We start from the raw sequence: 56557 nt of genomic DNA, 5'->3' as shown, positions 1-56557 counted from the left end.
GCCGGTAATGCCCAGCCACGCCCGCCAGCACGCGCCCAGACTTGTAGTGCCGAGCCACGCTCGGCAGCACAGCCCGCAGACCGGTAATGCCAAGCCACGCCCGGCAGCACAGCCCGCAGACCGGTAGTGCCGAGCCATGCTCGGCAGCACAGCCCCCACACCCGTAGTGCCGAGCCATGCTCGGCAGCACGTCCCCACACCCGTAGTGCCGAGCCATGCTCGGCAGCAGTCCCCGCACCCGTAGTGCCCAGCCACGCTCGCCAGCACGCCCATCAAGACGGCACGCCTTGCCACGCCGTTCAGCCGTCCGCTGGCAGCCTCGCTCCATCCCCAGCTCCCGGAGAAACCTGCCATGTCCACCCGTCACCTGCTCTGGCTGGCGCTGCTGCCCGCCGTCGCGGCCAGCGCCGCCGAAACCCCCGAGCTGCAACGCGCGGCCGGCGCGCCACAGGCGGTGGGGGCGGCGCACACGCTGCGCCAGATCCCCGAAGCCTGCGCACGCCTGGAAGGCATGTTCACCACCAACGCCGCCCAGCCGTACACGTTCGCGGTGGTGCGTACCAGCGAGCAATGCCAGCCGCGCGCGCGCTTCGTCGATTTCGCCAAGGCGCAGCCGAGCGAAGCCAAGGGCTGGAAGCTCAATGACGTGATCCGCGTGCCCAATGCCAGCTGCCCGGCGCAGCAGGCGGTGGTGCGCGTGTGGCGCCTGCCGGTGGCCCAGAAGGCCGAGCTGGACGGGCAGGGCCAGTCGCGCATCTACCTCGAAGAAGCCAAGCAGCAGGCCGCCGCCGGCAAGATCGCGCAGATCCCGATGTTTGCCGCGCAGATGGCGGTGGAAGGCAAGGCCTGCCGATAATCCGTTCCGCCCAGGGCGATTACCGGCACAAGCACGAAAAAGCCCGGATGGCAGTGCCGATCCGGGCTTGGGTGTCATCCGCGACGAGCTAGACTCAGTTGCCCTTGCAGTCCTTTAGCCACAGCACCCGTCCGATCTGGTCGTAATGGTCCACCACGCCGACCAGGGTGACCTTCTCCTTCGGGCGCAGCGCCAGCGCGAAGGCGGCCTGGCTCGGGGCGAAGGCGCAGGTGATGGCCACGCTCTCGAAATCGATGCCGCTCGAACCGCTCGGCAGCTCGAAGCCGGTGTTGTAGGTGCCACCGCTCTTCAGCACGCCGTTGACCCGCCCGGTGATCGAGTACACCTTGCCCTTGTAGCGCGGCTCGATCGCGGCCGGGTTGTCCTTGTTCTGCGTACGCAGCTGGAAGCCGAAATCGCTGGCCGAAATGTTCACCGTCGAGGCCTTCGGCGCGGATGCCGCCAGCTGGTCGCCGGCCTTGCCCGGCTTGACCTGGGTCAGCATCTTGCACATCTCGGCGCGGACCGCGTCGGCCTTGGCGAAGGCGCCCGGATTGAGCTTGACCGTCATCGCCACGGTGCCGGTGCGGCCTTCGCTGGTGGCGCTGATGATGATCGGAATGGTCTTGTGCATCGCCGTCTGCGGATCTTCGATCAGCATCGCGCCGTTCTCGGCATCCAGGCTCAACACGTCCATGTTGTTGCCCTTGGCGATCACGTTCATCTGCCCGATCGCGCTCTTCACGGTCAGGTCGGGCACGGTCACCGAGGCGGTGTAGGTGGTGCCCGAAAGGGGATTGCCCTTCTTCTGGAAGCTGCTTTCGCACGTATCGGCGAAGGCGGGAGCCGCGGCGGCGAGCAGCAGCACGGAAAACAGGGTTTGGCGCTTCATCGGTACAGTCCTTGTCATCGCACGCAAGTGCGGAGGTGGGTCGCGGGTGCGAAGGCCGGCATGTCCTGCCGGCTGGGCGCGATTGTATGAGGCGTCCGGGTGCGCCGCAATTGCCGATCGGCGCGGTTCGGCGATGGCATGCCCGCGGGCGTGCCACCGTCAGGCGCGGCTCAGCCGTCCTGCCAGGCCGGCAGTTTCTTCTTCACGCCCACGTTCTTGAGCGTGACGTACTTCGGCAAGCCGTCGGCACCATAGGGCAGCGGTGCCTCGCCCTTGATCAGCGGCGACAGGTAGGCGCGGGCCTTGGCGGTGATGCCGAAGCCATCCTTGCGGATGAAACCGGCCGGCATCTTCTTCTCGTGGTTGGCCACCTTGTGCAGCGGCGCCGCCTCGATCTTCCAGCGGTACGGCGCGTCGCTGCCGCGCACGATCACCGGCATCACCGCGTTCTGGCCCTTCAGCGCGAACTGCACCGCGGCCTTGCCTACCGCCTGCGCCTGTTCCCAGTCGGTCCTGGAGGCGATGTGCCGCGCCGAGCGCTGCAGGTAGTCGGGCAGGGTCCAATGCACTTTGTAGCCGAGCGCGTCCTTGACCCGGGCCGCCAACTGCGAGGCCACCCCGCCCAGCTGGGTATGCCCGAACGAATCCTTGCCGCCGCCGGCATCGGCGACGAAGCGGCCATCGGCGGTCTGGATGCCCTCCGAGGCCACTACCACGCAGTGGCCAACGCGCTCGACCACCTGCTTGACCTTGGCCAGGAAGGCGGCCTCGTCATAGGCCCGCTCGGGCAGCAGGATGATGTGCGGTGCATCGTCGGGGCCTTCCCCGGCCAGCCCGGCGGCCGCGGCCAGCCAGCCGGCGTGGCGGCCCATCGCCTCGTAGACGAACACCTTGGTGGAGGTCTCGGCCATCGCGGCCACGTCCAGCGCCGCCTCGCGCACCGACACCGCGGTGTACTTGGCTGCCGAGCCGAAGCCGGGGCAGGTATCGGTGACCGCCAGGTCGTTGTCGATGGTCTTGGGTACGCCGATGCAGGTCAGGTCGTAGTCGAAGGCCTTGGCCAACTGGGAGACCTTCCATGCGGTGTCGGCCGAATCGTTGCCACCGTTGTAGAGGAACCAGCGCACGTCGTGGGCGCGCAGCACCTCCAGCAGGCGCTCGTAGCGGGCCCGGTCGGCCTCCAGCGACTTGAGCTTGTAGCGGCACGAGCCGAAGGCCCCGCCCGGGGTATGGGCCAGCGCGGCGATGGCGGCCGCCGTCTCCCGGCTGGTGTCGATCAGGTCTTCACGGAGCGCGCCCAGGATGCCGTTGCGCGCGGCCAAGACCTTGATTCCCTTGGCCCGGGCGGTGCTGATGACCGCCGAGGCGGTGGCGTTGATGACGGCGGTGACGCCGCCTGACTGGGCGTAGAGCAGGGTACCTTTGGACATGGGTCGACCTTGGTCTGGGGGAAGGACATTGCAGAGACATTACCGGTATGGGGTAAAGTGCGCGTATTGCGGTGCAGCGTGATTGTGGACAATCCCGGGGCGCGCGCCCTTCCATTTTTTTACCAAGTTGGAGTCAGGTTGATGCGATTGGTTCTGTTGGGACCGCCCGGTTCGGGCAAGGGGACACAGGCGACGCGCCTGAAGGAACACCTGTCGATTGCGCATATTTCCACCGGCGACCTGCTGCGTGCCGAAGTGGCCGCAGGCACCGAGCTGGGCACGCAGGCCAAGGCGGTGATGGATGCCGGCAACCTGGTGTCCGATGACATCCTGCTGGGCATGCTGGAATCGCGCCTGGGCCAGGCCGACGTGGCCAACGGCTTCATCCTCGACGGTTACCCGCGCAACGTGGCCCAGGCCAATGCGCTGGACACCCTGCTGGCGAAGATCGGCCAGCCGCTGGATGCCGTCGTGCAGCTGGACGTGCCGACCGAACTGCTGGTCGAGCGCATCGCCGGCCGTGCCGCCGAACAGGGCCGCGCCGATGACAACCCCGAGTCGGTGCGTCAGCGCCTGCAGGTCTACAACGATCAGACTGCCCCGGTGGTGGATTTCTACGCCGGTCGCGGCACGCTGGCACGCGTGGATGGCGTGGGCGAGCTGGACGACGTGGAAGCGCGCATCCGCGCCGCGATCCACGGCTGAGCCCGCGGCGGCGCTGCCTCGGCAGCGCTGCTGTTCGGCCAGGCCGCATAAACACACACGCCCGGCCCCCGAAAGGGCCAGGCGTGCGGTTTAGGTGCCAGCGAACGGGCTTGCTCAGAGCCCCGCAGCATGAGCTCCCCTGGGGATGGCCTCTTGGGGAGTAGGACCAATGGGGTACCACGGCTGGCCAGCGCAATTGTGTCCGTATTCACACTAGCTCGCTATCGGGGATTCCCCGACACCCCGCGAAATTCTTCCTATGATCGATTGAGGAATTGTCTGACGACAATGGCCGACGACGCAGGGGATCGGCGACAATCCGACGCATGAGCACGATTCACATCCTTGGTATTGCCGGCACCTTCATGGGCGGCGTGGCCGCGTTGGCGCGGGAACTGGGCCAGACGGTCCGTGGCAGCGATCAGGCGATCTATCCGCCGATGTCCACCCAGCTGGAACAGCTGGGGATCGCGTTGGATCCCGGCTACCGGGCCGACAGCGTCGCCGCCGACTGCGACGCGGTGATCGTCGGCAATGCGTTGTCGCGCGGCAACCCGGCGGTGGAAGCGGTACTCGATGCCGGCCAGCGCTATATTTCCGGCGCGCAATGGTTGTCCGAACAGGTGCTGCCCGGCCGCGACACGCTCGCGGTGGCCGGCACCCACGGCAAGACCACCACCACCACCATCCTGACCTGGCTGCTGCAGGCCGCCGGCCGTGAGCCGGGCTTCCTGATCGGTGGCGTCGCCGAAGACTTCGGCGTGTCCGCGCGCCTGGGCCAGGGGCGTGAGTTCGTGGTCGAGGCGGACGAGTACGACACCGCCTTCTTCGACAAGCGCAGCAAGTTCGTGCACTACCGCCCGCTGGTGGCGATCCTCAACAACCTCGAATACGACCACGCCGACATCTTCCCGGACGTGGCGGCGATCCAGCGCCAGTTCCATCATCTGATCCGCACCGTGCCGGCGCGCGGGCGGTTGATCGTCAACGGCGAGGATGCCTACCTGGCCGAGGTGCTGGCGATGGGCTGCTGGACGCCGGTGGAACGGTTCGGCTTCGATCCGGGTCTGGAATGGCATGCCGAACTGGTCAGCGCCGACGGCAGTGCCTTCGTGGTGCATCATCGCGGCGCGCGCGTGGATGAAGTGCGCTGGTCGCTGCTGGGCCGCCACAACGTGCTCAACGGCCTGGCCGCGCTGGCCGCCGCACATGCGGTGGGCGTGGACCTGGCGACAGTGATCCCGGCGCTGGCCGGCTTCCGCAGCGTCAAGCGCCGCATGGAAGTGATCGGCCAGGCGCACGACATCACCATCTACGACGATTTCGCCCACCACCCCACCGCCATCCACACCACCTTGCAAGGCCTGCGCGCCAAGGTCGGCGATGCGCGGATCGTGGTGGCCATGGAGCCGCGCAGCAACTCGATGCGGCTTGGCGCGCATGCGCAGGCGCTGGCGCCGTCGCTGGCGCTCGCCGATGCGGTGGTGTTCCTGCACCGGCCGGAGCTGGCCTGGGACGCGGCCGGGGTGATCGCCGCCGTGCGCGGAGACGCCCACGCGGTGCCCGACACCGACGCACTGCTCGCCCGCCTCGGCGGGATCGCGCAGCCGGGCGACCACGTGGTGTTCATGTCCAACGGCGGCTTCGACGGCGCGCCGCGCCGTTTCCTGGCGCAGTTGCAGGCGTCCTGAGCCGGCGCATGGCATGACCGAGACCGTCTCCCTGCCGTTGTTCCCGCTGCATGCGGTGCTGCTGCCCGGCGCTGCGTTGGGCCTGCGCGTGTTCGAGCGTCGTTACCTGGACATGCTGCGCGAGTGCAGCCGCCAGGAAAGCAACTTCGGCATCTGCCTGATCCTGGAGGGCGAGGAAGTGGGGGCACCGGCATCGCCGGCCGCCTACGGGGTGGAGGCGCGGATCGAGGATTTCGACGTCGGCGCCGACGGCGTGCTGATGCTGCGCCTGCGCGGCCAGCGCCGCTTCCACGTCCTGCGCACGCGGGTGCGCGACAACGGGCTGATCCTGGCCGACGTGCAGTGGAGCACGCCCGACCACGACGACGAACTGCGGCCCGAGCATGCGCTGCTGGCGACCGTGCTCGAGCACATCATCGAGCAGGCCGGCAGCGCGTTCGCACCCAGCCACCCGGCCCAGCTTGAACAGGCGGCCTGGGTCGGCTGGCGGCTGGCCGAGCTGCTGCCGCTGGACGAGCCACAGCGCCTGCAACTGCTGCAGCACGACGACCCGCACCAGCGCCTGGAAGACCTGCTGGGCTGGATGCCGTAAGGCCCGACCGGCGCACACCGGGCGATCCCGCCGGTACGGGCGCGCCCCTATCACCCGCTGTTTACCTGCGCGCCGTCCATGCATGGCATGAACGGCGCGAGGATCACTCCGCTGCCGGCGTCCGAACCCGCAGCACCGGCATCTGCGTGTCCGGATGCGTATCGACCTGCTGCGGCAGGCCATCCAGTGCCTCGCGCACCGCCGACAGCGACGGGTCGATGCCGCGCATCGGCCGCCACATCCCGATCAGGTGGACATGCTGCTGGTAGTGCAGCGTCTGCGCGCTGCCCAGCCACAGCGGCTGGTTGCCCGGTTGCAGGCGCGTCGGCGCCGGCCACAGGCGCAGGGCGAAGATCTCGTTGGGCGCATTGCCCGGGCGCAGCATCAGCAGCGATTCCACCTGGGTATCCAGCGTGGCCGGCAGCACCGGCACGTCCTCCGGCGTGGCCGACTTGTCCAGCATCAGCAGCGCCTGCTCCCAGCCGGCCTGCGGCTGCACGCGCCAGCCCTGGCTCTCCAGGCGGCGCTGCAGCGGCGCCAGCGGCCCGGCCACCTGCACGTCCAGCGGCCAGCGCTGGTCGTCATCGAACTCATTGCGGCGCGAGGGAAGCTGTTTCCATTCCGCCTGCCACCAGGCAGCGGCGGCCACGTCCACCGGTGCCGGCTGGGCCGGTTCGAAGCGGGCGAGCTTGAGCGGGATGTTGCGCGGCGCGTACCACAGCGCGGCCACCGCGAAGGTGCCGTAGAACAACCACGCCACCGGCTTGACCCAGAACGAGCGGTTGAAGCGGCGGCGGTAGGCGATGCCCAGCACCAGCAGCCAGAAGATGCCGAACAGCATCCCGCCGATCACATCGCTCAGCCAGTGAGCGCCCAGGTACAGGCGCGCGAAGCCGATCAGGCTGACCACGATGCCCGACAGCAGGTACGGCCATACGCGGGTGCGGCCGGGCAGCTCGCGTGCGATCAGCACGGCGAAGAAGCCGAAGATGATGGTGGCCATGGTCACCGACACCGACGGGAAGCCGAAGCCGCTGCTGGCATCCGGTGGGCGCACCACGTGGACGGTGGCACCCAGCAGCTTGCACAGGGCCAGGCCGAAGGCCAGCGCCGCCAGCCAATGCGCCGCCGCCATCCAGCGCCGGCGCCAGACCAGGTAGCCCATGCCCACCGCGGTTGCCGGCAGCAGTACCTGCCAGGCACCCAGCGAGGCCAGGGCGGCCATCGGGTAGTCGGCCAGCGGGTTGCGCAGCGCCAGCATCGCGTCGTGCACGGCCAGGTCCAGGCGCAACGGCTCGCCGTGTGCGACCACGGCCATGAGCAGTGCGAACCAGCACCAGCCCAGCAACAACAGCATCAAGGCCAGCATCGCCAGTGGCACCGACTCGCGCCGCTGCGGATCGAACACCGAGACCGAATAACGGCCCAGCGTGGGGTGGCGCTGCGACCAGCGCAGCAGCGCGGCCAGCCAGCTGTCCATGCGCGAGGCCGACCAGCGGTAGCTGTACAGCACGATCGCCCAGACCGCGCCCATCACCACCGCGACCAGGCCCAGCACCATCACCAGCCGCCCGGCCACCGCCGCGACGGCGTCGTAGGCCTCGCCCAGCACCCAGCCCGGGGCAAGGAACAACACCGCCCAGGACAGGGCGGCAACGCCACTGGCCTGCACATAGCGCGACAGCGGCATCTTCATCATGCCGGCGATGGCCGGCACGAACGGCCGGATCGCGCCGACGTAGCGCGCCACCAGGATGCTCTTGAAGGCATTGCGGCGGAACATCGTCTCGCCGCGGTCGAGCAGTTGCGGGTACTTGCTGAAGGGCCAGAAGCCGCGCAGCCGATCACCCCAGCGCCGGCCGATCCAATAGCTGATGCCGTCGCCGGCAAACGCGCCCAGCGCCGCACAGGCCACCGCATAGGGGCCGGAAATCTGGCCCAGGCCGATGAACACGCCGACCGCGAACAACAGCGGCAACGCCGGCACGATCGCGCCCAGCACGATGACCGCATCGCAGAAGGCAATGAGGAAAATGACCGCGCCGGCAAGCACGGGGTGAGCTGAGATCCACGCAAGCGTGGCATCGATCCATGACGAGTCCATCACGCGATTATAGGGGGCGGAAGGTGACTGACTGCCGGCCAGCAGGGGCCAACGCGCGACATCTACAGTGAATGAACGCGATCGCCCGCCTAGAATGAGCCGATGAAGCCCGCCCCCGATCCCGCTCCCCATGCCCTGAAGGCCGACAGCTTCGGCCGCATCCTGCTGGTCGAGCAGGACGGCCAGCGCTTCGTGCGCCGCGACCTGGAGGCGACCCCGTGGTGGCTGCGACTGCCGGCCTGGTGGCTGGCCCGGCGCGAGGCGCACGCGCTGGCGCACCTGGACGGCATGGCCGACACCCCGGCATTGCTGGCCTGGAACGGGCGCTGGCTGGACCGCAGCTTCATGCCCGGCGATGCGATGTACCAGCGCCCGCCGCGTGGCGACCTGGCCTACTTCCGCGCCGCGCGCCGGCTGCTGCAGCGCGTGCACCGGCACGGCATCGCGCACAACGACCTGGCCAAGGAAGCCAACTGGCTGGTGCGCGAGGACGGCTCGCCGGCGCTGATCGATTTCCAGCTGGCGGTGATCGGCAACCCGCGGTCGCGCTGGATGCGCCTGCTGGCGCGCGAAGACCTGCGCCACCTGCTCAAGCACAAGCGCATGTATTGCCGCGAGTCGCTCACCCCGGTGGAGAAGCGCCTGCTCAAGCGCACCTCGTGGGTGCGTGATCTGTGGTTCCGCACCGGCAAGCCGGTGTACCGGTTCGTTACCCGGAAAATCCTGCACTGGGAAGACAACGAAGGGCAGGGACCGAAGCCGTGAGCGCGCCGCGCGTTGCGGTGGTGCCGCTTGGCGCCGGCAGCGTATTGCATGCGCAGTTGCCCGGCGCCGACTTCGCGCACGCCTGCCAGGCGGCCGTGGCGCGCGAGGGGCGCTCGGCGTTGCAGGCCTACACGGACATGGCGGCCACGGTGCCGGGCTGGTTCGATGGCTTGATGGCGCTGCGCAATCGGGGCATGGGCCTGCTCGGCATGAAGGACCTGGGCTCGCTGCGCGCGGTGCAGGAGAGCGTCGATCCACGGCCGGGCGACCGGCTCGGCATCTTCACCCTGCAGCAGTGCACGTCCGATGCGATCGTGCTGGAAGATGACGACCGCCACCTGCGCGTGCAGCTGGCGCTGCAATGGCGCGGCGATCTGCTGGAGATCGCCACGGTGGTCCACACCCATAACGCGTTTGGGCGGCTGTACATGCTGCCGGTGGCGCCGGTGCATCGCTGGATCGTGCCGCGTCTGTTGCGGCGGCAGGTGCTGCGATACGCGTCAAGCGCGCCATGATGGACGGCTGCGGGTGGCCGGCCCGGCCGGATCACGGTGCGGGTGTCGGCACCACATGCTGCCCGACGAAGTGCCGCGTGGCGTCGAAGTCGTAACCGATCTGTAGTTGGCCCACGTCCGCGCACGCGTGGCACTCGCGCAGCGGGGTGCGGTACACCAGACGCACTCCGCCGCCTTCCAGCGGCGTGCCGCCCGCCGCCTGTGCCGGCGCAAACGGCGTTGCCTGGGGATGGGCGTTGAGCAGCGCCTGCACGCCGGGATCGGCGCGCAGCGTGTCGTCCAGCTGTACGGTGTCCACGTCGATGCGCTTGCCGCCGGCGTCGATCAGCCGCGTGCCTTCGTTGGTATTGGCGCGGAACGGGTAGGCCACCGTGGCCACGCCGATGCCGTCCTGTTCATGCCACGCGGTCACATACGCCAGTTCGCCGGCGCTGGACAACTGCCCGGCGGCGGTAACCGCATCGGCGCTGGCGCCGCCGGCCTGCATTGCCTTGGTCAGGCAATCGCGGGTGGCCGCAGCCTCGCCCTGGCGACAACTGTTCAGGTCGCCGCTCCACACGACTGCGGGACTCCAGCGCAGCGCACTGTCGGCGGCCATGCGCGCCGTGCCGGTGGCTGGCCCGGGCGTCGTGGCGCGGGGCGGCTCGGACGACCCGCCCTGGCAGGCGGTGGTGATCAACAGCAGGCCAACGGCGGGCAGCAGGCAACGGGAACGGCGCATGGCAGGAACCTCGCAGCGGTAACCGGAGCGTCACTATCGTCAAGGGGCGGTTAATTGCGCGTGGTCGCGGCATACTGGGCCGATCACCGATTTCGCCGGAGCACGCGACATGGCCAGTCTGCAAGGCAAGACCCTCTTCATCACCGGCGCCTCGCGCGGCATCGGCCTGGCCATCGCCCTGCGCGCGGCGCAGGATGGCGCGAACGTTGCCATCGCGGCCAAGTCGGCGGTGCCCAACCCGAAGCTGCCCGGGACCATCCACAGTGCCGTCGAGGCGGTCACCGCCGCCGGTGGTCAGGGCCTGGCGCTCAAGTGCGACATCCGCGAGGAAGACCAGGTACGCGCGGCGGTGGCCGCGACCGTGGACACCTTCGGCGGCATCGACATCCTGGTCAACAACGCCAGCGCGATCTGGCTGCGTGGCACGCTGGACACCCCGATGAAGCGCTTCGACCTGATGCAGCAGGTCAATTCGCGCGGCAGTTTCCTGTGCGCGCAGGCCTGCCTGCCCTACCTGCTGCAGGCGCCCAACCCGCATATCCTCACCCTGGCGCCGCCGCCAAGCCTGGACCCCAAATGGTGGGGGCCGCATACCGGCTACACGCTGGCCAAGATGGGCATGAGCTTTGTCACCCTGGGCCTGGCCGCCGAGTTCGGGCCGCAGGGCGTGGCGGTCAACGCCTTGTGGCCGCGCACGATCATCGCCACCGACGCGGTCAACATGATTCCCGGCGTGGACATCAACGGCTGCCGCACGCCGCAGATCCTGGCCGATGCCGCGCATGCGGTGTTGACCCGCGATGCGGCCGGTTTCAGCGGGCAGTTCCTGCTTGACGACGAGGTGCTGGCGCAGGCCGGCATCACCGACCTGAGCGGCTATGCGGTGGATCCGTCGCAGCCGTTGCTGCCGGATCTGTTCCTGGAGTGATCGGACAATAGCGTCAGCACCCGCCGGGATCGGCAGCCATCGCACGCACAGTTGCTACCGTGCACGCCCCCTCCCGTGTGTGCCGCCGTATGTCCCGCCGAAATCATCACCTGTCCCTGGCTGCCGTCGTTGCCCTCGTCAGCCTGCTCGGCGCCTGCAGCAAGGGGGCTCCCGCTATGCCCAGCGCCCAGAGCATCGAGAAAACCAACGCCTACATCGCGTGTTTCAACGCGGTGGAGGGTCCTGTCCGCGAAGGCTATCTCCGTTACATCAGCTGGATGAAAGATCCGGAGGCCGGTCCTGCAGGAACCGAGAAGGGGATGCGCGGCCCTGGCGTGCCCCTGTCACACAACGTGGACCGATGCGAGGATCCGATTGTCGCCGCCCTGGCCATGGTGCCTGCGGATGCCGCGCTGGATCCCGTCGCCCGGGCGTACCAGCAGCGCTTCCTTGAACTACACGCGTTGATCGAGCAGGTAGACCGCTACTACACGCGCGAAGACTATCTGCGGGATGATCGCGCCGGCGTACGCAACCAGCATGGCCCTGTGATGCAGGCGTACGCGGCGTTCTTTCAGGCCAGCACCGTCCTGAACGCGGCGTTGGATGCGCGGGAAGATGAGCGCCGTCAGGCGCAACTGGACGACATCGAAGCGGACCAAGGGCGCTCTGCCGCCTACTACCAGCTGAAAATCCTCGGCGATGGCAAGCAGCTGGTGACCCAGTTGGGCGGCCAGTCCCCGGATTTGGCGCTCGCGCGTGCCCGTCTGGCCGACTTCCAGGCGCTGCTGAAGCAGGCCCAAGCGGACAGGGTGGGTCAGGGGGATGCCATGTGGGGACACCTTGAGCGCGCCGCCGATGTGCTCGCCCGTGACGCCGGCCGTCGCGTCGAACGCCTGCAGGCCAACAAGCCCCTCACCCAAAGCGAGCAGATGTTGATGCAGCGCGGTGGCCGGATCGGCAATCCGCAGGGGTCGGCCGAGGAACTCAACGCCAGCTACAACGACCTGGTCGCCGCCAGCAATCGACTGAGCCGGATCCGGGGTTCGCGCTGAACCTGTCGCGCTGCGGCGGGGCACGGATCCACGACCGCGGCTCGTCCCATCGGCACGGCCCCGCATCACCGAGCTGGAGCGTCTACGCGGTGGATCCATCACGCGCGCTGCTGCCGGATCAGTTCCTGGCGTGAGCCTGCGGCAGCGTTGCAGGGCGAGAGCGTCGACAAAAGCTCCACGCCCGGCTGCTACTGTGCGTGCCCCCTTTTGTCTGGTCTGTTGAATGTCCCATCGCAAACGAAGTGCATCGCTCGCCGCAGCCATCGCCGTCATCGGCCTGCTCGGTGCCTGCAGCAAAGGCCCCTCGCATGCCGTCGATACGGAAGGCGTTGAGAAGGTGAATGCCTACATCGCGTGTTTCAACGCGGTGGAGCAGCCCATCCATGAAGGCTTCCAGCAGTACACCGGCTGGATGCAGGATCCGAAGGCAGGCCCGACCGGCAAGGAGGCGCACGTGCGCGGACCGGGCATGGTGCTGTCGCACCGCGTCGCGCTGTGCAATGAACCGATGGTGGCGGCATTGGCGATGACCCCGGCCGATGCGGCGCTGGATCCGCCTGCGCGCACCTACCAGCAACGCTTCGTTGACCTGTACGCGCTGATCGAACAGACCGACCGCTACTACACCCGCGAGGACTACCTGCGCGACGACCACGCGGGCATGCGCACCCAGCACGGCCCGCTGATGCAGGCCTACACGGCGTTCTTCGAGGCCAGCGATGCGCTGGATGCGGCGCTGGAGACGCGCGAGGATGAGCGTCGTCGCGCCCAGTTGAAGGAGATCGAAGCGGCCGAAGGGCGCTCTGCGTCCTACTACCAGCTCCGGATCGTGGGCGACGCCAAGCAGCTGGTGGCGCTGTTGACGGCCGAGACGCCGGACCTGGCCGTGGCCCGCACCCAGCTGGCCGCCTTCCAGGCCCTGCTGAAGCAGGCCCAGGACGACAAGATCGGCAAGGGTGATGCCATGTGGGGCCACCTCGAGCGCGCTGCCGACGGGCTGGCCCGGGACGCGGGTCGTCGCGTGGACCGCCTGCAGGAAAACAAGCCGCTGACCCGCAGCGAGCAGATCCTGATGCAGGGCGGCGGCCGCATCGGCAACCCGCAGGGCTCGGCCGAAGCGGTGACCGACAGCTACAACGATCTGGTCGACGCCAGCAACCAGCTGTCGCGCTGAGGCGCAGCGCCACGTCGCTGTCGGCGACGACAGCGTCAACGCAGCGGGGCGGCGCACGCCCTGCCGCGTGCACGCCTTCAGGGCTCCGGCGTTGGACACCGGCGGCCGTTTCTCGCCGCAGTGGCGGCAACGCAGCGCATCGGGCGCGCGTCCATCCAGCCCACCGTGCGGACAGCCGCGGGCATCGCGCGTGCTCGGCGTCGCGCACGGTGATGGCCAACTACAACGACCTGGTGGAGATGCGCAACCGCATGGCGCGGTTGAGTGGCGCGCGCTGCGGTCGGCAGCGCCGGTGGGCTTGGGTACAATGCGCGGCTGAAATCGTTTCCAACAAGGATGTCACGCATGATCCGTACGCTTCCCGTCGCCCCGCTGGCTGTAGCGCTGTCGCTGCTGCTCACCGCCTGTGGCGGCAAGAGCCCGGGCGCCGCCCCCGATGCGGTGACCCAGGCCGGCAAGGCGGCCGATACCGCTGCGCAGGATGCCGAGCAGGCACTGACCGCCAAGCTCAACAGCTACATCGACTGCTACAACGATGTCGATTCCGGCATCCATCGCGGCATCGGCTATTACACGGGCTGGATGAAGGATCCCAAGGTCGGTCCGAGCGGTCGCGAAGAACGTCCGATCGGACCGCCGGACCTGGACGCCGACGACCTCAAGACCTGCGATGCCGCCATTCCCACCGCGATCGCTGCCGCGCCGGCGCTGCCGGAGCTGGACAAGGCGGCCAAGGTTTACCTGGACAGCCTGCACGCCCTGCAGCCGCTCACCCACGCGGCCTACGACTACTACAAGCGCGAAGACTTCGAAGACGACGGCTACGCGCGCGGCAAGGCGATGCATGCCCCGCTGATGGACGCGCTGGCCGCCTTCGTGCAGGCCAGCGAAGTGTTCAGCACCGCGCTGGAGGCCGAGAACGACCGCGCCCAGCAGGCCCAGCTGCAGGCGTTGGAAAAGCAGGAAGGCCGCACCCGCACGTACTACCGCCTGGCCATCATGCTGGAGGCCAAGTCGCTGATGGACCTGATGGCCGAAGATGACTTCGACGTGGTGCAGGGGCGCGCCCGACTGGACGCGTTCAACACCATCGCCGACGAAGCGCACGCCAAGGTGGCCGACCAGGAACCGGGCAAGATGGACTGGAACAGCTTCGAGACCGCCGCGGAGAATTTCCGTCGCGAGGGCAAGGAGCGGATCAAGCGCGTGGCCGACAAGACCCCGTACAGCGACTTCGAACAGCGCATGCTGGATTCGCCGTCGCATGCGCCGCAAGGCTCGGCCGGGCGCCTGTTGAACGAATACAACAGCCTGGTGTTCCAGAGCAACCGCCAGTAAGCGGCAGTGCGATCCCCCCCGGTGCGTGCAGCGCGCCGGGGTGGATCGAAGTTATGTATTGAAGGTATCGGGCAATGCGTCGCCGCACCGGCGGCAATGCCGGGCATCCGGTTCGTGGCCTTCCAGCCCGCAGTGCGCGCAGCCACGGGCATCGCGGCGCGCGGCGAGGTCGGCGTCGCGCATGGTGCTGGCCAGCTCGGCGGTGTAGATGCCGGTGGGCACGGCGATGATGCTGTAGCCGATCAGGATCAGCACCGAGGTGACGAAGCGGCCGAGCACGGTCTGCGGCACGATGTCGCCGAAGCCGACCGTGGCCATGGTCACCACCGCCCAGTACATGCTGCTGGGGATGCTGGTGAAGCCGTGGTTGGGGCCTTCGATCACGTACATGAGGGTGCCGGCGATGATCGTGATGGTCACCACCGTGAACAGGAACAGCAGGATCTTGCGCCGGCTGCGCCACAGCGATTCCATCAGCACACCGCTTTCTTCGATGTAGCGGGTCAGCTTGAGGATGCGGAACACGCGCAGGATGCGCAGCGCGCGGACCACCAGCAGGCTCTGTGCGCCGGGAATGAACAGCGACAGGTAGGTCGGCAGGATCGAGGCCAGGTCGATGATGCCCCAGATGCTGAATGCGTACCGCAGCGGGCGCCGGACCACCACCAGCCGCAGCAGGTACTCGGCGGTGAACAGCACCGTGAAGCCCCATTCCAGCACGTACAGCCAGCTGGCGTGGGCGATGTGGAAGCGCTGCACGCTGTCGAACATGACCACCAGCACGCTGGCGATGATGGCGTAGACCAGCAGCAGGTCGAAATTGCGCGATGGCCGGGTGTCGTGCCGGTAGATGATGTCGAACCAGGTCCGGCGCCAGCCGGTCTCGGTGGCGGGGTTGAGCTGGGGGGCGGTGAACGGTCGCATGGGCTGCATTGTGCCCCACCGGCCCAAAGCGCGAGAATGGGACTTTCCCGCACCCCCTGACCGCCATGACCGCCGCTGCCACCGATCCGCTGTTGTCCCTGTCGCATTACTACCTGCCGGTCTATAAACCGCGCCAGGTGGTGCTCGAACGCGGCCAGGGCGCGCGCGTCTGGGACACCCGGGGCCGCGAGTTCATCGACCTGGCCGCCGGCATCGCCGTGTGCGGGCTGGGCCATAACGACCCGGACCTGACCGCCGCGCTGGTCGAGCAGGCCGGCAAGCTCTGGCACACCAGCAACGTGTTCTACAGCGAGCCGCCGCTGCGCCTGGCCGAAGAACTGGTCACCTCCTCGCGTTTCGCCGAGCGGGTGTTCCTGTGCAACTCCGGCGCCGAAGCCAATGAAGTGGCGATCAAGCTGGTGCGCAAGTGGGCCTCCTCGCTGGGCCGCCCCGCCCATCAGCGGGTGATCGTGACCTTCCGTGGCAGCTTCCATGGCCGCACCCTGGCCGCGGTGACCGCCACCGCCCAGCCGAAGTACCAGGAAGGCTACGAGCCGTTGCCCGGTGGCTTCCGCTACGTCGATTTCAACGATGAGACGCAGCTGGAAACCGCGATGGCGGCCGGCGACGTGGCCGCGGTGATGCTGGAGCCGATCCAGGGCGAGGGCGGGGTGATGCCGGCCAAGCCGGGCTTCATGCAGCGCATCCGCGAACTGTGCGACCAGCACAACGCGCTGATGGTGCTCGATGAGATCCAGGCTGGCATGGGCCGCACCGGCACGCTGTTCGCGCACTGGCAGGACGGCATCAAGCCGGACATCGTCACCCTGGCCAAGGCCCTGGGCGGCGGTTTCCCGATCGGCGCGATGCTGGCCGGCCCGAAGGTGGCCGAGGTGATGCAGTTCGGTGCGCACGGCACCACCTTCGGCGGCAACCCCCTCGCGGCGGCCGTGGCGCGCGTGGCGCTGCGCAAGCTGTCTTCGCCGGAGATCGCGCACAACGTAAGCCGCCAGTCGCAGGCGCTGCGCGATGGCCTGGGCAGGATCAACGACGAGTTCAAGGTGTTCAGCCAGGTGCGCGGCCGCGGCCTGATGCTGGGTGCGGTGCTGGACAGGGATTTCGCCGGCCAGGCCGGTGCCATCCTCGACCATGCCGCCGAGCACGGTCTGTTGACCTTGCAGGCGGGTCCGGACGTGTTGCGCTTCGTGCCCTCGTTGAACATCACCGATGAAGAAATCGCCGAAGGCCTGAAGCGGCTGCACGCCGCGATTGCCGGGTTCATCGCGTCGCGGTAGCGCCGACCGAGGGTCGGCCGCTGTTGTCTTGGGGCGAACAGAGCCGACCCACGGTCGGCTCTACGCCAGGCCGTAGCGCTTGAACACCTTGCCGATACCGCGGCTGTCGCTCGCCGTCTCCGCCTGCAATCCCGCCTGCCGCGCGCCGCGCACGTTGACGAACAGGTCATCGATGAACAGCGTGCGCTCGGCGCGCGTGCCAAGCAGCGTCACGGCCTGCACGAACACGGCCGGGTCCGGTTTGCGTCCACCGAGTGCACCGCTGCACAGGATGCGCCCGCTCAGGGCCTCGGCCAGGGTAGGGAGGATGCGCGGGATGGTCTGGGCCATGAGCGCGCCGTTGTTGGTCAGGATGGCGATCGGCAGATCACGCGCGATGCGTTCGACGCGTTCGATCACCCCGTCCTGCGGCGATGACGCGGCAATGCGCGCGTCCTGCCATTGCGCGATGCTCACCGGGGTGCCCAATGCAGTGCCCAACTGCTGCAGGTACAGCGCGCTGTCCAGCCCGGCGTCATGCCGTTGCTCCAGGCCGCTGTCGAACAGCGCGGCCTGCACCTGTGCGGCGCTGCGGCGGGTGCTGGCGGCGAGGTGACGCACGCGCACGTGGCGCGCATGGCGCACCAGCACGCCATCGAAATCCAGCAGCAGGCAGTCCACGGCAACCGGCATCGGCAACGTTCGTCCAGGTCCAGTGCCGACCGTACCTTACTCCGGGTGCGCGCTGCGACATCGCGTCGCAGGTGGGCGGGCAAGCGGCTGTCTAGAATCTCCGGACTGAGTGTTGGAGATCGCCGTGAACCTGCTTGCCCCCGTACTGCTCGCCGGCCTGATGCTGGCCCCGGCTGCCCACGCCCGCGTGTGCGCGGTCACCATCGACAGCACCGACCAGATGAGCTTCAGCCAGAAGGAGATCAAGGTCGGCGCGGACTGCACGCAGGTGAAGCTGACCCTGCGCCACACCGGCAAACTGGCCGCCACCGCGATGGGCCACAACTGGGTGCTCACCCGCAGCGCCGATTACCAGCCGGTGGCGATGGCGGGCATGCGCATGACCCTGGCCGACAGCTACCTGCCCAAGGCCGATGCACGGGTGCTGGCACATACGGCGGTGATCGGCGGCGGCCAGAGCACCAGCGTCACCTTCGCCACGGCCAAGCTGGCCAAGGGCGGCGACTACACGTTCTTCTGCTCGTTCCCGGGCCACTTCGCGATGATGAAGGGCCGATTCGTTTTCGGCTGACGCGTAGCTGCCGTCCTGTGAGTGCACGCAATGCCTGATCGAACAGCAGCCACGCATGGCGTGGCTCTACGATGGTCGGATTGCACGTGTAGAGCCACCCCATGGGTGGCTGCACGCAATGCCTGATCGAACGGCAGCCACGCATGGCGTGGCTCTACGATGGTCGGATTGCACGCGTAGAGCCACCCCATGGGTGGCTGCACGCAATGCCTGATCGAACGGCAGCCACGCATGGCGTGGCTCTACGATGGTCGGATTGCACGCGTAGAGCCACCCCATGGGTGGCTGCACGCAATGCCTGATCGAACAGCAGCCACGCATGGCGTGGCTCTACGGTGGTTGGATTGCACAGGTAGAGCCACCCCATGGGTGGCTGCACGCAATGCCTGATCGAACAGCAGCCACGCATGGCGTGGCTCTACGATGGTCGGATTGCACGCGTAGAGCCACCCCATGGGTGGCTGCACGCAATGCCTGATCGAACAGCAGCCACGCATGGCGTGGCTCTACGATGGTCGGATTGCACGCGTAGAGCCACCCCATGGGTGGCTGCGGCGAGCCATCCGCGTAGAGCCACCCCATGGGTGGCTGCACGTAATGCCTGATCGAACGGCAGCCACGCAGGGCGTGGCGCCATGCGCCCGCTCAGCCCTTGACGACCTTGAACGCCTCGCGCGCCGCAGCGATCGTCGCATCGATCACGCCGTCATCGTGCGCGCTGGACATGAAGCCGGCTTCGTACGCCGACGGTGCCAAGAATACGCCGCGCTCGAGCATCGCGTGGAAGAAGGTGTTGAATGCGCTGATGTCGCAGGAGGTGGCCTGGGCGTAGGTCTCCACCTTCTGGTCGGTGAAGAACAGGCCGAACATCGCGCCCACCTGGTTGGTGGTCACGGCCACGCCCGCCTCGGCGGCGGCTGCCTCCAGCCCCGCGCACAGGCGCGCGCTGGCCGCGCCCAAGCGGTCGTGGAAACCCGGTGCCTGCACCAGGTCCAGCATCGCCAGGCCGGCGGCCATCGCCACCGGATTGCCGCTGAGCGTGCCGGCCTGGTAGATCGGGCCGGCCGGGGCGATCTGCTCCATCAGGTCCGCACGGCCACCGTAGGCGCCCACCGGCATGCCGCCGCCGATGATCTTGCCGAAGGTGGTCAGGTCCGGGGTAATGCCGTAGTGCGCCTGCGCACCGCCGAGGGCGACGCGGAACCCGGTCATCACCTCGTCGAAGATCAGCAGCGCACCGTACTGGGTGCAGAGTGCGCGCAGGTGCTGCAGGTAACCCTCGCGCGGCGGGATGCAGTTGGCGTTGCCGACCACCGGTTCGATGATCAGCCCGGCGATGTGCTCGCCCTGCTCGGCAAACAGCGCGGTGGCCGCGTCGACATCGTTGTAGGGCAGGGTGAGGGTGAGTTCGCTCAGGCCGGCCGGCACGCCCGGCGAGGTCGGCACGCCCAGGGTCAGCATGCCGCTGCCGGCCTTGACCAGGAATGAGTCGCCGTGGCCGTGATAGCAGCCTTCGAACTTCACGATGCGGCTGCGCCCGGTGGCCCCGCGCGCCAGACGGATTGCCGACAGCGTGGCCTCGGTACCTGAGTTGACCATGCGCACCATCTCGCACGACGGCACCAGGCGGGTGAGCGTTTCGGCCATGGTCACTTCGGCTTCGCAGGGCGCGCCGAAGGACAGGCCGTTGTTGATCGCGTGCTTCACCGCCTGGCGTACGGCGGGGTGGTTGTGGCCGACGATCATCGGGCCCCACGAACCGACATAGTCGATGTAGCGGTTGCCATCGACGTCGTACAGGTACGCGCCGTCGGCACGCTCGACGAAGAACGGCTCACCGCCCACCGACTTGAACGCGCGCACCGGCGAATTGACGCCGCCCGGCAGCAGCGTCCGGGCGCGGGTGAACAGGGCGTGGGACTGGTCGTGGTTCATGGGGTGTCCTGGGTATTACGGGAACTGGGCGAGGAAGGCGCGCTGGGTGGCGACCGGATCGGCGGCGGCGAACACGCTGCTGACCACGGCCACCAGATCGGCGCCGGCATCGAGGATGGGACCGACATTGTCCGGGCTCAGCCCGCCGATCGCCACCCGCGGTACGCCGAGCGCGGCGCTTTGCCGCAGCAGGTCCGGCGTGGCGCGGCTGGTGGTGACCTTGGTGGTGGTGGGAAAGAACGCGCCGAAGGCCACGTAGCTGGCACCGGCGGCGACGGCACGCTCGGCGTTGGCCAGCTGGTCGTAGCAGGACGCGCCGATGATGGCATCCGGCCCGAGCAGCGCCCGTGCGGCGCCGATGTCGCCATCGGTGCCGCCCAGGTGCACGCCGGCAGCGCCCACGGCCTGGGCGAGCAGTGGATCGTCGTTGATGATCAGCGGCACGCCGTGTTCGGCGCACAGCGCCTGCAGGGCGGTGGCCTGCGCCCGTTTCAGTGCGGCGTCGGCGCCCTTGTTGCGGTACTGCAGCCAGGTGGCGCCAGCGGCCAGCAGCGGCGCGGTGCGCGCCAGCAGGCGCGCGGTGTCGGCATCGTCCGGGGTGATCAGGTAAACGCCGCGCGCGCGGGGCGTGGAGGCTGAAGCTGGAGTCATCGGTGGCTACCGGTAGTACGACGGGAGTGGGACAATGGCCTTCGCCAGTTCTTGCCCAGCCGTGATTATCCAATGACCGATGCCACCGCCACCACCTTCCGCACCTGGATGTGCGTTGTCTGCGGGTTCCTGTACAGGGAAGAGGACGGCCTGCCCGAAGAAGGCATCGCGCCGGGCACGCGCTGGGAAGACATTCCCGAGACCTGGACCTGCCCGGACTGCGGCGTGACCAAGGACGATTTCGAGATGGTCGAGGTCGATTGAGGGCAGCGGCCTGGTTCCTTGGCCTGCGGGGGAAAGCAGCCGAGCATGGCTCGGCTCTACCAGATCGCAGCCAATTTTCCGTTCTACCGGTAATGCCGAGCATGGCTCGGCTCTACCCGGTCGCAGCCAACGTTCCGTTCCGCCGGTAATGCCGAGCATGGCTCGGCTCTACCCGGTCGCAGCCAATGTTGCCTTCCCCAGGTAGTGCCGAGCCATGCTCGGCAACCCGGCAACCCGGCAACCCGGCAACCGACTTCCCCTCAATGCAGCCGCGGTGCCCGCCCGCCGATCTCCACCAGCTTCTCGCGCACCCACTGGGCATCGCTGGCCTGGCCGTTGCGCTGCAGGTACAGGCCCAGATCGCGGTGGGCGCCGGCCTGGTAGTCCAGGTGCAGGTAGGCCAGGCCACGATCGCGCAGGGCGTCGTCCTGTTCCGGGGCCAGCTTGAGCAGGCGGTCGGCGCTGCGCGCGGCACGGTCCCATTCACCGCGTTCGACGTAGACGCCATGCAGGTTGCGCAGCATCCGCATCAGGATCGCGCGCGCGGGCGCGGCGTCCAGGATCTGGGCCAGCACGTGGTCGTCCGGGGTTTCCCCGCCGAGATGCGAGCGGGCGCGTTCGCGCAGTTCCTCCACGTCCAGCGGGCGCCCGCCATTGAAGGGATCCATCACCAGCATGCCGTCATCCACCGGCAGCCGCACCAGGAAATGCCCGGGGAAGGACACCCCGTCCAGCGGGATGCCCAGTCGGCGCGCGACTTCCATCTGCACCAGCGCCAGTGAGATCGGGTTGCCGAGGCGGCGCTCGAACACCTGGTTGAGGTAGCTGTTGCGCGGGTCGTAGTACTCGCCGTGGTCGCCGCCGTAGCCCAGTTCGTCGAACAGGTGGCGGTTGACCGCGGCGATCTTCAGCGGCCAGTGCTCGATGGTGTCCACTTCGGTGCGCAGGTGGTCGGCATGGCTCTGCAGCACCGCGTCGTAGACCTTCGGGTCCAGGTCCGGGTACTCGTCACGCGCGATCAGCAGCGCGGTGGGCAACAGCGGCAGCGCCTCGTCGTCCAGCTCGGCCAGCGAATCCCACGTCGGCAATGTGATCTGCCCCTGCATGGCGACAGACTGGCGTCAAACGCGGCCGGATTCAAGCGTCCCGGCGTGAAAGCGCCGGGCGTGCCTGTCTTCCACGCAGCGCGTGGATCTAGCGGTCGGAGATGCCCGGGCCGAAGGTGATCTGGGTCCCATCCTGCAGTCCCAGCTTTTCCGCCTGGCCGGCGTTGAGCTCGAGCACGTAACGCGCCGGGCCGCTGCTCGGGTAGGGCGGGCAACGATCGCCCGCCGAGCACGGCGGCACGTCGCGCTGCTGGCTGACCAGGCGGCGCTGGTCGTCGAAGTACAGGATGTCCAGCGCGATCTTGGTGTTCTTCATCCAGTACGCCTGCAGCTCTTCGCGCTCGTGCAGGAACAGCATGCCGTGGTCGGCCGGCATCTGGTCGCGGAACATCAGCCCGCGTGCGCGGCTGGCGTCATCCACGGCCAGCTCCACCTGGTAGCGGGCACCGCCCAGTTCCACCCAGTGGCGGGCGCCGCTGCTGGCGCAGCCGGTCAAGGTCATCAGGAGCAGCAGCGACAGCAGGCGGGTCAGCGACATCGGGTCTACCTCGAAGTTGGGGAAGCCGGCCATCGCGGGCCGGCCGCCGGATCAGAACACCTTGGGCGGCTGCCCACCGACGATCACCACGTCGGCCGGGCGCCGCGCGAACAGCCCCACGCAGACCACGCCGGGCAGCTGGTTGAGCTCGCGCTCGAGTTTGACCGGGTCGGTGATCTGCAAGTGGTGGATGTCCAGGATCGCGTTGCCGTTGTCGGTAACCACGCCTTCGCGCCAGGCCGGCTGGCCGCCGGTCATGTCCATGATGCGGCGGGCGACCAGGCTGCGGGCCATCGGGATCACTTCCACCGGCAGCGGGAAACGCCCCAGCACCGGCACCTGCTTGCTCGGGTCGACGATGCAGACGAAGCGCTCGCTGGCTTCGGCGATGATCTTCTCGCGGGTCAGCGCGGCGCCACCGCCCTTGATCAGGCACTTGTTGCCGTCGCATTCGTCGGCCCCGTCCACGTACAGCGACAGGTTGCCGGTGTGGTTGAGCTCCATCACCTCGATGCCGTGCTCGCGCAGGCGCGCGGTGCTCTGCTCCGAGCTGGACACGGTGCCCTTGATACGGTGCTGGATGCGGGCCAGGCCATCGATGAAATAGGCAACGGTGGAGCCGGTGCCGACCCCGACGATCATGCCGTCTTCGACGTATTCCAGGGCTTTTTCGGCAGCCAGGCGCTTGGCTTCGGACATGGCGGGCAACTCTTGAGGGAAAGGGGGATCAGTGCTTTTCCAGCGACAGCAGCAGCTTCCACTGCGCTGCGGTCACCGGCAGGATCGAGAGGCGGTTGCCGCGCGCGGTCAGCGGGAAACCGTCGCCCAGCGCATCGGCATGCAGCTTGATCTCGTCCAGCGAAATGGTGTCGCGCAGTTTGCGCTCGAAGGCCACGTCCACCAGCATCCAGCGCGGTTCTTCGCGGGTGGCCTTGGGGTCGTAGTAATCGGATTTCGGGTTGAACTGGGTGTCGTCCGGGTAGGCTTCGCTGGCAACCGTGGCCAGGCCCACGATGCCCGGCACCTTGGTGTTGGAGTGGTAGAACAGGACCCCATCGCCGACCTTCATGCCATCGCGCATGAAATTGCGCGCCTGGTAGTTGCGCACGCCGTTCCAGGGCTCGCGGCCCACGCGTTGCAGATCATCGATGGAAAAGGCGTCCGGTTCGGACTTCATCAGCCAGTAGCGCTTGCGTGCGGTCATCCGTCTTTCTATCGCGAGGGGTAGCGGCCAGCGGCCGATACGGGAACAAGGGTGGACGCGTCGGTGCAGATCGCATCCACCGCGACATCCCAGGGCTGTACCGGCAGGTCATCGACCTGCTGCACCGAGAAGCCGACCCCGACCAGCCACGGCGGGGCCGGGCGCTGGTGACGGAATGCGAAGCTGCGATCATACCAGCCGCCCCCCATGCCCAGGCGTCGGCCCAGCGCATCGAACCCCACCAGCGGTGCGACCACCAACGCCATCTGTTCCGGGGCGAGGGTGGCCTCGGCGGCGACGTCGGGCTCGGGAATGCCATAGCGGTTGGCGCCCAGCGGCTGGCCAGGGCGCCACGGTGCAAAGCGCAGGGTGTCGCCGGCGAGGATCGGCAGGCAGTAGGTCAGCGATGGCGGCAGTTGCATCTGCCAGCGGTGCAGGGCGATCTCGCCATCCATCGCCCAGTAGCCCGCAACGAAGCCTTCGGCCGGAGCGAACGGTAGCTGCAACAGGGCATCGGCCAGGTGCTCGGCCGCGGCCAGGCGCTGGGCGGCGGGGATGTCGCGGCGGCGTTGACGCAGCTGCTGGCGCAGTGCGGAGCGCGGGTCGGTCATGCCTGGGTCCGGGGCGTGGTGCGGGCGCGGATAAAACAAGAGCGACGCCCCGGTGGGACGTCGCTCTTGCAGGAATACTGCATTCTCCGCGGTGACGATGCGTGCGAAACGACCTTGAACCCGGGGTTCAAGTGGGTACGCTGGGACTCCTTCGGGCTTCCCGCTACAAGGCGGACTTGCACTCCCGGCGCCGTCGCGCACCCGTGGTCGTAATTAAGGGACAAGGCGAATGTTTGCACACGCCGTCGTTCACAGCAGAGAACGCGTCGCCATTATAGCCAAGCACGCGCCGAGGGGGAGGCCGTTCGTCGGTCGAATTACACCTGAATTCAGATCGATGATGGCCATGCGATGGTCTTGTGCAATGGAACATCGCGTGGAACACCGCAGCGCCGCCGGTGGGTCGGCTTGCCCATGCCAATGATCCCGGTAGAGCCGACCGTCGGGCGGCTGCTTACGCCCCGTCGATCGCCCGATCCAGCCGCCGGTTCAGATCGGCCAGGGTCTGCTGCAGGGCCACGGCCTGGCGGGCGTGTTCATCGCGCAGCTGCTGCAGTTCATGCGCCAGGTTGAGCGCGGCCAGCACGGCGACGCGGTCCACGGCGGCCATGCGGTTGCTGCCGCGGATCTCGCGCATCTTGGCGTCCAGCAGGCGCGCGGCAGCCGTGAGGATCTCGCGCTCTTCGGCGCCCACGCCCACGGTGTACTCGCGGTCGAGGATGCGGACACTGACCGGCTCGGTCTGGCTCATGTGTGCTGCTCCAGGGACTTGAGGCGGGTGATCATCGCTTCGACCCGGGAGCGGGCCTGCTCGTTCTTGGCCAACAGCTGCGAGCGCTCGGCCACCAGCTGTTCCTGCTGGTGGCGCAGGCTGCGGTTCTCCTCGGCCAGGCGCTGGTTGCGCTCCAGCAACGCCTCCACCCGGGCGGCGAAGGCCTGCAATTGGGTGATGGCGTCGGAAGGTTCCATGTTCGGCACGATAGGCAAGGGCGGTGGAGCCGGTCAAGCGAATAATGACGGGGCAGGCGGGCACCGCCGCCCGGGCGCCCGGCAGCGGCGATCACGCCCCGGGGCGTACGGTCGGATTGCTACACTGTGAAGCTGCCAGAGCCCCGCCCGCGGTGGCCTTGGCGCCTTTTTCCGATCGAGCCCCAAGATGACCGAACTACCGAGTGTCAATGACGTGAACCTGGCCAGCCAGGCATTGGGCCTGGGCGCCAATGCCGCTGAACTGCACGGCGGCCTGTGCGGCTGGCTGTCCGCCGGCGGCGCGCCGGTGCGCGAATGGCCGGCCCGGGTGCTGGCCGATGACAACCTGCCGCTGCCGGCCGAGGGCGATGCGCTCTCGCAGCTGCTGCAGGCCAGCGTGGCCCAGCTGGAAGACCGCGATTTCGCCTTCGAACTGCTGCTGAGCGATGCCAATGACACCGCCGCGCAGGCCGATGCCCTGTTCACCTGGGCGCGTGCCTTCCTGGGCGGCTTCGGGCTGGGCTCGGGCGGGCGCCGACCGGCGCTGTCGGAGGAGGGCGAGGAAGCCCTGAACGACCTGGCCAAGCTGGCCCAGGCCTCCAGCGAGGATTTCGAGAGCGGCAACGACGATGATGAAGACGCGTTGGCCGAGATCGAGGAGTTCATCCGCGTGGCGGTGCTGTTGCTGCACGGCGACTGCGTGATGGCGGCGCGCCATCGGCAGCGCCTGAACTGAGATGGATATCCGGCAGCTGACCGGCATCTCCGCCGCCGAATACCGTCGTCGTCGCCAGCAGTTGATGGAGATGGCCGGCGACGATGCCATCCTGGTCCTGCCCGCCGCGTCCGAGCGGGTGCGCAGCCTGGATACGCATTACCCGTTCCGCCAGGATTCGGACTTCTGGTACCTGAGCGGCTTCCCGGAACCGGAGGCCGTGCTGGTGCTGATTCCGGGCCGACGCCACGGTGAGGTGATCCTGTTCTGCCGCGAGCGCGACCCCGACCGCGAAGCCTGGGATGGCGCGCGCGCCGGCCAGGAAGGGGCGGTGTCGCAGTACGGGATGGACGATGCGTATCCGATCGACGACCTGGACGACATCCTGCCCGGCCTGCTGGAAGGGCGCTCGCGGGTGTACTACCACTTCGGTCGCGATGCCGAGTTCGATCTCAAGCTGATCGGCTGGGTCAACCGGGTGCGCTCTCAGGTGCGCCACGGTGCGCAGCCACCGCACGAATTCCTCGAGCTGGGCCACCTGCTGCATGAGCAGCGGCTGTTCAAGTCCAGTGCGGAGATCGCGCTGATGCAGCGCGCCGCCGACATCAGCGTACAGGCGCATCGGGTGGCGATGCGGGTGGCCCGGCCCGGCATCCACGAGTACGAACTGCAGGCCGACCTGGAGCGCGAGTTCCGCGCCCACGATGCGTGCGCGGCCTATTCGAGCATCGTCGGTGCCGGTGCCAACGGTTGCATCCTGCACTACCGCGACAACGCGGCGCGCTCACGCGATGGCGACCTGGTGCTGATCGATGCCGGTGCCGAGTATCGCGGCTACGCCAGCGACATCACCCGGACCTTCCCGGTCAACGGCCGCTTCAGTGCCGAGCAGCGCGCGCTGCACGATCTGGTCGGCGCGGCGCAGGCGGCCGCGCTGGCCGAAGCCAGGCCGGGCAATGCTTATGAGGCGGGGCATCTGGCCGCCGTGCAGACCCTGACCGAGGGCCTGCTGCGGTTGGGGCTGCTCAAGGGAACCCTGGAAGAGAACATTGCCGAGGGCCATTACCAGCGTTTCTACCGGCACAAGACCGGGCATTGGCTGGGCCTGGACGTGCATGACGTGGGCGATTACCGCCTGGCCGGCGACTCGCGCATGCTCGAGCCGGGCATGGTGTTCACCATCGAACCGGGCCTGTACGTTTCTGCGGACGATCGCAGCGTTGAGGCGCGCTGGCGCGGCATCGGCATCCGTACCGAAGACGACGTGCTGATCACCGACGACGGCCACCAGGTGCTGACCGCGGCATTGGCGCGCAGCGCCGATGAGATCGAAGCGGTGATGGCGGATCGCTGACGAGGGGAGCGGGTGTTGCGTGCAGCCACCCATAGGGTGGCTCTGCGGTGGGTGTGCGTGCAGCCACCCATGGGGTGGCTCTACGGGTTGGGTGTGCGTGTAGCCACCCATGGGGTGGCTCTACGGGTTGGGTGTGCGTGTAGCCACCCATGGGGTGGCTCTACGGGTTGGGTGTTGCGTGTAGCCACCCATGGGGTGGCTCTACGGGTTGGGTGTGCGTGCAGCCACCCATGGGGTGGCTCTACGGGTTGGGTGTGCGTGTAGCCACCCATGGGGTGGCTCTACGGGTTGGGTGTTGCGTGCAGCCACCCATGGGGTGGCTCTACGCGCCGGCCCGCTTCAATCGGCGGCTGCGAAAGCCGGGCGGGTCAGGTTGTCCGCGTCGGCCTCGGTGCACAGCACTTCGTCCTCGATGCGGATACCACCATACGGGCGGAAGAAATCGACCCGTGCCCAGTCGATGCTGTCGCCATGGCCGGCCTGCTTCACTTCGTCCAGCAGCATGTCGATGAAGTACACGCCCGGCTCGATGGTGACCACCATGCCCGGCTCCAGCACGCGGGTCAGGCGCAGGTAGGGGTGGCCCTGCGGGCGCTCGATGCGACCGCCGCGGTCGCTGGCGGCGAAGCCGGCCACGTCGTGTACCTGCAGGCCGATCAGGTGGCCCAGGCCATGCGGGAAGAAGGCCGCGCTGACGCCGGTGGCCAGGGCCGCTTCCGGCGACACCTTGAGCACGCCGAAGTCCTTCAGGATGCCCATCAGCGACAGATGCGCGTCCACGTGCAGCTGCTTGTAATCGACGCCGGCGCGCACACCGGCGGCCATCTGCTGCTGGGCCGCGTCGACCGCGTCGATCATCGCCTGGAATTCGTCGTGGCCACTGGCCGCGTAGGTGCGGGTGATGTCGCTGGCGTAGCCGTGCACGCTGGCGCCGGCATCGATCAGGAAGCTGCGCAGCGGGGACGGCGCGCTGCGGCCCAGGTCGGTGTAATGCAGGACCGCGGCATGTTCATTGAGGCCGATGATGTTGCCGTACGGCAGTTCATTGGCGTCCTGGCCGACGGCACTGCAGTAGGCCATGTGGATGTCGAACTCGCTGGCGCCGGCGCGGAAGGCGGTCTCGGCGGCACGGTGGCCACGCACGCCCAGGCGCTGGGCCTGGCGCATCAGCGCGATCTCGTAAGGCGTCTTGTAGCCGCGCTGCCAGTCCAGGTAGTGCAGCACCGGCTCGGGATTGTTCGGCGCGAAAGCGCCCAGCGTGCTCTGCGGTTCGCCCAGGATCGCGCAGCGCGCCGGGTCCTTGGGCAGCAGTGCCAGCGCCTGCTCGGCGCTGCGGATGATGTGGATGTCGACGTGCTCCACCCACCAGCCGTTGGGCGCATCCGGCACCACGTGCCAGTAGTCGAACGGTTGGAAGAAGATCAGCGCCGGGCGCTGGCCGGGGGTGTAGACCAGCCAGCTGTTGGGCAGCTTGGTCAGCGGCAGCCAGGCCTTGAAGTTCGGGTTGACCGCATACGGGTAATCGCGGTCATCGAACACCTGGTAATGCTGGGTGCCGCTGGGAATCACCAGATGGTCGAAACCGCCGCGCGCCAGCGCTTCGTCGGCGCGCTGGCGAAGCACGCTGACGTGATGGGAATACAGGGCGCCGAGGTCTGGCTGGTTCATCGCGGGGGCTCGTTCGACAGTGCGGAGTGCAGCCCCTGATTCTGCCGCAATCGCGGGCATCGCGCTGTGCCGGAACCGGCACTCAGACCGCCGAAGTTTCCTGTGCGATCCAGTCCCGCAGGCGTTCGCGATGGTCGCGGCTGAGGGTCAGGAAACGGAAGCCCACCCAGGCCTGGCCGGGGGCGTGGGTCTGTTCGCTCCACAGCAGGTGCGCGCCCACGTCCAGCGCCAGCGGTTGTCCCTGCGGACCGGGGATGGCGAACTGCAACTGGTACAGCGCGTCCTCGTGCATCGGGACCGAGGCCAGCATCAGCATGCCGGTCTCGGACACATTGCCCAGGCGCCCGATCACGGCCTCGGCCAGCATGTCGGTGACGGGGACCAGTTCGGCGACCTGGCGGCGCGGCGCCCGGCGGGTATCGGTATCGGTGCTCACTGCGCGCTCTCCACGGTGGGGGCGTTGCCGGCCAGCGAACGCAGCGTGCGCAGCGTGGCCTGCCAGGCCCGGTCGATCAGGCGGCTCTTGTCTTCGCTGACGAGCCGGACCTGGCCATGCGCCATCAGCCTGGCCAGCGCGTCCAGCGAATGTTCGCCGACCTTCTGCCCGCGCGGATTGACGAACAACGCGTTGTCGGTGACCAGGCTGTACCAGGACAGGCGCTGACGGCGCAGGTCGCCCTGCTGGTTGGTGGTGAACTCGAACCAGGTACCGAACGGCAGCGTACGCAGCTGCCGGTAGCAGTCTTCTTCGGCCATGTTGCGCGCCAGCGGCGCGACCTTGCGCGCTTCGTTGCCTTCGGCCTGCTCACCCAGCCGGGTGCGCGCGCGGATCCGTGCCGTCAATTCGGTGCGCGAACTGCTGTCGTCCTCGCCGCCGGGGGTGGACAGCCGGCGAGCGATCGCCGCCGCCTCGTCCTGGTGGTAGCCGACCTGGGTCAGCGCGGTTTCCACCTGGCTGCCCAGTTCGGCGTCGCTGGGCGCGCTGCCCGGCGCCTGGCAGGTGACGTCGGCGATGCGTGCGGTTTCCTGCTCGCGCTGCTGCCATTGCTCGGAATCGTCGCCGTGGCGCAGCAGGGTCAGGGTCAACACGTCCGACCAGGCCTGCTTGAGCAGCGACTGCACGAAGCGCGGCGGCTCGGCGCGGGCGCACAGGTGCTCGATGCTGGCCCCGGCCTGTTGCTTGGCGGCCTCCAGGCGTTCCTTGCCGCGCGCGGCCTCCACGTGGCGCCGCTCGGCCAGTTCGGCCTTGTGCGCCAAGGCGCGGAAATGCTGCTGGACATCCTCGTTGGCGGTCTCAAACACCGCTGCGTCGCCCTGGTAGTCGCTGACCACCTGGTCGACCGCGCGGCCCAGCTTCTGCACCAGTTGCGGGTCGACGTCTTCCTCGCCCAGCCAGTTGGCGCCCGCCTCGGCCACGGCATTGAGCAGCTCGCGTGCCGGGTGCTGGTCGCGCACGAAGAACGCCGGGTCGGACAGGGCTGCGCGGGCCACCGGCACCTGCAGCCGCGCCAGCAGGTCGGCGGCCACCGCGTCCGGGCGGACCTCGCGCTGGATCTGCCCGTACAGCATGTCCAGCAGGTCGAAGGTGTCGTTGTCCTTGACCGTCAGCGCGGCCTGCGGGCCATGGTCGGCGCGCATCTGGGCCAGCAGCGCGTTGTGCAGGTCGGCCATGCTGCGCCGCGCGCCGCCGCTGCCCACGCTCTGCGCCTGCAGCTTGGCCAGGGTGGCGTGCACGGCCTCGCTGGCCACGGCGACCGGCGGCGGGCCCGGGGCGGGCGGGGGGGCGCTGGACGGGCCGGGGGCAGGCGCGGTCGCGCCGATCTCGGCCGGACCGCCGGGCGCGCCGGCACCGGTCTGGCCAGCGACGCCGGGCGTGCCGCCGGCACTGGCGTGACGGGCGGCATCCAGCAACTGGTGGAGTGCGGACATGGCCGGCGCGGACAGGTCCTGTGCAGCGGCGCCCACGGCGTCCGCGCCGGACGAAGGGGATGCGGTCGCCACTGCGGCCACCGGCTCGGCGGCGGCCGGCCGCAGTGACGCAGGCAGGTCGCCCATCGCTTCGCTGGTCATGGCTGCCCAACTGCCGCTTTGGGCCGAGCCGCTCCAGCCGGTCAGCGGGCGGGTCACCTTGCCGCCTTCACGCGGGGTGGCCGTGCGCTCGGGGCCGGTGACGATCCGGCGGGTGGTGGCCGAGCGCGCCAGGTACGGGGTGTAGACCAGCCCGGGCAGGATGCCTTCGTGGCCGAGCAGGATGTTGGCGCGCTCCAGCAGCTCGCCCAGGCGCTCGATCAACTGGCGGTCGAACACGCGGTAAAGCGCCAGTTGGGTTTCCAGCCCAAGCTCGAACTGCTCGCCGAGGCCGCGCACGATCCGGCACAGCACCTGCGGACCGAACGGCATGTCCTCGACGTCGAATTCGGGCCCGGCGGCGAGCACGCCGAAGCGCTGCCCCAGCAGCTGCAGCGCGCTGGCAGAGCGCTGCGATTCGCGGCGGATGATGTCCACCAGCACGATGTCGCGATCGATGTCGGTGTCTGCCACCAGGGTGAGCGTGGTCGCCGACATCGCGGCAGGGGAGACGGCCGGCACGTGGCGCACGCGTGGCTGGCGCAGGTTGGCCAGGGTCTCGGCAAGTTCCTCCAGGAAGCGCGGCGCGAACTGGGCGTTGATCTCGTGCAGGCGCCGGGTCTGGGCGTAGATGTCGGCCTGGATCTGGCTGTTGCGCGCCCGTTCGGCGTCGCGGAACAGCTCGCGTTCCAGTTCCACGATGGTCAGCTTGAGCGGGTTGGCCAGGGTCTGCGCCGCCAGCGCATGCAGGGCTGCCAGCAGCCGGCGCACGCGCGGCGGCGCGGCCACGTGGGCGAAACGGGCCGGATCGGCGTGGGACGATGAAGGTGCGGACGCAGACATCCGTTGTAGTTCCAGCTCCCCTGAGAGCACAGAATCTAACGTTTTCGCCCGGTCACCGCCAGAAGGGATACCCCGACCGTAGCGCCGACCGTTGGTCGGCTGCGTTGCGTGGTCTTGCCGGGCCGGATCACGTCGGCGGATCCGGGGCCGCCGACGGGAGTCGAGGGGCGGAGACGATCAACTCAGGGGATCGGGCGCAGGGATCGGGAGCAGGGGATCGGGCGCAGGGGATCTGGAGCAGGGGATCTGGAGCAGGGGATCAGGAGCAGACGATCAAGAGCAGCCGACCAACGGTCGGCTCTACGGGAGGAAGAGTTCGACGACGTCGTTGGTGAAGCGTCGGCCGAGCTCGGTGGGCCGGGCGTGGTCGCCGTCCAGGGTCATCCAGCCGCGCGCGATGGCCGCCTGCAGCGGTGTGGCGATGGCCGCCCGTTGCAGGCCGGTGCGCGATTCGAAATCCTTCAGGGTGAAGCCTTCATGCAGCCGCAGCAGGTTGAGCATGTACTCGAACGGAAGGCGCGGCGCATCGATCACGTCGTCGCCGCCGATCGAGGCTGCGCTGCCGGCAGTGTCCATGAAGGTCTGGGGATGCTTGTGCTTCCAGCGGCGCAGCACGTGTTCTTCGGCACCGCTGCTGATCTTGCCGTGAGCGCCGGCGCCGATCCCCAGGTAATCGCCGAAGCGCCAGTAATTGAGGTTGTGCTGGCTCTGCCGGCCGGGTTTTGCGTACGCGCTGACCTCGTACTGCGCATAGCCGGCCTCGGCCAGCATCCGCTGGCAGTGTTCCTGGATGTCCCACGCCGAATCCTCGTCGGGGATGCCCTGCGGCGGCTTTGCGAAGAACACCGTGTTCGGCTCCAGGGTGAGCTGGTAGTGCGACAGGTGCGTGGGCTGCAGCGCGAAGGCGCGCTCCAGGTCATGCTCGGCCTGCGCAAGCGTCTGCTGCGGCAGCGCGTACATCAGGTCGATGTTGAAGTTGTCGTAGCCGGCGTCCTGCGCCAGCTTCACCGCGCGCTCGGCCTCGCCACTGTCGTGGATGCGGCCCAGGCGCTTGAGCGCTTCGTCGTTGAAGGTCTGGATGCCGAAGCTGATCCGGTTCACGCCGGCGGCGCGGTAGCGGTCGAAGCGGCCGTGCTCGGCGGTGCCCGGGTTGGTCTCCAGGGTCACCTCCAGGTTGGGCGCGAAACGCAGCCGGGCCGAGGCGGCCTGCAGGAAGCGGTCGATCGCCTCGGGCGGGAACAGGCTGGGGGTGCCGCCACCGAAGAACACGCTGCTGACCACCCGGCCCCAGACCAGCGGCAGGTCCTGGTCCAGGTCGCGGATCAGCGCGTCGATGTACGCCTCGAACGGCAGCTCGCCCTTGGCCGCGTGCGAGTTGAAGTCGCAGTACGGGCACTTGCGCACGCACCACGGCAGGTGCACGTACAGCGACAGCGGCGGCGGGACCAGCCGCGGCGCGTGATCGTGGTCGCCCGGGCAGTGTTCGCCGGGCAGGTGGTCGCAGTGGTGGTGTGGCTGTGGCATGGAATTCAACGGTCGTGCCGGCCGCGGGCCGGCTCTCCAGGCATCATCAGGGAGGGCATTACAGCAAGGCGGGCAATGCCTGCTTGAGCAGCTGCAGGGCGATGGCGCGGTGGCTGATGGCGTTCTTCTGCGCCGGCTCCATCTCCGCCGCGGTCAGGCCATGCGCCGGGTCCAGGAACACCGGGTTGTAGCCGAAGCCGTGGCTGCCGCGCAGCTCGTCCAGGATCACCCCTTCCCAGCTGCCTTCGCAGATCAGCGGCTGCGGGTCGTCGGCGTGGCGCAGCAGCACGATCACCGCGTAGAAGCGCGCGGTGCGGCGTTCGGCCGGGACCCCGCGCAGCGCCTCCAGCAGCTTGGCGTTGTTGGCGGCATCGTTGGTGGGGCTACCGGCATAGCGCGCGCTGTACAGGCCGGGCGCGCCATCGAGCGCATCCACGATCAGGCCCGAGTCGTCGGCCAGCGCCGGCAGCCCGGTGCTCTGGCAGGCATGGCGCGCCTTGATCAGCGCATTCTCGACGAAGGTCAGGCCGGTTTCGGGCACGTCGCTGACGCCCAGCTCGCCCTGCGCGACGATCTGCAGTGGCAGGTCGCCGAGCATGGCCTGCAGTTCCTTCAGCTTGCCGGCGTTGCCGCTGGCCAATACCAGTTTCATCATTTCGGCTCCAGCAGATCCCAGGTGTTGCCGTAGAGGTCGCGGAACACCGCCACGGTGGCGTACACCTCTTCGCGCGGGGTTTCCAGGAATTCCACGCCCTGGGCGGTCATGGCCGCATGGTCGCGCCGGAAATCATCGGTGTTCAGGAAGAAGCCGACCCGGCCGCCGGTCTGGTTGCCGATCCGCGCACGCTGCTCGTCGGTGCTGGCGCGCGCCAGCAGCAGTGCCGCGGCGCTGCCGTCGGTCGGTCCGACCACCACCCAGCGCTTGTCGCCCTGGTCGATGTCCTCGATCAGGGCGAAACCGAGCTTGCCGGTGTACCAGGCGATTGCCTCGTCATAGTCGGCCACCACCAGGGTGGTCAGGGCGATGCGACGGTTCATGCAGACGCCAGGGCGGCCTGCTGCGCCGCGAACAGATCCTTGATGCCCTTCTCGGCCAGCAGCAGCAGCGCGTCCAGTTCATCGCGACGGAAGGCATGGCCTTCGGCGGTGCCCTGCAGTTCGATGAAGCCGCCGCCATCGTTCATGACCACGTTCATGTCGGTATCGCAGTCGCTGTCCTCGGCGTAGTCCAGGTCCAGCACCGGGGTGCCGCGGTACACGCCCACCGACACGGCCGCGACCGCGCCGAAGATCGGGTTGCGCTTGATGTCGCCGCGCTTGAGCAGGAAGTTGACCGCATCGACCAGGGCCACGTAGGCGCCGGTGATGGCGGCGGTGCGGGTGCCGCCGTCGGCCTGCAGCACGTCGCAGTCCAGGGTGATGGTGCGCTCGCCGAGCGCGCCGCGGTCGATGCAGGCGCGCAGCGTGCGGCCGATCAGGCGCTGGATCTCCAGGGTGCGGCCGCCCTGCTTGCCACGGGCCGCCTCGCGGTCGTTGCGGGTGTGGGTGGAGCGCGGCAGCATGCCGTACTCGGCGGTGACCCAGCCTTCGCCCTTGCCGCGCAGGAAGCCCGGCACGCGGTTTTCCACGCTGGCGGTGCACAGCACGCGGGTTTCACCGAAGCTGACCAGCACCGAGCCCTCGGCGTGACGGGTGAAGGCGCGCTCGATGCGCACTTCGCGCAGCTGGTCGGCCTGGCGGCCGCTGGGACGGGGATCGGACATGCTTGGCTTCCGTAAGTCAGGGGATGCAGGGCCGCGCCCGGACCGGGGACCGGCAGGCGAGGAGGCTCTGAGAAGACCGCTAGGGTACCATTTGCACTTTGAGAGCACCGGAAACCCGCATGATTCGAAGCATGACCGCCTATGCCGGCGGCGAGCGCGCCACGCGCTGGGGCACGCTGGCCTGTGAGCTGCGCTCGGTCAACCACCGGTTCCTGGAGGTGGGCGTGCGCCTGCCCGAGGAACTGCGTGCGCTGGAGCCGCAACTGCGCGAGCGGGTCGCCGCGCGCTGCAGCCGCGGCAAGATCGACCTGGTCATGCGCCTGCGCGCGCCGGAGGTCACCGGCGCGCTGGTGGTCAACGATGCGCTGCTGGGCCAGCTCGGGGAGCTGGCCACGCGGCTGGCGGCCGGGTTCCCCAGCCTGCAGGTGAGCTTCACCGAACTGCTGCAGGTGCCGGGCGTGATGCAGGGCGAGGCGGTGGACGCCGCCGCACTGCAGGCCGAGGCACTGGCCCTGCTCGAGAGCACCCTGGATGGCTTCGTGGCCGCGCGCGAGCGTGAAGGCGACAAGCTGGCCGCGGCCATCCAGGAGCGCGTGGACGGGGTGGAGCGCATCGCTGCCGAGGTCACCACGCTGATTCCGCTGATCCGCGAAGGCCAGCGCACCAAGCTGGCCGCGCGCCTGGCCGACCTGCCGCACCCGGTCGACCCCGGCCGCGCCGAGCAGGAACTGGTGATGTGGCTGCAGAAGCTGGACGTGGATGAGGAGCTGGACCGGCTCGGCAGCCATATCGTCGAAATCCGCCGGGTGTTCACCCAGCGCGAGCCGGTCGGGCGCCGCCTGGACTTCCTGCTCCAGGAATTCAACCGCGAGGCCAACACGCTCGGGTCCAAGTCGGTGGACAGCCGCACGTCCAACGCCGCGGTCGAACTGAAGGTGCTGATCGACCAGATCCGCGAACAGGTGCAGAACATCGAATGAGCAGCCAGCCCACGCCCGTCGGTGCGCCCGCGCGCGGCACCCTGTACATCGTGGCCGCGCCCTCCGGGGCCGGCAAGAGCAGCATCGTCAATGCCACCCTGGCGCGCGATCCGCAGATCGCGCTGTCGATCTCGTTCACCTCGCGCGCCACGCGCCCGGGTGAGGTCAACGGCGAGCATTACCACTTCGTCAGCGCCGAGGAGTTCGAGCAGATGATCGCCGCCGGCGACTTCTTCGAGCATGCCTGGGTGCACGGCGACTGGAAGGGCACCGCGCGGCAGTCGGTCGAGCCGCAGCTGGCCGCCGGCCAGGACGTCCTGCTGGAGATCGACTGGCAGGGCGCCCAGCAGGTCCGTCAGCTGGTGCCGGGCACGGTCACCGTGTTCATCCTGCCACCGTCGAAGCAGGCGCTGCAGGACCGCATGCGCAAGCGCGGGCAGGACAGCGAGACAGTGATCGCCCAGCGCCTGGCCGCCGCGCGTGAAGAGATGCTGCACTTCAACGACTTCGACTACGTGATCGTCAACGAGGTCTTCGAGACGGCGGTGGACGAACTCTGCGCCATCTTCACCGCCAGCCGCCTGCGCCGGGAGGCCCAGAAGGTCCGCCACGCGGGCCTGATCCAGGCCCTGTTGACCCAGGATCAGCCCTAACTGACTGATTCCCAAGAGGGTGCTAGCGGGTTGGCTTGATTTTGTCCAGCCCCCGCGAGTACAATCCGTCCCCTTTCCCTCATTCGATTGAGCAACCGTCACTGGTTGCCGGGAGCCCGCATGGCCCGCATCACCGTAGAAGATTGTCTGGAAGTCGTGAACAACCGTTTCGAACTGGTCATGATGGCGTCCAAGCGCGCCCGTCAGCTGGCCAATGGCGTCCAGGCCACCCTGGACAACAGCGAAACCGAAGACAAGCCGACCGTGCTGGCGCTGCGCGAAATTGCCGCCCGCAAGATCGACAACGCCCTGATCGACGAAGTCGAGAAGGCCGAGCGCGAGCGTGCCGAGCGTGAAGCACTGGAATGGGCCGCTGCCGAAGTCGTCGCCGACGAAGACATGTCCAAGAACGACGACTGATCGCCCTGGTCGTGCGTTGTTGCCAGAACAGCCCGCCTTGGCGGGCTGTTCTGCGTTTGGGCGCGGCACATCAGGGTGACGCCGCGTCGCGATCACGGTCGCTCGCCGCAGCGCGCCGCGCGATCACCGGCGGGCGATGACCATGGGGCGACGCATCGGGGGCGATTCCCCTGTTCAGATGTTTGCCGTTATCCCGCCGCTGGCATAGTCTTCCAGCCATGAACCCAGGCCCCACTGCCAAGGTCGCCACGCCCCCCGGCGCGGCCGTACCCGACTATGTCCTCCAGCTCGAACGCGCAGCGCATTACCTGCCGCCCGAGCAGCTGCCGTTGCTGCGCCGTGCCTGGGAAGTGGGTGCCTCCGCGCATGCCGGGCAGACCCGCAAGTCCGGCGAGCCCTACATCACCCATCCGGTCGCCGTGGCGCAGGTGCTGGCCGAGCTCGGCCTGGACGTGGAGGCGCTGATCGCCGCGATCCTGCACGACACCATCGAAGACACGCCGCTGACCCGCGAAGAACTGGCCGCCGAGTTCGGCGAAGCCGTGGCCGAGCTGGTCGACGGGGTCACCAAGCTGGACAAGCTGAAGTTCCGCGACCGCCAGGAAGCGGCCGCCGAGAGCTTCCGCAAGATGCTGCTGGCGATGTCGCGCGACCTGCGCGTGATCATGATCAAGCTGGCCGACCGCCTGCACAACATGCGCACCCTCGGCGCGCAGAGCCGCGAAGCGCGCGGCCGCATCGCCCGCGAAACCCTGGAAATCTACGCCCCGATCGCGCAGCGGCTGGGCATGAGCCTGGTCAAGAGCGAACTGCAGAACCTGGGCTTCAAGGCGCTGTACCCCTGGCGCCACGCGATCCTGGAAAAACACATCCGCAGCCAGCCGGTGGTCCGCCGCGAGGCGATGGCGCAGGTGGAAGTGCAGCTGAGCCAGCGCCTGGCCAAGGAAGGGCTGGAACACCGCCTGGTCAGCCGCATCAAGACCCCGTGGAGCATCTACAACAAGATGCACGACGAGAACAAATCCTTCGACCAGGTCATGGATGTGTTCGGTTTCCGCCTGGTCGTCCGCAACGTGCCCAGCGCCTACCACGCGCTCGGCGCGGTGCACGCCACCTTCAAGCCGCTGGACGGGCGCTTCCGCGACTTCATCGCGATCCCCAAGGCCAACGGCTACCAGTCGCTGCACACGGTGCTGTTCGGGCCGTATGGGTCGCCGATCGAGGTGCAGATCCGCACCGAGGAGATGGACCTGATCGCCGAGCGCGGCGTGGCCGCGCACTGGACCTACAAATTCGGCGGCGACTCGCCCAACAGCGCGCAGAGCCGCGCGCATGCGTGGATCGTGGAACTGATCGACTCGCAGCGCGCCGCCGGCTCGTCGCTGGAGTTCCTGGACAACGTCAAGGTCGACCTGTTCCCGGACGAGGTCTACCTGTTCACCCCGAAGGGCAAGATCCTGGCCCTGCCGCGCAATTCCACCGCGCTGGACTTCGCCTACGCGGTGCACACCGACGTGGGCAACATGGCCGTGGCCTCGCGCGTGGACAAGAAGCTGGTGCCGCTGCGTACCAAGCTGGTCAGTGGACAGACGGTGGAGGTGATCACCGCGCGTTCGGCCACGCCCAAGCCGCAGTGGCTGGAGTTCGTGGTCAGCTCCAAGGCACGCACCGCGATCCGCCACCAGCTCAAACAGCTGGAACACGAAGACGCGGTGCAGCTGGGCCACCGCATGCTCGACCGCGCGCTGGAGGCGATGGACAGCTCGCTGGAGCGCCTGCCGAAGGGGCGCCTGGATGCGTTCCTGGCCGAACACCGGTATCCCCGCCTGGAGGCCCTGCTGGCCGAGGTGGCACTGGGCAACTGGATGCCCAACCAGGCCGCGCAGGCACTGATGGCCTATGCCGAATTGCGTGGCGGCGCGCATTCGCGCCATTCGCAGGAAAAGATCCTGATCAACGGCAGCGAGCGTGGCGTGGTCAGTTTCGCCAACTGCTGCCAGCCGATCCCCGGCGACGACATCATGGGCTACCACACCGCCGGCAAGGGCATCGTGGTGCACCGCATGGATTGCCCCAACCTGGCCGAGTTGCGCAAGTCGCCCGAACGTTGGGTGCCGATCGGCTGGGACACCACCGTGTCCGGCGATTACGACACCGCGCTGGTGGTGGAAGTGGAGAACGGCACCGGCGTGCTGGCCCAGCTGGCCGCGGCGATCGCGCAGAGCCACTCCAACATCGAGCGGGTGGACTACCTGGATCGCGATTTCAACGCGGCGGTGCTGGCGTTCAACATCCAGGTCCGCGACCGCAACCATCTGGCCGAGGTCATGCGCAGGCTACGGCGGTTGTCGGTCGTGCAATCGGTCCGCAGGCAATAAGCCGCCTCCCTTGAGACGACGGTCGGTAGAGCCGACCGTTGGTCGGCTGCACGCGCACCCTGCGGCGATGATCGCCCCACGGTAGAGCCGACCGTTGGTCGGCTGCCCGCACGCCCTGCCACAACGATCGCCCCACGGTAGAGCCGACCGTTGGTCGGCTACCCGCACACCCCGCGGCGATGATCGACAGGGTCGGCCTGCCGGCCAACCGTCTTCGTCATTCTCCAGTCAGCCGACCAACGGTCGGCTCTACCGTGGATTGCGGCGTCGATTGCGGCGTCGATCGCGGGTCGATCGCGGGTCGATCGCGGGTCGATCGTGGCATTGATCGTGGCGTTGATCTCGGCTCTGATCTCGGCTCTGATCGCGGCGTTGGATCGCGGCCCCGATCGCGGCTTCGGCGCTACAATTGCGCTCCCCCTTTTGAACCGTGGAGCGTCCATGTCCCGCCAGATCATCACCAGCGCCAAGGCCCCGGCCGCGATCGGCCCGTATTCGCAGGCTGTGCGTGCCGGCAATACCGTGTACTTCTCCGGCCAGATCCCGCTGGACCCGGCCACCGGTGAGATCGTCGGTGCCGGCGACGTTGAAGCCCAGGCGCGCCGCGCCTTCGACAACCTCAAGGCCGTGGCCGAAGAAGCCGGCGGCTCGCTGGACAAGATCGTGCGCCTCGGCCTGTACCTGACCGACCTGGCCGAGTTCGCCAAGGTCAATGCGGTCATGCAGGACTACTTCCAGGCCCCGTTCCCGGCCCGTTCCACCATCGAAGTGTCCGGCCTGCCGAAGGCCGCCAACTTCGAGGTCGATGCGGTGATGGTGCTCGACCAGGCCTGACGTGGCGCGGTCACGGGCTCCTGCACCGGCACTGGCCGCGGCCGGGGAAGCGTCGTTGTCGATGCTTTCCGGGATCGGCCCGGCGGTGGCCACCAAGCTGGAGGCCCGTGGCCTGTCCTCGTTGCAGGACCTGTGGCTGCATCTGCCGCTGCGCTATGAAGACCGCACCCGGCTGACCACCATTGCCCGGTTGCAGCCGGGCGTGGCGGCGCAGGTGGAAGGTCGGGTGAGTGCGGTCGAGCGCGGTTTCCGCGGTCGGCCGGTGCTCAAGGTCGCCCTCGAAGACGATTCCTACGGCACCCTGGTGCTGCGCTTCTTCCACTTCCGCGCCCAGCAGGTATCGCAATTCGCCGTCGGCACGCGCATCCGCTGCTACGGCACCGCCAAGCCCGGGCATCTCGGGCTGGAAATCGTCCATCCCAGCTACCGGGTGATGGGCAGCAACGACGACGACGAACTCGGCGACAGCCTCGATCCGGTTTACCCGGCCATCGAAGGGGTCGGCCCGGCCACGCTGCGCCGGTTCATCGGGCTCGCACTCGACCGGCTGCCGGAGGAGTCCACGCTGGAGCTGCTGCCACCCGACTGGCTGTCCGGGCTGGGCCTGCCCTCGCTGCGCAGCGCGTTGCTGACCGTGCACCGCCCGCCGCCGGACGCCGACCTGGGCGCGCTGGCCGCGGGCCGGCACCCCGCGCAACGCCGCCTGGCGATCGAAGAACTGCTGGCCCACCACCTCAGCCTGCGCCGCCAGCGCATGGCGTTGCAGGCGCACCACGCACCGTCGTTGCGCGGGCAGGGCGCGCTGGTCCGGCAACTGCGCGACAGCCTGCCGTTCCAGCTCACCGGCGCGCAGCAGCGCGTGTTCGAGCAGATCCGCAAGGACCTGGGCAAGGCGCATCCGATGCTGCGCCTGGTGCAGGGCGACGTCGGCTCGGGCAAGACCGTGGTCGCCGCGTTGGCCGCGATGCTGGCGGTGGAGCGCGGCAAGCAGGTCGCCTTGGCGGCGCCGACCGAACTGCTTGCCGAGCAGCATCTGAACAACCTGCGCGCCTGGCTCGAGCCGCTGGGCGTACGCACCGCGTGGCTGGCCGGCAAGGTCACCGGCAAGGCACGCAGCAAAGTGCTGGCCGAGGTCGCCTCGGGCGAGGCGCAGGTGGTGGTCGGTACGCACGCATTGATGCAGGACAGCGTGGTGTTCAAGGATCTGGCCCTGGCCATCGTCGACGAGCAGCACCGCTTCGGCGTGCATCAGCGTCTTGCGCTGCGCGACAAGGGGGCCGACGGGCGCAGCGTGCCGCACCAGCTGGTGATGACGGCGACGCCCATTCCGCGCACGCTGGCGATGTCCGAGTACGCCGACCTGGATGTCTCGGCCATCGATGAACTGCCGCCGGGCCGCACCCCGGTGCAGACCGTCGCGCTCAACAACGACCGCCGCCCGGAACTGATCCAGCGCATCGCCCTGGCCTGCCGCGAAGGGCAGCAGGTGTACTGGGTATGCACGCTGATCGAGGAGAGCGAGGAACTGGACGCCACGCCCGCCCAGGCCACCTTCGAATCGCTGCAGGCGTTGCTGCCGGGCGTGCGCGTGGGGCTGGTGCACGGGCGGCTGAAGGCCAGCGAGAAACTGGCCACGATGGTGGCGTTCAAGGCCGGCCAGATCGACCTGCTGGTGGCCACCACCGTCATCGAAGTGGGCGTGGACGTGCCCAATGCCTCGTTGATGATCATCGAAAACGCCGAGCGGCTCGGCCTGGCCCAGTTGCACCAGTTGCGCGGGCGGGTAGGGCGGGGCTCGGCGGTGTCCCGCTGCGTGCTGCTGTACCAGGCGCCGCTGTCGGCGATGGCGCGCGAGCGCCTGGAAACCATGCGCCAGACCAACGACGGGTTCCTGATCGCCGAAAAGGACCTGGAACTGCGCGGCCCCGGCGAGCTGCTGGGCACCCGCCAGACCGGCCTGGCCGGCTTCCGCATGGCCGACCTGGCCCGCGACGCGGACCTGCTGCCGGGCGTGCATGACCTGGCCGAGCGATTGCTGGCCGAAGCCCCGGACGTGGCCGACAAGATCGTGCGCCGCTGGATCGGCACGGCGGTGCGCTACGCCTCGGCATAGCGCCCGCCGCCTGGCTCCCTGCCGGCCGCGAAGCGGGCCCGCCGGTCGCGGCCATGGCAAACCAAGCAGCCGCCCTGGACAGCGCCGCTGGCACCCGATCACCCCCGCCTTGTATTTGTCATGACAGGGTGCGAAAGTCCCTTGCCGATTATCAAGACGGCAACGATGAGCAAGAAGATTCCGCTGTTGATCGACACCGACCCGGGTGTCGATGATGCCCTGGCCCTGTTGATGGCCTTCGCCGATGAGCGCCACGACATCGTCGGCCTGACCATCGCCGCCGGCAACGTTGGCCTGGACCACACGGTCCGCAACGCCCTGAAACTGTGCGAAGTGGCTGGCCGCGAAGACGTGCCGGTCTATGCCGGCACCCCCGATCCGCTCCTGCACCCGTCGGTCGATGCCGCCCATGTGCACGGCGCCGACGGCTTCGGTGATGTGAACCTGCCGGCCGCCAAGCGCCAGGCCGAGGCCGAACACGCCGCCCTGGCGATCCTGCGCCTGTCGCACCAGTACGCCGGCGAGCTGTTCCTGGTCGCGCTCGGTCCGCTGACCAACCTGGCCCTGGCGCTCAAGCTGGACCCGACCCTGCCGCAGCGCGTGAAGCGCTTCCTGGTCATGGGCGGGGCGGTCACCTGCCACGGCAACATCACCCCGGCGGCCGAGTTCAACATCGCCTTCGATCCGGAAGCCGCGCACGTGGTGTTCACCGGCTTCCCGCACATCGAAGTGGCCGACTGGGAAGCCACCGTCGCCCACGGCCTGCTGCATGCCGACGTGGAGAAGTGGCTGGCCGCCGATACCGACAAGGCCCGCTTCTACGAGCTGATCTCGCGCCAGACCCGGTTGTGGTCCGAAGACAGCCGCGGCGAGCGGTGGTTTGCCGCCGATGCCCTGGCCATGGCCTGGGCGCTGCAGCCGGAAGGCGCGCTGCGGGTCGAATCGCGCCCGCTGAACGTGGAACTGGCCGGCGTGCACAGCCGAGGTGCTACCATTGTCGACTGGAACCGCCAGACCGGGCAGCCGGACAACACCCAGCTGCTGATGGCCTACGACCAAGGGCGTTTTGAAGCCCAGGTCCGGGCGGCACTCGGCGCCTGACGGCGCCGCTGCGGCGGACCTTTCGCACGGCTGATGGTCCCGGCTTGCCCTTGGTGGCATCCGGGGCTATAATGCCGCTCTTGACCACCAGCCCTTATTACGGTGCGCGCCCATGAAGGCCGATATTCATCCGAACTACCGCGACGTGGTTTTCCACGACGTTACCTCTGATTTCAAGATTCTGACCCGTTCCACCATGGCCACCAAGGAAACGGTGAAGTGGGAAGACGGCAACGAGTACCCGCTCGTCAAGGTTGAAATTTCCTCGGCTTCGCACCCGTTCTACACGGGCAAGCACAAGGTCATCGACACCAGCGGCCGTATCGACAAGTTCCAGAAGCGTTTCGGCAAGCCGGCGCCGACCGCAGCCTGAGTTGTCGCTGCAGTTGCATGAAAACAACGGTCGCCTCGGCGGCCGTTGTTTTTTGCTGTCTGGCGTATGGAGCGGCCGCGGCGCTCCGCCTCTGTATCTGAACGCCAGCTGGCGACGTCGCCAGGCCGGTGCAACGGTGTGTCCGGACAAAAACGTCCTGATCCGCCGCAGCCCTTGCGCTGCCTGGCGGCAAGCACCCGACGCAGGTCCGTAACCGCGTCTACGACTTCCGTCCTAGGGCGGCAGAAATGTTGCTGTGCGATAATGGCGGGATCCACGATAACGATCGTGGACTTCCTTCACGTGCCTGCCCCATGCGCTTGGGCGGGCGCCTTCCCTCGAGGAGCGCACACAGTGTCCGATCTTGATCAGGTCACGCTCAACGCCGGCGACAAGTCGGTTGTTCTGCCAGTCATCAAACCCACGCTCGGCAACGATTGCGTCGATATCTCGAAGCTGACCAAGGAAACCGGTCTCTTCACGTACGACTCCGGCTTCACCGCCACCGCCAGCTGCAAGTCCGCCATCACCTATATCGACGGTGACAAGGGCGTGCTGCTGTATCGCGGCTATCCCATCGAGCAGCTGTCTGAAAAGTCGAGCTACGTCGAAGTGGCCTACCTGCTGATCAATGGCGAGCGTCCGAGCGCCGAGCAGCTGAAGGCCTTCACCGACGAGCTGGCCGCCGAAGCCGATGTGGATCCGTCGATCAACACGCTGATCGGCAGCTTCGCCAAGGATGCCCATCCGATGGCCATCCTGACCGCCGCCATCGCGCAGCTGTCGGGCATCTACCACGCCTCGCTGGACCTGTCCGACGCCGAACAGCGTCGCCACGCCGCGGTGCGCCTGATCGCCAAGGTGCCGACCCTGTCGGCCCTGATCTACCGCCACGGCAAGGGCCTGCCGGCCAACAAGCCGGACACCTCGCTGGATTACGTCAGCCGCTTCCTGAAGCAGACCTTCGAGTCCGCCGATGGCCAGTACGAGCTGAACCAGGACGTGGTCAAGGCGCTGGACCTGCTGTTCATCCTGCACGCCGACCACGAGCAGAACGCCTCGACCTCGACCGTGCGCCTGGTCGGTTCGACCGGTGCCAACCCGTATGCGTCGGTTGCCGCGGGCGTCACCGCGCTGTGGGGTCCGGCCCACGGCGGTGCCAACGAAGCCGTGCTGAAGATGCTGGAAGAAATCGGCTCGGCCGACAACGTCGAGTCCGCCGTGCTCAAGGCCAAGGACAAGACCTCCGGCTTCCGCCTGATGGGCTTCGGCCACCGCGTGTACAAGAACTTCGACCCGCGCGCCAAGGTCATCGGTGAGATGACCGGCAAGGTGCTCAAGCAGCTGGGCGTGCAGGATCCGCTGCTGGACGTGGCCGTCAAGCTGGAGCAGGCCGCGCTGCAGGACGACTACTTCGTCGCCCGCAAGCTGTACCCGAACGTCGATTTCTACAGCGGCATCATCTACAAGGCGCTGCAGATCCCGACCGAAATGTTCACCGTCATGTTCGCCCTGGGCCGTACCTCCGGCTGGGTCGCGCATTGGCTGGAACAGCAGGTCGATCCGGAAATGAAGATCGGCCGTCCGCGCCAGGTCTACACCGGCAGCGACGTGCGTGATTACAAGGGCTGATCGCCCCGGTTGATCCGCCGATGAAAAACGCCTCCGCAAGGGGGCGTTTTTTTTTGCTGTGATATGCGCGTCGGCAGCACGGCCCAAGCCAGTGAATTTGGCGTAGACGAGATCTTCACGCCGGGCGCGCAATCTTCGTCGCGCTGGTGTTTGATCACATGCAGAACGTGATGGAAAGCATCATTTGCAACTAATTGAATGGGTTGGGGTAATCGAATCTGGAGAATCTCCGGCCAAATGCAGAGGTTTTTCCTCTCCCCACAGTCCCAAACAGAGTGCACTTCATGACGCTTCCGCATGTGACATCGGCCCTGGCTCGTCATCCCTCTTCTTCGGCTCCCCACGCGCTTCGCGCTCGATGCAAGCGCCTGCCGCTCGCCATCGGCGTGGCGCTATTGGTGCTCCCGACGGTATCCATGGCAGCAACCGTGGGTGGTGGCGCAACCGCGACCGTGCAACCTGGCGACCCCGTCGAAGCCTGGACGGTGACCGGGAATTCAACGCTCAACATCATCGCGGGTGGGGCGACAGGGGCCATCTCCCTGGATCGGTCATCCCTGACCGCCGACGGCGGGACCGTGACCAGCGCCGCATCGTCCTCCAATGCGGCGGCCTTGACGCTTTTCCCTGATTCCGTTGCGACGATCCGGACTACCCGTCTCTTCAGCAACTCCAATGGCGTCGTCATTACCGGCAGCGGCGGAACTGCTGGCGCATTGCGCATGACGGGCAGCGAAATCCAGGCGTCGCGTGCTGGCCTTTCCGCCATTGGCGGCGCACAGATCGCGTTGGATGCCACACGCGTCTTTTCCGACGGCGCAACCGGCGCGGGAGATTTCGACGGGGTCGGTCTCGCGTCCGTCTCGGCTTCGACCGTGCTTACAAATGGCTCTTACCTCGGTGGGCGGCGCAATGGTGCCTTCATGACCTTGATCTCCACGGGACTTGGGGGGCAGGCCATGCCGTCTCTCGCAGACCTCGTCGTGGACGGTTCGACGGTAGAAGGGATCGAGGGTGCTGCGATCCGGGTCCAGGGGCTGGCCCAGGATTTCGACGCCACGATTACCATTGCCAACGGCAGTACGTTGCGGGCCGGTAACGGAAATCTCATCGAAGTCCTGCCGGCCGAGTTCGGCCCCGACATCGCCAACGTCAGCGTGGCGGTCAACGACAGTCAGTTGAGCGGAAATATCTTCGTTGGTCAGGATCAACGGTTGTCCATGCAGATGAGCGACAACGCCAGCCTCACCGGCGCCCTGACCAACGTCACCTCGATGGCGCTGGCCGACACCTCGCGCTGGAACGTCACCGCCGATTCCACTGTCGGCAGTGTGAACCTGGGCTCGGGCACGCTGGCCTTCGCCGCACCGTCGCCGGGCTACAAGACGGTCACCGTGGGCGGTGACATGGCCGTCAATGGCGGCACGCTGATCTTCAACAGCGTGCTGGCCGGTGACGGCGCACCGTCGGACACGCTCGTCGTGGGCGGCAGTACCTCCGGGAGCGGCAACATCGTGGTCAACAACATCGGCGGCGCCGGTGCGCAGACCACCGATGGCATCCAGTTGATTTCGGTGGCCGGCACCTCGGGGGCAACGTTCGCGATGAACACCCGTGCCACTGCCGGCATCTACGAATACCTGCTGTACAAGGGCGGGGTGACCAACCCCAACGATGGCGGCTGGTACCTGCGCTCGGCCTATACCGGCGATCCCTGCGACCTCAATCCGTCGTTGCCGGCGTGCGCACCGACCGACCCGACCGACCCGGTCACGCCGGTGGATCCGGTGACCCCGGTCGATCCGATCAACCCCGATCCGACGGATCCGATTCCCGTGCTGCGTCCGGAGCCGGGCGCGTACCTGGCCAACCAGGCCGCGGCCGTGCGCATGTTCCAGCAGCGTCGCCACGACCGCGGCGAGCCTGCGTTCGACCACGATGGCCCAGGCGCCTGGGCACGCGTGTCGCGCGACCAGCTGCACACCACCATCGCCGGCCAGGTCGATGCCCGCAGCCAGACCAACACGCTGCAGATCGGCAGCGACGTGGCGCGCTGGGGGCAGCAGGGGCGTGGCTCGGTCGGCATCATGCTGGCCACCGGCGATGCGGACACGCAGGCAACCTCGCGCATCACCGGCTACGGCACGCGCGGCAAGGTCAAGGGCGATGCGGTGGGCGTGTACGGCAGCTGGATGCAGAACGCCGAGGACAGTGCCGGGCTGTATCTGGACGGCTGGCTGCAGTACGGCCGTTACGACAGCTGGGTGCAGGGCGATGCGTTGGCGCGCGAGAAGTACGACGCCACCACGCGCGCGGCGTCGCTGGAAGCGGGCTACGCATTCGCACTGGGCAACAGCGAGCGCCGCGCGATCTATCTGCAGCCGCAGGTGCAGGTGAGCTACACCGACTACAAGGGCGATACCCTGCAGGAAGTGAACGGCACGATCGTGGAAGACGACCAGGCCGGTGGTCTTGAGACGCGCGTGGGCGTGCGCCTGTTCGGGCATGACAACGCCGTCGGTAACCGCGTGCAGCCGTTCCTGGCGGTGAACTGGCTCTACAACGAGCGCGGCGACAGCATGCGTTTCGATGGGCAGTCGCTGGACGCCAAGCTGCCGACCAACCGCTACGAAGCCCAGGCCGGTGCGCAGCTGCGGCTGGGCGAACGCTGGTCGGCGTGGGGTGACCTGCGCGTACAGCGCGGCGACAGCGGTTACAAGGATGCTGGTGCGCAGTTGGGTGTGCGTCGCGCCTGGTAACTCGACCCTGCAGCCGGTCGCGTACGTGGGTCGGCTCAGCTCAACCGACGTGCAACAACGCAGACGCCTCCGCAAGGAGGCGTCTGCATATCCGCGTGTCGACAGTCCACTCTGCTTACAACGCGCCGACGGAAATCCCGATGCCGCACGCACCGAAGATCGTGCACGCTCTGCACTGTTCAAGCAGCGCGCCTGATGCTCGTGAATCGGGGTGGATGGCTAGCGCAGATCGCGCGCGGCTGCATTGATGCTGCGCACGCCGTGCTGACGCGTGGTCATGGCGATCGCCACTCGAAAATGCGATAGGCCCGCGCGCGACGTCAAGCGACGCTATCGGCACTTTCCGACGTGTTTCAAAACCGGCGAGTGTAAGCGGACATATCCAAGGCCGTCTCGAAAAACGCGCATCGGAATCGTTGCATGTGCGTGGAATTTCAATCGCAGTTCCAGATCCGGAGCGCGACGTGATTTTTAGGAATGGTTGAATGGGACCTGCACGCCCTGCTGACTAACATGAATACGCTGCCGCCGTCCATGCAAATAGGACGATGACAGCGCCTCCTACGTGGAGGCTCCTCAATCCCCAAGGAGAGATCATGTTCAACCATTACAAGAAAGTCGCCCTGGCACTGGCGCTGGCCAGCGCGTCCATGTCCGCCCATGCCGTGCAGGCCGATATCACCGTGTGGGCCGACGTCGACCCGACGCTGGCGCTGCTCAAGGCCGACGGCACCCCGCTCACCGATGTGGTCGAGATGACCTACCGCGCCGGCACCGGTGCGGCCGCGGGCCTGGCGCCGTGGACCGAACAGGTGCGCGTGTTCACCAACGATACCGACAAGGACATCAACGTGCGCCTTGGTGCCGACGCCGCGCTGCAGCCGCACGTGGCCGCGCCCGGTGCGGTGGCCATCCCGCTGACCGTCAGCCTCAATGCCGTGCCGATCACCGTCGCCGGTGTCGACTTCACCAAGGCCTCGCTGTACCCGGGCTCGGAAATGGACGGTGCGTCCAAGTCCATGGAGCTGAAGATCGCGCAGACCACGCCGGGCACGATCGCCTTCGGCGGCCAGTACCGCGGCATGGTCACCATTCTGATGGTGCAGAAGTCGTAAGAAGTGCCGTTTCAGTGTGGTCGCCGCCTTGCGCGGCGGCTGCGCTGTGGGCCATCTCCCATGCAGACACCCTCCTTTTCCCCGTCCCGCCTCGCGATCGCGCTGTCTCTCGCGCTGGTCTGTGCGCCTGTGTGTGCACGGCCGGTGCCGGCCGGTTTCGAGGATCTGGCTGCTGGCCAGACCGAGCAGCTGGACGTGCGCCTGATGGGTCGCTCGGCCGGTATATGGCCGGTGTTTGTCACGCCCGACGGCGTGCGTCTGCTCGAGCCGGTGGCGGTGTTGGCCGCGCTGGAGCTCACCGACGAGGCGCAGGCCGCGCTGGTACCGGCGCTGTCGGCGACGTTGCCGCGTAACGGCCACCTGGCCTGCCAGAACAGCGTGGCCGATGCCGGGTGTGGCTACCTTGCGCCGCCCGAGGACCCCGCCGCGATCGGCGTGATCCACGATGAGAACGAAGGCGTGCTCAACCTGTTTCCGGCGCGTCAGTGGCTGCCGACGTCCCGCCCGGTGCGCGAGCGTTACCACCGCCCCAGCGAGCGCGCGCAGAACGCGTTCCTGCACCAGCAGATGGTCAACGTCAGCGGCGGGCGTGACTACATGAGCGTGTCGGCGCTGGGCAACGGCATGCTCGGGGTGCTGCGTGACACGCATGTCGGCGTGGACTGGAACTACAACCGCCAGCAGAGCCGCCGCCAGGGCGGCCGTGACGATTTCTCCTTCAACGATGTCTACCTGCGCCACGACTTGGCGCGCCAGCATTACGTGCAGGTGGGGCGCATGGACCGCCGCAACCTGTCCAGTGCGCAGGGCGGCAACTTCGCCTTCGCGATGCTGCCGCTCGACCGCTTCGAGGGCGCGCGCTTCGGCACCACCCAGGCCTACCTGGACCACGCGGTCGCGGGGCAGGGCAGCCCGCTGACGGTGCTGCTCAGCCGCCAGGCCCGCGTGGATGCGTACGACGGCGAGCGCCTGCTGCAGACCTTCTACCTGGACAGCGGCATCAACGACCTGGACACCACCCGCTTCCCGGCCGGCAGTTACCTGGTGAGCCTGCGGATCTTCGAGGATGGCGTGCTGGTGCGCACCGAAGATGCGCCGTTCAGCAAATCCGGCGCCACCTGGGACGACAGCAGCGTGCAGTGGTTCGTGCAGGGCGGGCGCCTGATCACCGACGACGACCGCGATCATGATGGGGCGGTGCAGGCCGGCATCCGCATGCCCCTGCGGCGCAACCTGGCGATGACGTTGGGTTCGGCCATCGTCGACGACACCGTCTACGGCGAACTGCGCCTGGAAGGCCGCAAAGCGCTGGGCACCCATGAATTCACCGGCAGCAGCGCCGTGCTGCGCGGCGACGACGGCAGTCACGGCCTGCAGCAGCAGGCCACTTACCGGCACCGCGTGAGCGGCAGCGTGTACCACCAGCGCATGCGCGGCGGTGCCTGCCGCGGCAACCATCTCAATGCCGAGTCGCTGGGCTGCAGTGATGCGCTGAGCGCGTCGCTGTCGGCGCCGCTGCCCGGCGGCAATCTGTATGTCGGCTACACGCGGCGCACCACCTACACGCTGGGGCGTGACGATCTGGATCGGCCCTGGTTTGGCGATGGCGTACCGCCGGGCACCGCATGGCTGCCCGGCGACCGGCAGGGCCGGCTGACCCGCACGCTGCAGGCCAACTACAGCCGCAGTGTCCACTGGCGCGGGATGAGCATCGCCACCCGCACCGGGGTTTTCACCCAGCGCGCCGACGCCAGCGCCGGACCGCGACGCGACCAGGGCGTGTACCTCAACCTGACCGTCTCGCGCGTGGTGCGCGCACCCACGGCGACCCGCCAGGACCGCATCGGCCTGGACCTGCAGCACGGCCGCGACGAACAAGCCGACGTGGGCTACCGCGTCGGCACGTCCCGCCGCTGGGAGCGCGGCACGGGCTACCGCGAGCTGGGCGGTGAACTGAGCGGCCGCAGCGACCACCAGACCAGCGTGGCCGCCAGCGTGCGCCAGCAGGACGATTACGGTTCCAGCGCCGCCACGGTATCGCGCTACCGCTACCGCGAGCAGAGCGAGATGAGCTACACCGCCACCCATACCTCGTCCTTTGCATGGAGCCGCGCCGGCTTCTTCTGGGGCAGCGAATACGGCAGTGGTGCCGGGCTGGCCGTGCAGGTTCGCCAACCGGACGACCTGCAGCTCAGCGGCCATGCCGCCGAAGTCCGCGTGGCCGGCGCGCGCCGCCAGCTGCTGCGTTTCGGCCAACGCCGCCTGCTGCCGCTGAGCAGCTACACCCTCACCCACGCGGACGTGCAGGACGTAAGTTCGCACGACATCGCCGCCGCCGTCCGCGTGGACGGCCAGGGCAGCGGCCACGCGCTGTTCCTGCCTCCCGGAAAGATCTGGATGATGCCGATCGAACTTGACCTCACCTATACCTTCATCGGCAGCGCCCACGATGAGGCCGGCCATGCCCTGCACGGAGCACGCATCCTCAACGCGCCGCTGCCATCGCTGGGCAACGACGGCGGCTTCGTGGCCGATTTCCCGCAGCGCGAGAAGACGCTGTACCTGCTGCAGGAAAGCCGTTTGCTGGAGTGTCCGCTGCAGGTACGCGAGCAGCGCAGCGTGGTGTTCCTGGTGGGCAAGGTGCGCTGCCAGCCGCTGGCCGCCGAACGCCTGCCGGCGAAGATCCAGCAACAGGCGCGTGTGCAGCGGTTGTTGCGGGAGGAGAAGCTGGGTGGGGATGTGCCTTCGGTGGCTGGGCGGGGGGCGTCGTTGTGAGCAGGAATATTTCGCTAACGTTGGCTCTATTGGTTTGGGCAGTGGCGTTCTGCGCTCACGCGCAACGGCCGCCAGAGACCCATCCGGCAAGTGAAACTCGACGCATCGATCTCCACTTCGATCGATCGTCCGCTCCGGGGGACGAGATTCTTTGGAGTCCCCGAACTGTCTTGGCGTACTCGATAACAGGAAACGACTACAGTGCGGCCCATCTCACATGTCGCTCTGACTTGGATTCCTCAACCGGGAAATGCCCCACGCGCGACACCAAGGAAGATGGCTCAGCCCATAGTCGTATTCCAATTCGCTTTCGTGAACGGCGGAGCGGGTTGACCGTGGACGTCGCAGCCACTGGATGGATAGAGCGTGCAATGGCTGGACGTGTATGCACGCCGGAATTCTGGGAGAGGGTACAACGGCCATTTTCCACATCGAGGCACGCAGACTGCTCGGGAATTCTGCCTGCTGGCGTGGGTGCCTATTTAGCAGTAAGTGCCTCGGAACTGGAGCGATTGGTAGCCGGCCTGTGGGACGGAGAGCTGATTCTGGATCTTCGCGCAGAATCCGAAGGTCACGCAATTGCGACTTATATATTCATTTTTGAACTGACGATCACCGACCACGACCGCGTAAGCATCTACTTCCCCGAGTACGACCAAGCCACGCCCCACGTCGGCCTCAACGTGAAGTACAACCCGATCGGCATCCCGTCGATCGGGGGAAAGCGCGAGCTTGAGATGTGCCTCTACGATGGCCTGGGCTCGCAGAGCCAATATCTGGACGTGACCATCAGCGACACCGGCCGGCCCGCATCCGGGCGCCCGCCAGATACGTTCTCGGTCTGGCATGAAGCCGGTGGCAGCGACGCCCGCGATCGTCTCGATTACAGAGTCTGGCTCAACCATGCCGGCGCACGGATGCCGATGCAGAACGGACGCCTGCAGTCGTTGACCGGCATCGACACCGCCGACCTTCGGCTGGTCGTGCTGCCCGGCATGTCCCAGCCCGTGTACTGCGTCCCCACGCCGCTCAGCCTGGAGATGGACCCGGTGCCCGCTGCGTCGAAGGCCAATGGCCACTACGAAGGCAACCTGCAGATCCTGATGAATGTTCCCACCACCACGCCCTGATGCACGACTGCGAGCTACTGCCATGAACAGCATGATCCCCCGGTTGCGGGCGCTACTTGTCTTTTTGGTCTCTGCCTTGGCCGCGCCCGCGCAGGCCAACCTGAGCGTACACCCGATGCGGCTGCCCGTGCAGGATGGCCGCGCCGGGCAGATCCGCGTCTACTCGCAGACGGGCAAGGTGCAGTACGTGCAGACGCGCGTACTGCGCCTGGAGCAGCCGGGTACGCCCGACGAAGCCGAAGTCGCGCTTGCGCCCGGCAACCAGGACGGCGTGGTGGTCACTCCTGCCAGGTTCGTGCTCGCCAGTGGCGGCAACCGTCTGGTCCGGGTCATTCCGTTGCAGTCGGTCACCCAGGAGACGGCGTACCGCGTCTACGTCGAGGGCGTACCGCCCCCGCACGATGAACATGCCGAAGGAGAGGGGGACGCCTCGACCGCCAACGTGGGGGTCAGCCTGGTGTGGGGCGCGCTGGTGCATGTCATTCCGGCGCAGCCGCTACCGGACATGCGCATCGACGGTGCCGACCTGCACAACATCGGCAATGTCCGGCTGGGTGTCACTGCCATCAAGGCCTGCACTGCGGCCAATCACTGCACCGAACACAGCGTCGAGCGCAGCCTGTACCCGGGCGCGCGCATGCCGTTGCCGTTCGATCCGGCCGGAGTCGCGCAGCTGACCGTCTCCTATCGCCTGAGCTACCTCGGCTACAAGGACCACCACCGGACCCTCACCCCATGACCGTCGCATAGCCCGTCCTGCCGCGCCCCATCCGGCGCGGCACCACCCCCATCGCCACCTCTGCAGCCACGGTATCGGCCGTGGACGGCAGCGCATTGCCCGACGTTTCCCATCCGCTCCCTGGAGTATCCCCATGAACCATATCTACCGTCTCATCTGGAACACCGCGCTCGGCGGCTGGACCGTCGCCAGCGAGCACAGTCGCGGCCTTGGCAAACCTGCCCGAGGCCGGCGCACGGCGCTGGCCGCAGTGGTGCTGGCCCTGGCCGTGCCTGCCGTGGCCGCCGAACCGTCCTTGTCCGATCAAGGCGAGGAGGAGGAGTCGCTGCAGGTGGTGCGAGAGCAGGTGGTCCCGCTCCTGGCGTGGCCCTCCCTCGGCGTGCGTGCTGCAGGCGAGCCGCTGGCCGTGCACCAACAGTTTGCGTTGACCTCGGACTCGGCCTACCAGAACTCGGTGCTGTCCGGTGACCACTCGATTGTCACCGGGTCGCGCTCCACGGTGAGTGGCGGACACGGCACCGCCTACGGCAACCAGATCATCGCCACGGGCGGGCAGGCCACCGGGCTCGGGTTCGGTGCGCGCGCGCAAGGGTTGGGCGCGACTGCGCTCGGGTCGGCGTCCACTGCCACGGCGGTGGATACCATCGCTGTGGGCCGGATGAGCGTTGCCTCGGCGACCGATGCCGTGGCCATTGGCTACGCCACCAGTGGCGGCGCGCGCGCGGCAGTGGCGCTGGGCGGCTATGCCAAGGCCCGTTCCGAGGCCAGCGTGGCGGTCGGTCGGGCCGCCGTTGCCGGCGCCAGCACCGGCAGCACCGGCAGCATCGCCATTGGCGACTATGCCAACGCCGTGGCTGGCGCGGACATCGCCATCGGTGCGCGCAGTGCCGTCAGCAGCTTTCACGCGGCTGGCAACAACGCATCGGATTTCTCCGCCGCGCTCGGCAGCGAAGCCAAGGTAACCGGCGGGCGCTCGTTGGCAGTGGGCAACGGCGCCCTGGTGAAGGGGGCGCAAAGCAGTACGGACATGCGCGGCACCGCAATCGGTAATGGCAGCAGCGTGGGCGCGGCCGGCGGCACCGCGCTGGGCTATGCCGCCAGCGCGACCGCCAACGGCGCCGTCGCGCTGGGCAGCGGCTCGATCGCGAGCGCGGCCAACACGGTGTCGGTCGGCAGCGCATCGCTCAAGCGCACCCTCGTCAACGTCGGCGACGGGCTCGTCGCCGCGGGCAGCGCGGAAGCCGTGACGGGCAGCCAATTGCACGCTACCAACCAGGCCGTGACCGACACTGCCGCCACCGCGCGCAGGCTGATCACCGAAGCATCGGCCGGCGGCACGGTGCGCCTGGGCATCGGCAATGCCGGCACCCGCCTGGATGTACGCAATCAGGGCAACGAAACCCGCCTGCTCACCGGGCTCAAGGACGGTGCGGTCACCAAGACAAGTACCGAAGCGGTCACCGGCAGCCAGCTGTATGACACGCAAGCATTGGCCACCGGCGCCGATACCAAGGCCACCGCCGCGCGGGCACTGGCGGCCGAGGCTTCCACGGTGGCGAACAATGCCCAGGCGGGTGCAGCGCTCGCCAACAGTTTGATTCGCCAGGCGTCCGTCTCGGGCGACATGCGGCTCGGGGCGCAGAACAGCGGCCGCGTGCTGGACGTGCGCAACCAGGGCGAGCTGACCCGCTCGCTGTCGGGCGTGCGCGACGGCACGCTCGCCGTGAACAGCAGCGAAGCGGTCACCGGTGGCCAGTTGTTTGCCACCAACACGGCGGTGAACAAGGCGGACGAGAAGGCCGGCGCTGCACAGACGGCCGCGGCGGCGGCCACCACGGCGGCGGGTAATGCCCAAGCCGGTGCCGATCTGGCCAACAGCCTGGTCCGCCAGGTATCTGCGTCGGGCGACCTGCGGTTGGGGGCGCAGAACACCGGTCGCGTGGTCGATGTACGCAATCAGGGCAGCCTGACGCGCACGTTGTCGGGCGTGCGCGAGGGTGCGCTCACGGTGAACAGCAGCGAAGCGGTCACCGGTGGCCAGTTGTTTGCCACCAACACGGCGGTGAACAAGGCGGACGAGAAGGCCGGCGCTGCACAGACGGCCGCGGCGGCGGC

52 protein-coding genes and 1 other RNA gene are annotated in these 56557 nt (G+C 68.0%); 30 read left to right on the top strand and 23 right to left on the bottom strand.

Annotated elements, in window-relative coordinates:
* Positions 1-352: 352 nt before the first annotated feature.
* Positions 353-856: a hypothetical protein gene (locus M2421_RS13490; RefSeq protein WP_259207529.1), complete on the top strand. Its 504-nt coding sequence runs from the start codon at positions 353-355 to the stop codon at positions 854-856.
* Positions 857-950: 94 nt separating this feature from the next.
* Here M2421_RS13490 and M2421_RS13485 read toward each other — a convergent pair whose 3' ends face one another.
* On the bottom strand, positions 951-1748 hold the full coding sequence (locus tag M2421_RS13485; protein ID WP_259207527.1) for a hypothetical protein: 798 nt from the start codon (positions 1746-1748) through the stop codon (positions 951-953).
* 170 nt (positions 1749-1918) lie between these two features.
* Entirely contained in the window at positions 1919-3178 is a 1260-nt protein-coding gene (locus M2421_RS13480) for a 6-phosphofructokinase (protein WP_259207523.1), read from the bottom strand.
* Positions 3179-3319: 141 nt separating this feature from the next.
* On the opposite strand from M2421_RS13480, the gene M2421_RS13475 reads away from it, so the two are divergent.
* The 3 genes from M2421_RS13475 to M2421_RS13465 all read left to right on the top strand — a co-directional run bounded on the left by M2421_RS13475 (position 3320) and on the right by M2421_RS13465 (position 6166).
* On the top strand, positions 3320-3883 hold the full coding sequence (locus M2421_RS13475) for an adenylate kinase (RefSeq protein WP_259207520.1): 564 nt from the start codon (positions 3320-3322) through the stop codon (positions 3881-3883).
* A gap of 326 nt (positions 3884-4209) precedes the next feature.
* On the top strand, positions 4210-5574 hold the full coding sequence (gene mpl, locus M2421_RS13470) for a UDP-N-acetylmuramate:L-alanyl-gamma-D-glutamyl-meso-diaminopimelate ligase (RefSeq protein WP_259207518.1): 1365 nt from the start codon (positions 4210-4212) through the stop codon (positions 5572-5574).
* Positions 5575-5587: 13 nt separating this feature from the next.
* The gene (locus tag M2421_RS13465) at positions 5588-6166 is read left to right on the top strand and encodes an LON peptidase substrate-binding domain-containing protein (RefSeq protein WP_259207516.1); all 579 of its coding nucleotides are present in this window, start codon (positions 5588-5590) and stop codon (positions 6164-6166) included.
* 103 nt (positions 6167-6269) lie between these two features.
* On the opposite strand, the gene M2421_RS13460 is transcribed toward M2421_RS13465, so the two are convergent.
* The gene (locus M2421_RS13460) at positions 6270-8270 is read right to left on the bottom strand and encodes a bifunctional DedA family/phosphatase PAP2 family protein (protein WP_259207514.1); all 2001 of its coding nucleotides are present in this window, start codon (positions 8268-8270) and stop codon (positions 6270-6272) included.
* A gap of 102 nt (positions 8271-8372) precedes the next feature.
* On the opposite strand from M2421_RS13460, the gene M2421_RS13455 reads away from it, so the two are divergent.
* Positions 8373-9035 carry a serine/threonine protein kinase gene (locus M2421_RS13455; RefSeq protein ID WP_259207512.1) on the top strand — a complete coding sequence of 221 codons (663 nt, stop codon included), beginning with the start codon at positions 8373-8375 and terminating at the stop codon, positions 9033-9035.
* On the top strand, positions 9032-9550 hold the full coding sequence (locus M2421_RS13450; protein ID WP_259207510.1) for a DUF2867 domain-containing protein: 519 nt from the start codon (positions 9032-9034) through the stop codon (positions 9548-9550). The genes M2421_RS13455 and M2421_RS13450 overlap by 4 nt, the downstream gene beginning before the upstream one ends.
* A 31-nt stretch (positions 9551-9581) precedes the next feature.
* On the opposite strand, the gene M2421_RS13445 is transcribed toward M2421_RS13450, so the two are convergent.
* A complete protein-coding gene (locus tag M2421_RS13445; protein WP_259207508.1) occupies positions 9582-10271 on the bottom strand; it encodes a hypothetical protein in 690 nt (229 codons plus the stop codon).
* A 109-nt stretch (positions 10272-10380) separates the two neighbouring features.
* On the opposite strand from M2421_RS13445, the gene M2421_RS13440 reads away from it, so the two are divergent.
* From M2421_RS13440 to M2421_RS13425, 4 genes are all read left to right on the top strand, one after another.
* Positions 10381-11199, top strand: coding sequence for an NAD(P)-dependent oxidoreductase (locus M2421_RS13440; protein WP_259207506.1), 819 nt, complete (start codon positions 10381-10383; stop codon positions 11197-11199).
* A 176-nt stretch (positions 11200-11375) separates the two neighbouring features.
* Entirely contained in the window at positions 11376-12254 is an 879-nt protein-coding gene (locus M2421_RS13435) for a YiiG family protein (protein WP_259207505.1), read from the top strand.
* Between the two features lie 223 nt (positions 12255-12477).
* Positions 12478-13428, top strand: coding sequence for a YiiG family protein (locus M2421_RS13430; RefSeq protein WP_259207504.1), 951 nt, complete (start codon positions 12478-12480; stop codon positions 13426-13428).
* Positions 13429-13773: 345 nt separating this feature from the next.
* Positions 13774-14766: a YiiG family protein gene (locus M2421_RS13425; protein ID WP_259207502.1), complete on the top strand. Its 993-nt coding sequence runs from the start codon at positions 13774-13776 to the stop codon at positions 14764-14766.
* A 51-nt stretch (positions 14767-14817) separates the two neighbouring features.
* Here the strand turns inward: M2421_RS13425 and M2421_RS13420 are convergent, their stop codons facing one another.
* Positions 14818-15690, bottom strand: a complete 873-nt coding sequence (locus M2421_RS13420; RefSeq protein ID WP_259207500.1) for an ion transporter — start codon at positions 15688-15690, stop codon at positions 14818-14820.
* Between the two features lie 65 nt (positions 15691-15755).
* Here M2421_RS13420 and M2421_RS13415 point away from each other — a divergent pair, with 65 nt between their 5' ends.
* The gene (locus M2421_RS13415) at positions 15756-16985 is read left to right on the top strand and encodes an acetylornithine transaminase (RefSeq protein ID WP_259207498.1); all 1230 of its coding nucleotides are present in this window, start codon (positions 15756-15758) and stop codon (positions 16983-16985) included.
* 60 nt (positions 16986-17045) lie between these two features.
* Here the strand turns inward: M2421_RS13415 and M2421_RS13410 are convergent, their stop codons facing one another.
* Complete coding sequence (locus tag M2421_RS13410) at positions 17046-17657, bottom strand: HAD-IA family hydrolase (RefSeq protein WP_259207496.1); 612 nt, start codon at positions 17655-17657, stop codon at positions 17046-17048.
* A 160-nt stretch (positions 17658-17817) separates the two neighbouring features.
* Between M2421_RS13410 and azu the strand changes: the two genes are divergently transcribed.
* On the top strand, positions 17818-18228 hold the full coding sequence (gene azu, locus M2421_RS13405; protein ID WP_259207804.1) for an azurin: 411 nt from the start codon (positions 17818-17820) through the stop codon (positions 18226-18228).
* 645 nt (positions 18229-18873) lie between these two features.
* On the opposite strand, the gene hemL is transcribed toward azu, so the two are convergent.
* The gene (gene hemL / locus M2421_RS13400) at positions 18874-20163 is read right to left on the bottom strand and encodes a glutamate-1-semialdehyde 2,1-aminomutase (RefSeq protein ID WP_259207493.1); all 1290 of its coding nucleotides are present in this window, start codon (positions 20161-20163) and stop codon (positions 18874-18876) included.
* Positions 20164-20178: 15 nt separating this feature from the next.
* On the bottom strand, positions 20179-20814 hold the full coding sequence (gene thiE, locus M2421_RS13395) for a thiamine phosphate synthase (RefSeq protein WP_259207491.1): 636 nt from the start codon (positions 20812-20814) through the stop codon (positions 20179-20181).
* A 72-nt stretch (positions 20815-20886) separates the two neighbouring features.
* On the opposite strand from thiE, the gene M2421_RS13390 reads away from it, so the two are divergent.
* Positions 20887-21078: a rubredoxin gene (locus tag M2421_RS13390; protein ID WP_088432661.1), complete on the top strand. Its 192-nt coding sequence runs from the start codon at positions 20887-20889 to the stop codon at positions 21076-21078.
* A 260-nt stretch (positions 21079-21338) separates the two neighbouring features.
* Here the strand turns inward: M2421_RS13390 and M2421_RS13385 are convergent, their stop codons facing one another.
* From M2421_RS13385 to M2421_RS13350, 8 genes are all read right to left on the bottom strand, one after another.
* Positions 21339-22184 carry a tetratricopeptide repeat protein gene (locus M2421_RS13385; RefSeq protein ID WP_259207482.1) on the bottom strand — a complete coding sequence of 282 codons (846 nt, stop codon included), beginning with the start codon at positions 22182-22184 and terminating at the stop codon, positions 21339-21341.
* Positions 22185-22272: 88 nt separating this feature from the next.
* On the bottom strand, positions 22273-22722 hold the full coding sequence (locus tag M2421_RS13380; protein WP_259207800.1) for a DUF192 domain-containing protein: 450 nt from the start codon (positions 22720-22722) through the stop codon (positions 22273-22275).
* 51 nt (positions 22723-22773) lie between these two features.
* Positions 22774-23421: a ribose-5-phosphate isomerase RpiA gene (gene rpiA, locus M2421_RS13375; RefSeq protein WP_259207480.1), complete on the bottom strand. Its 648-nt coding sequence runs from the start codon at positions 23419-23421 to the stop codon at positions 22774-22776.
* A gap of 28 nt (positions 23422-23449) precedes the next feature.
* Positions 23450-23926, bottom strand: a complete 477-nt coding sequence (locus M2421_RS13370; protein ID WP_259207477.1) for an EVE domain-containing protein — start codon at positions 23924-23926, stop codon at positions 23450-23452.
* 8 nt (positions 23927-23934) lie between these two features.
* Positions 23935-24537 carry a 5-formyltetrahydrofolate cyclo-ligase gene (locus M2421_RS13365; RefSeq protein WP_259207476.1) on the bottom strand — a complete coding sequence of 201 codons (603 nt, stop codon included), beginning with the start codon at positions 24535-24537 and terminating at the stop codon, positions 23935-23937.
* A 79-nt stretch (positions 24538-24616) separates the two neighbouring features.
* Positions 24617-24801: non-coding RNA, 6S RNA (gene ssrS / locus M2421_RS13360), on the bottom strand.
* A gap of 190 nt (positions 24802-24991) precedes the next feature.
* Complete coding sequence (locus tag M2421_RS13355) at positions 24992-25288, bottom strand: cell division protein ZapA (protein ID WP_259207475.1); 297 nt, start codon at positions 25286-25288, stop codon at positions 24992-24994.
* Complete coding sequence (locus M2421_RS13350) at positions 25285-25506, bottom strand: TIGR02449 family protein (protein ID WP_038686482.1); 222 nt, start codon at positions 25504-25506, stop codon at positions 25285-25287. The genes M2421_RS13355 and M2421_RS13350 overlap by 4 nt, the downstream gene beginning before the upstream one ends.
* A gap of 187 nt (positions 25507-25693) precedes the next feature.
* Between M2421_RS13350 and M2421_RS13345 the strand changes: the two genes are divergently transcribed.
* Positions 25694-26242 carry a UPF0149 family protein gene (locus M2421_RS13345; protein ID WP_259207474.1) on the top strand — a complete coding sequence of 183 codons (549 nt, stop codon included), beginning with the start codon at positions 25694-25696 and terminating at the stop codon, positions 26240-26242.
* A 7-nt stretch (positions 26243-26249) separates the two neighbouring features.
* On the top strand, positions 26250-27575 hold the full coding sequence (locus M2421_RS13340; RefSeq protein WP_259207799.1) for an aminopeptidase P N-terminal domain-containing protein: 1326 nt from the start codon (positions 26250-26252) through the stop codon (positions 27573-27575).
* Positions 27576-27914: 339 nt separating this feature from the next.
* Here M2421_RS13340 and pepQ read toward each other — a convergent pair whose 3' ends face one another.
* From pepQ to rph, 7 genes are all read right to left on the bottom strand, one after another.
* Positions 27915-29243, bottom strand: coding sequence for a Xaa-Pro dipeptidase (pepQ, locus tag M2421_RS13335; RefSeq protein WP_259207473.1), 1329 nt, complete (start codon positions 29241-29243; stop codon positions 27915-27917).
* Positions 29244-29325: 82 nt separating this feature from the next.
* Positions 29326-29679, bottom strand: a complete 354-nt coding sequence (locus tag M2421_RS13330; protein WP_259207472.1) for a PilZ domain-containing protein — start codon at positions 29677-29679, stop codon at positions 29326-29328.
* The gene (locus M2421_RS13325) at positions 29676-32153 is read right to left on the bottom strand and encodes a DUF1631 domain-containing protein (protein ID WP_259207471.1); all 2478 of its coding nucleotides are present in this window, start codon (positions 32151-32153) and stop codon (positions 29676-29678) included. The genes M2421_RS13330 and M2421_RS13325 overlap by 4 nt, the downstream gene beginning before the upstream one ends.
* Before the next feature lie 300 nt (positions 32154-32453).
* Entirely contained in the window at positions 32454-33677 is a 1224-nt protein-coding gene (gene hemW, locus M2421_RS13320) for a radical SAM family heme chaperone HemW (protein WP_259207469.1), read from the bottom strand.
* A 58-nt stretch (positions 33678-33735) separates the two neighbouring features.
* Complete coding sequence (gene rdgB, locus M2421_RS13315; protein WP_259207467.1) at positions 33736-34332, bottom strand: RdgB/HAM1 family non-canonical purine NTP pyrophosphatase; 597 nt, start codon at positions 34330-34332, stop codon at positions 33736-33738.
* Entirely contained in the window at positions 34329-34715 is a 387-nt protein-coding gene (locus M2421_RS13310; protein WP_259207466.1) for a VOC family protein, read from the bottom strand. Before M2421_RS13310 ends, rdgB begins: the two co-directional genes overlap by 4 nt.
* Positions 34712-35440 carry a ribonuclease PH gene (gene rph, locus M2421_RS13305; protein ID WP_259207464.1) on the bottom strand — a complete coding sequence of 243 codons (729 nt, stop codon included), beginning with the start codon at positions 35438-35440 and terminating at the stop codon, positions 34712-34714. The genes M2421_RS13310 and rph overlap by 4 nt, the downstream gene beginning before the upstream one ends.
* A 119-nt stretch (positions 35441-35559) precedes the next feature.
* Between rph and M2421_RS13300 the strand changes: the two genes are divergently transcribed.
* The 15 genes from M2421_RS13300 to M2421_RS13230 form a co-directional block, all read left to right on the top strand.
* On the top strand, positions 35560-36420 hold the full coding sequence (locus M2421_RS13300) for a YicC/YloC family endoribonuclease (RefSeq protein WP_259207463.1): 861 nt from the start codon (positions 35560-35562) through the stop codon (positions 36418-36420).
* Positions 36417-37073 (top strand): guanylate kinase, encoded by a 657-nt coding sequence (gene gmk, locus M2421_RS13295; RefSeq protein WP_259207462.1) that lies wholly within the window; start codon positions 36417-36419, stop codon positions 37071-37073. The genes M2421_RS13300 and gmk overlap by 4 nt, the downstream gene beginning before the upstream one ends.
* Positions 37074-37193: 120 nt before the next feature.
* Positions 37194-37493, top strand: coding sequence for a DNA-directed RNA polymerase subunit omega (gene rpoZ, locus M2421_RS13290; RefSeq protein WP_005410877.1), 300 nt, complete (start codon positions 37194-37196; stop codon positions 37491-37493).
* A 218-nt stretch (positions 37494-37711) separates the two neighbouring features.
* Positions 37712-39871 (top strand): bifunctional (p)ppGpp synthetase/guanosine-3',5'-bis(diphosphate) 3'-pyrophosphohydrolase, encoded by a 2160-nt coding sequence (locus tag M2421_RS13285; RefSeq protein WP_259207450.1) that lies wholly within the window; start codon positions 37712-37714, stop codon positions 39869-39871.
* Between the two features lie 441 nt (positions 39872-40312).
* Complete coding sequence (locus tag M2421_RS13280) at positions 40313-40705, top strand: RidA family protein (RefSeq protein WP_259207448.1); 393 nt, start codon at positions 40313-40315, stop codon at positions 40703-40705.
* A gap of 1 nt (position 40706) precedes the next feature.
* On the top strand, positions 40707-42818 hold the full coding sequence (gene recG / locus M2421_RS13275) for an ATP-dependent DNA helicase RecG (RefSeq protein WP_259207446.1): 2112 nt from the start codon (positions 40707-40709) through the stop codon (positions 42816-42818).
* 165 nt (positions 42819-42983) lie between these two features.
* Positions 42984-43919 (top strand): nucleoside hydrolase, encoded by a 936-nt coding sequence (locus M2421_RS13270; protein ID WP_259207443.1) that lies wholly within the window; start codon positions 42984-42986, stop codon positions 43917-43919.
* A gap of 112 nt (positions 43920-44031) precedes the next feature.
* The gene (locus tag M2421_RS13265; RefSeq protein WP_259207440.1) at positions 44032-44292 is read left to right on the top strand and encodes a type B 50S ribosomal protein L31; all 261 of its coding nucleotides are present in this window, start codon (positions 44032-44034) and stop codon (positions 44290-44292) included.
* 354 nt (positions 44293-44646) lie between these two features.
* Positions 44647-45924 (top strand): citrate synthase, encoded by a 1278-nt coding sequence (locus M2421_RS13260; RefSeq protein WP_259207437.1) that lies wholly within the window; start codon positions 44647-44649, stop codon positions 45922-45924.
* 959 nt (positions 45925-46883) lie between these two features.
* Complete coding sequence (locus M2421_RS13255) at positions 46884-48683, top strand: autotransporter outer membrane beta-barrel domain-containing protein (protein WP_259207435.1); 1800 nt, start codon at positions 46884-46886, stop codon at positions 48681-48683.
* A gap of 596 nt (positions 48684-49279) precedes the next feature.
* Positions 49280-49798 carry a fimbrial protein gene (locus M2421_RS13250; protein WP_259207432.1) on the top strand — a complete coding sequence of 173 codons (519 nt, stop codon included), beginning with the start codon at positions 49280-49282 and terminating at the stop codon, positions 49796-49798.
* 60 nt (positions 49799-49858) lie between these two features.
* Positions 49859-52573 carry a TcfC E-set like domain-containing protein gene (locus M2421_RS13245; RefSeq protein ID WP_259207430.1) on the top strand — a complete coding sequence of 905 codons (2715 nt, stop codon included), beginning with the start codon at positions 49859-49861 and terminating at the stop codon, positions 52571-52573.
* Complete coding sequence (locus M2421_RS20995) at positions 52570-53703, top strand: CfaE/CblD family pilus tip adhesin (RefSeq protein WP_310439931.1); 1134 nt, start codon at positions 52570-52572, stop codon at positions 53701-53703. The genes M2421_RS13245 and M2421_RS20995 overlap by 4 nt, the downstream gene beginning before the upstream one ends.
* 64 nt (positions 53704-53767) lie before the next feature.
* Positions 53768-54442 carry a pilus assembly protein gene (locus M2421_RS13235; RefSeq protein WP_259207426.1) on the top strand — a complete coding sequence of 225 codons (675 nt, stop codon included), beginning with the start codon at positions 53768-53770 and terminating at the stop codon, positions 54440-54442.
* Positions 54443-54575: 133 nt separating this feature from the next.
* Positions 54576-56557 (top strand): ESPR-type extended signal peptide-containing protein (locus M2421_RS13230; protein ID WP_259207424.1); only part of this gene is annotated, 1982 nt, incomplete at its 3' end.

The sequence above is a fragment of the Stenotrophomonas sp. BIGb0135 genome (genome assembly GCF_024810105.1).
Taxonomy (GTDB): Bacteria; Pseudomonadota; Gammaproteobacteria; order Xanthomonadales; family Xanthomonadaceae; genus Stenotrophomonas; species Stenotrophomonas maltophilia_AB.
Note: the sequence above shows the minus strand (reverse complement) of the source record. Positions and strands in the feature narration are given on the sequence as shown.

Excerpts from the sequence above, each read along its gene's own strand:
- M2421_RS13270 (WP_259207443.1), top strand. The coding sequence starts at position 42,984 with ATGAGCAAGAAGATTCCGCTGTTGATCGACACCGACCCGGGTGTCGAT.
- M2421_RS13490 (WP_259207529.1), top strand. The coding sequence starts at position 353 with ATGTCCACCCGTCACCTGCTCTGGCTGGCGCTGCTGCCCGCCGTCGCG.
- M2421_RS13425 (WP_259207502.1), top strand. The coding sequence starts at position 13,774 with ATGATCCGTACGCTTCCCGTCGCCCCGCTGGCTGTAGCGCTGTCGCTG.
- M2421_RS13310 (WP_259207466.1), bottom strand. The coding sequence starts at position 34,715 with ATGAACCGTCGCATCGCCCTGACCACCCTGGTGGTGGCCGACTATGAC.
- M2421_RS13385 (WP_259207482.1), bottom strand. The coding sequence starts at position 22,184 with ATGCAGGGGCAGATCACATTGCCGACGTGGGATTCGCTGGCCGAGCTG.
- M2421_RS13355 (WP_259207475.1), bottom strand. The coding sequence starts at position 25,288 with ATGAGCCAGACCGAGCCGGTCAGTGTCCGCATCCTCGACCGCGAGTAC.
- M2421_RS13415 (WP_259207498.1), top strand. The coding sequence starts at position 15,756 with ATGACCGCCGCTGCCACCGATCCGCTGTTGTCCCTGTCGCATTACTAC.
- M2421_RS13435 (WP_259207505.1), top strand. The coding sequence starts at position 11,376 with ATGCCCAGCGCCCAGAGCATCGAGAAAACCAACGCCTACATCGCGTGT.
- thiE (WP_259207491.1), bottom strand. The coding sequence starts at position 20,814 with ATGACTCCAGCTTCAGCCTCCACGCCCCGCGCGCGCGGCGTTTACCTG.
- M2421_RS13345 (WP_259207474.1), top strand. The coding sequence starts at position 25,694 with ATGACCGAACTACCGAGTGTCAATGACGTGAACCTGGCCAGCCAGGCA.
- M2421_RS13380 (WP_259207800.1), bottom strand. The coding sequence starts at position 22,722 with ATGTCGCTGACCCGCCTGCTGTCGCTGCTGCTCCTGATGACCTTGACC.
- M2421_RS13420 (WP_259207500.1), bottom strand. The coding sequence starts at position 15,690 with ATGCGACCGTTCACCGCCCCCCAGCTCAACCCCGCCACCGAGACCGGC.
- rdgB (WP_259207467.1), bottom strand. The coding sequence starts at position 34,332 with ATGATGAAACTGGTATTGGCCAGCGGCAACGCCGGCAAGCTGAAGGAA.
- M2421_RS13255 (WP_259207435.1), top strand. The coding sequence starts at position 46,884 with ATGCCGTCTCTCGCAGACCTCGTCGTGGACGGTTCGACGGTAGAAGGG.
- rph (WP_259207464.1), bottom strand. The coding sequence starts at position 35,440 with ATGTCCGATCCCCGTCCCAGCGGCCGCCAGGCCGACCAGCTGCGCGAA.
- M2421_RS13460 (WP_259207514.1), bottom strand. The coding sequence starts at position 8,270 with ATGGACTCGTCATGGATCGATGCCACGCTTGCGTGGATCTCAGCTCAC.
- M2421_RS13480 (WP_259207523.1), bottom strand. The coding sequence starts at position 3,178 with ATGTCCAAAGGTACCCTGCTCTACGCCCAGTCAGGCGGCGTCACCGCC.
- mpl (WP_259207518.1), top strand. The coding sequence starts at position 4,210 with ATGAGCACGATTCACATCCTTGGTATTGCCGGCACCTTCATGGGCGGC.
- M2421_RS13430 (WP_259207504.1), top strand. The coding sequence starts at position 12,478 with ATGTCCCATCGCAAACGAAGTGCATCGCTCGCCGCAGCCATCGCCGTC.
- M2421_RS13265 (WP_259207440.1), top strand. The coding sequence starts at position 44,032 with ATGAAGGCCGATATTCATCCGAACTACCGCGACGTGGTTTTCCACGAC.
- M2421_RS13325 (WP_259207471.1), bottom strand. The coding sequence starts at position 32,153 with ATGTCTGCGTCCGCACCTTCATCGTCCCACGCCGATCCGGCCCGTTTC.
- M2421_RS13245 (WP_259207430.1), top strand. The coding sequence starts at position 49,859 with ATGCAGACACCCTCCTTTTCCCCGTCCCGCCTCGCGATCGCGCTGTCT.
- M2421_RS13370 (WP_259207477.1), bottom strand. The coding sequence starts at position 23,926 with ATGACCGCACGCAAGCGCTACTGGCTGATGAAGTCCGAACCGGACGCC.
- rpiA (WP_259207480.1), bottom strand. The coding sequence starts at position 23,421 with ATGTCCGAAGCCAAGCGCCTGGCTGCCGAAAAAGCCCTGGAATACGTC.
- M2421_RS13280 (WP_259207448.1), top strand. The coding sequence starts at position 40,313 with ATGTCCCGCCAGATCATCACCAGCGCCAAGGCCCCGGCCGCGATCGGC.
- hemW (WP_259207469.1), bottom strand. The coding sequence starts at position 33,677 with ATGCCACAGCCACACCACCACTGCGACCACCTGCCCGGCGAACACTGC.
- M2421_RS13410 (WP_259207496.1), bottom strand. The coding sequence starts at position 17,657 with ATGCCGGTTGCCGTGGACTGCCTGCTGCTGGATTTCGATGGCGTGCTG.
- M2421_RS13475 (WP_259207520.1), top strand. The coding sequence starts at position 3,320 with ATGCGATTGGTTCTGTTGGGACCGCCCGGTTCGGGCAAGGGGACACAG.
- azu (WP_259207804.1), top strand. The coding sequence starts at position 17,818 with ATGCTGGCCCCGGCTGCCCACGCCCGCGTGTGCGCGGTCACCATCGAC.
- M2421_RS13350 (WP_038686482.1), bottom strand. The coding sequence starts at position 25,506 with ATGGAACCTTCCGACGCCATCACCCAATTGCAGGCCTTCGCCGCCCGG.
- M2421_RS13285 (WP_259207450.1), top strand. The coding sequence starts at position 37,712 with ATGAACCCAGGCCCCACTGCCAAGGTCGCCACGCCCCCCGGCGCGGCC.
- M2421_RS13485 (WP_259207527.1), bottom strand. The coding sequence starts at position 1,748 with ATGAAGCGCCAAACCCTGTTTTCCGTGCTGCTGCTCGCCGCCGCGGCT.
- rpoZ (WP_005410877.1), top strand. The coding sequence starts at position 37,194 with ATGGCCCGCATCACCGTAGAAGATTGTCTGGAAGTCGTGAACAACCGT.
- M2421_RS13390 (WP_088432661.1), top strand. The coding sequence starts at position 20,887 with ATGACCGATGCCACCGCCACCACCTTCCGCACCTGGATGTGCGTTGTC.
- pepQ (WP_259207473.1), bottom strand. The coding sequence starts at position 29,243 with ATGAACCAGCCAGACCTCGGCGCCCTGTATTCCCATCACGTCAGCGTG.
- hemL (WP_259207493.1), bottom strand. The coding sequence starts at position 20,163 with ATGAACCACGACCAGTCCCACGCCCTGTTCACCCGCGCCCGGACGCTG.
- M2421_RS13455 (WP_259207512.1), top strand. The coding sequence starts at position 8,373 with ATGAAGCCCGCCCCCGATCCCGCTCCCCATGCCCTGAAGGCCGACAGC.
- M2421_RS13445 (WP_259207508.1), bottom strand. The coding sequence starts at position 10,271 with ATGCGCCGTTCCCGTTGCCTGCTGCCCGCCGTTGGCCTGCTGTTGATC.
- gmk (WP_259207462.1), top strand. The coding sequence starts at position 36,417 with ATGAGCAGCCAGCCCACGCCCGTCGGTGCGCCCGCGCGCGGCACCCTG.
- M2421_RS13365 (WP_259207476.1), bottom strand. The coding sequence starts at position 24,537 with ATGACCGACCCGCGCTCCGCACTGCGCCAGCAGCTGCGTCAACGCCGC.
- M2421_RS13465 (WP_259207516.1), top strand. The coding sequence starts at position 5,588 with ATGACCGAGACCGTCTCCCTGCCGTTGTTCCCGCTGCATGCGGTGCTG.
- M2421_RS13440 (WP_259207506.1), top strand. The coding sequence starts at position 10,381 with ATGGCCAGTCTGCAAGGCAAGACCCTCTTCATCACCGGCGCCTCGCGC.
- M2421_RS13300 (WP_259207463.1), top strand. The coding sequence starts at position 35,560 with ATGATTCGAAGCATGACCGCCTATGCCGGCGGCGAGCGCGCCACGCGC.
- M2421_RS13250 (WP_259207432.1), top strand. The coding sequence starts at position 49,280 with ATGTTCAACCATTACAAGAAAGTCGCCCTGGCACTGGCGCTGGCCAGC.